The 57,671-nt window shown below is 46.5% G+C and carries 46 protein-coding genes, 2 tRNA genes and 1 pseudogene (1 of these 49 running past the window's edge); 24 read left to right on the forward strand and 25 right to left on the reverse strand.

Annotation, left to right across the window (positions count from 1 at the left end; genetic code table 11):
• Positions 1-1,402, reverse strand: a 1,402-nt coding sequence (locus PKI34_06580; protein HNS17468.1) for a hypothetical protein, incomplete at its 3' end; no start/stop codon positions are given.
• A gap of 1 nt (position 1,403) precedes the next feature.
• Complete coding sequence (locus PKI34_06585) at positions 1,404-1,760, reverse strand: hypothetical protein (GenBank protein HNS17469.1); 357 nt, start codon at positions 1,758-1,760, stop codon at positions 1,404-1,406.
• A 493-nt stretch (positions 1,761-2,253) separates the two neighbouring features.
• On the opposite strand from PKI34_06585, the gene PKI34_06590 reads away from it, so the two are divergent.
• Positions 2,254-2,691 carry a helix-turn-helix transcriptional regulator gene (locus PKI34_06590; protein HNS17470.1) on the forward strand — a complete coding sequence of 146 codons (438 nt, stop codon included), beginning with the start codon at positions 2,254-2,256 and terminating at the stop codon, positions 2,689-2,691.
• A 465-nt stretch (positions 2,692-3,156) separates the two neighbouring features.
• Here the strand turns inward: PKI34_06590 and PKI34_06595 are convergent, their stop codons facing one another.
• The 7 genes from PKI34_06595 to PKI34_06625 all read right to left on the reverse strand — a co-directional run bounded on the left by PKI34_06595 (position 3,157) and on the right by PKI34_06625 (position 8,751).
• A complete protein-coding gene (locus PKI34_06595) occupies positions 3,157-3,516 on the reverse strand; it encodes a DUF5615 family PIN-like protein (protein HNS17471.1) in 360 nt (119 codons plus the stop codon).
• On the reverse strand, positions 3,513-3,737 hold the full coding sequence (locus PKI34_06600; protein ID HNS17472.1) for a DUF433 domain-containing protein: 225 nt from the start codon (positions 3,735-3,737) through the stop codon (positions 3,513-3,515). Before PKI34_06600 ends, PKI34_06595 begins: the two co-directional genes overlap by 4 nt.
• Positions 3,738-4,290: 553 nt before the next feature.
• Positions 4,291-5,472: a serine hydrolase domain-containing protein gene (locus PKI34_06605; GenBank protein ID HNS17473.1), complete on the reverse strand. Its 1,182-nt coding sequence runs from the start codon at positions 5,470-5,472 to the stop codon at positions 4,291-4,293.
• Entirely contained in the window at positions 5,465-6,043 is a 579-nt protein-coding gene (locus PKI34_06610) for a hypothetical protein (protein ID HNS17474.1), read from the reverse strand. Before PKI34_06610 ends, PKI34_06605 begins: the two co-directional genes overlap by 8 nt.
• Positions 6,044-6,197: 154 nt before the next feature.
• Positions 6,198-7,238 (reverse strand): MBL fold metallo-hydrolase, encoded by a 1,041-nt coding sequence (locus tag PKI34_06615; GenBank protein ID HNS17475.1) that lies wholly within the window; start codon positions 7,236-7,238, stop codon positions 6,198-6,200.
• A gap of 133 nt (positions 7,239-7,371) precedes the next feature.
• Positions 7,372-7,926, reverse strand: a complete 555-nt coding sequence (locus PKI34_06620; protein ID HNS17476.1) for a VOC family protein — start codon at positions 7,924-7,926, stop codon at positions 7,372-7,374.
• 72 nt (positions 7,927-7,998) lie between these two features.
• The gene (locus PKI34_06625) at positions 7,999-8,751 is read right to left on the reverse strand and encodes a hypothetical protein (GenBank protein ID HNS17477.1); all 753 of its coding nucleotides are present in this window, start codon (positions 8,749-8,751) and stop codon (positions 7,999-8,001) included.
• Positions 8,752-8,954: 203 nt separating this feature from the next.
• Here PKI34_06625 and PKI34_06630 point away from each other — a divergent pair, with 203 nt between their 5' ends.
• Positions 8,955-9,116, forward strand: a complete 162-nt coding sequence (locus PKI34_06630) for a hypothetical protein (GenBank protein ID HNS17478.1) — start codon at positions 8,955-8,957, stop codon at positions 9,114-9,116.
• A 272-nt stretch (positions 9,117-9,388) separates the two neighbouring features.
• Here the strand turns inward: PKI34_06630 and PKI34_06635 are convergent.
• Positions 9,389-9,477: transfer RNA gene (locus PKI34_06635), tRNA-Ser, on the reverse strand.
• A gap of 215 nt (positions 9,478-9,692) precedes the next feature.
• On the opposite strand from PKI34_06635, the gene PKI34_06640 reads away from it, so the two are divergent.
• Positions 9,693-10,679 carry a peptidoglycan DD-metalloendopeptidase family protein gene (locus PKI34_06640; protein HNS17479.1) on the forward strand — a complete coding sequence of 329 codons (987 nt, stop codon included), beginning with the start codon at positions 9,693-9,695 and terminating at the stop codon, positions 10,677-10,679.
• Between the two features lie 45 nt (positions 10,680-10,724).
• Here the strand turns inward: PKI34_06640 and pyrI are convergent, their stop codons facing one another.
• Genes pyrI through PKI34_06655 form a run of 3 tightly spaced genes read right to left on the reverse strand, consistent with a single transcriptional unit; the run spans position 10,725 to position 13,461 of the window.
• Complete coding sequence (gene pyrI, locus PKI34_06645; GenBank protein HNS17480.1) at positions 10,725-11,192, reverse strand: aspartate carbamoyltransferase regulatory subunit; 468 nt, start codon at positions 11,190-11,192, stop codon at positions 10,725-10,727.
• On the reverse strand, positions 11,192-12,109 hold the full coding sequence (gene pyrB, locus PKI34_06650) for an aspartate carbamoyltransferase (protein HNS17481.1): 918 nt from the start codon (positions 12,107-12,109) through the stop codon (positions 11,192-11,194). Before pyrB ends, pyrI begins: the two co-directional genes overlap by 1 nt.
• Positions 12,110-12,123: 14 nt before the next feature.
• Positions 12,124-13,461: a cyclic 2,3-diphosphoglycerate synthase gene (locus tag PKI34_06655; GenBank protein ID HNS17482.1), complete on the reverse strand. Its 1,338-nt coding sequence runs from the start codon at positions 13,459-13,461 to the stop codon at positions 12,124-12,126.
• A 106-nt stretch (positions 13,462-13,567) separates the two neighbouring features.
• Between PKI34_06655 and argS the strand changes: the two genes are divergently transcribed.
• Positions 13,568-15,370 (forward strand): arginine--tRNA ligase, encoded by a 1,803-nt coding sequence (argS, locus tag PKI34_06660; protein HNS17483.1) that lies wholly within the window; start codon positions 13,568-13,570, stop codon positions 15,368-15,370.
• 51 nt (positions 15,371-15,421) lie between these two features.
• On the opposite strand, the gene PKI34_06665 is transcribed toward argS, so the two are convergent.
• The 3 genes from PKI34_06665 to PKI34_06675 all read right to left on the reverse strand — a co-directional run bounded on the left by PKI34_06665 (position 15,422) and on the right by PKI34_06675 (position 23,479).
• Complete coding sequence (locus PKI34_06665; GenBank protein HNS17484.1) at positions 15,422-18,994, reverse strand: T9SS type A sorting domain-containing protein; 3,573 nt, start codon at positions 18,992-18,994, stop codon at positions 15,422-15,424.
• 82 nt (positions 18,995-19,076) lie between these two features.
• Positions 19,077-22,010, reverse strand: a complete 2,934-nt coding sequence (locus tag PKI34_06670; protein ID HNS17485.1) for a GH92 family glycosyl hydrolase — start codon at positions 22,008-22,010, stop codon at positions 19,077-19,079.
• Positions 22,011-22,018: 8 nt separating this feature from the next.
• Positions 22,019-23,479 (reverse strand): C69 family dipeptidase, encoded by a 1,461-nt coding sequence (locus PKI34_06675; GenBank protein ID HNS17486.1) that lies wholly within the window; start codon positions 23,477-23,479, stop codon positions 22,019-22,021.
• 193 nt (positions 23,480-23,672) lie between these two features.
• Here PKI34_06675 and PKI34_06680 point away from each other — a divergent pair, with 193 nt between their 5' ends.
• Positions 23,673-24,758, forward strand: coding sequence for a ketoacyl-ACP synthase III (locus PKI34_06680; protein ID HNS17487.1), 1,086 nt, complete (start codon positions 23,673-23,675; stop codon positions 24,756-24,758).
• 110 nt (positions 24,759-24,868) lie between these two features.
• On the opposite strand, the gene PKI34_06685 is transcribed toward PKI34_06680, so the two are convergent.
• On the reverse strand, positions 24,869-26,227 hold the full coding sequence (locus tag PKI34_06685) for a BamA/TamA family outer membrane protein (GenBank protein ID HNS17488.1): 1,359 nt from the start codon (positions 26,225-26,227) through the stop codon (positions 24,869-24,871).
• Positions 26,228-26,493: 266 nt separating this feature from the next.
• Between PKI34_06685 and PKI34_06690 the strand changes: the two genes are divergently transcribed.
• Positions 26,494-28,836, forward strand: a complete 2,343-nt coding sequence (locus PKI34_06690) for a TonB-dependent receptor (protein HNS17489.1) — start codon at positions 26,494-26,496, stop codon at positions 28,834-28,836.
• A gap of 105 nt (positions 28,837-28,941) precedes the next feature.
• Here the strand turns inward: PKI34_06690 and PKI34_06695 are convergent.
• Positions 28,942-29,015: transfer RNA gene (locus tag PKI34_06695), tRNA-Arg, on the reverse strand.
• A 126-nt stretch (positions 29,016-29,141) separates the two neighbouring features.
• Between PKI34_06695 and rlmN the strand changes: the two genes are divergently transcribed.
• Positions 29,142-30,182 carry a 23S rRNA (adenine(2503)-C(2))-methyltransferase RlmN gene (gene rlmN / locus PKI34_06700; GenBank protein ID HNS17490.1) on the forward strand — a complete coding sequence of 347 codons (1,041 nt, stop codon included), beginning with the start codon at positions 29,142-29,144 and terminating at the stop codon, positions 30,180-30,182.
• Here rlmN and ndk read toward each other — a convergent pair.
• Entirely contained in the window at positions 30,139-30,558 is a 420-nt protein-coding gene (gene ndk / locus PKI34_06705) for a nucleoside-diphosphate kinase (protein HNS17491.1), read from the reverse strand. The two genes, rlmN and ndk, sit on opposite strands and share 44 nt — an antisense overlap.
• A gap of 181 nt (positions 30,559-30,739) precedes the next feature.
• Here ndk and PKI34_06710 point away from each other — a divergent pair, with 181 nt between their 5' ends.
• From PKI34_06710 to PKI34_06760, 11 genes and pseudogenes are all read left to right on the forward strand, one after another.
• Positions 30,740-31,753 carry a DHH family phosphoesterase gene (locus PKI34_06710; protein ID HNS17492.1) on the forward strand — a complete coding sequence of 338 codons (1,014 nt, stop codon included), beginning with the start codon at positions 30,740-30,742 and terminating at the stop codon, positions 31,751-31,753.
• 151 nt (positions 31,754-31,904) lie between these two features.
• Positions 31,905-32,306 (forward strand): FKBP-type peptidyl-prolyl cis-trans isomerase, encoded by a 402-nt coding sequence (locus PKI34_06715; protein ID HNS17493.1) that lies wholly within the window; start codon positions 31,905-31,907, stop codon positions 32,304-32,306.
• A gap of 502 nt (positions 32,307-32,808) precedes the next feature.
• Positions 32,809-33,192 (forward strand): annotated as a pseudogene (locus PKI34_06720) (FKBP-type peptidyl-prolyl cis-trans isomerase).
• Positions 33,181-33,669 carry an FKBP-type peptidyl-prolyl cis-trans isomerase gene (locus PKI34_06725; protein ID HNS17494.1) on the forward strand — a complete coding sequence of 163 codons (489 nt, stop codon included), beginning with the start codon at positions 33,181-33,183 and terminating at the stop codon, positions 33,667-33,669. Before PKI34_06720 ends, PKI34_06725 begins: the two are co-directional and overlap by 12 nt.
• A gap of 10 nt (positions 33,670-33,679) precedes the next feature.
• Positions 33,680-34,855 carry a galactokinase gene (locus tag PKI34_06730; protein HNS17495.1) on the forward strand — a complete coding sequence of 392 codons (1,176 nt, stop codon included), beginning with the start codon at positions 33,680-33,682 and terminating at the stop codon, positions 34,853-34,855.
• Positions 34,856-34,909: 54 nt separating this feature from the next.
• Positions 34,910-35,707 carry an outer membrane protein assembly factor BamD gene (gene bamD, locus PKI34_06735; protein ID HNS17496.1) on the forward strand — a complete coding sequence of 266 codons (798 nt, stop codon included), beginning with the start codon at positions 34,910-34,912 and terminating at the stop codon, positions 35,705-35,707.
• A gap of 12 nt (positions 35,708-35,719) precedes the next feature.
• Positions 35,720-36,058 (forward strand): DNA-directed RNA polymerase subunit omega, encoded by a 339-nt coding sequence (locus PKI34_06740; protein HNS17497.1) that lies wholly within the window; start codon positions 35,720-35,722, stop codon positions 36,056-36,058.
• Between the two features lie 22 nt (positions 36,059-36,080).
• The gene (gene coaBC, locus PKI34_06745) at positions 36,081-37,286 is read left to right on the forward strand and encodes a bifunctional phosphopantothenoylcysteine decarboxylase/phosphopantothenate--cysteine ligase CoaBC (GenBank protein HNS17498.1); all 1,206 of its coding nucleotides are present in this window, start codon (positions 36,081-36,083) and stop codon (positions 37,284-37,286) included.
• Positions 37,283-38,203 carry a DUF4835 family protein gene (locus PKI34_06750; GenBank protein HNS17499.1) on the forward strand — a complete coding sequence of 307 codons (921 nt, stop codon included), beginning with the start codon at positions 37,283-37,285 and terminating at the stop codon, positions 38,201-38,203. The genes coaBC and PKI34_06750 overlap by 4 nt, the downstream gene beginning before the upstream one ends.
• Before the next feature lie 54 nt (positions 38,204-38,257).
• Complete coding sequence (recN, locus tag PKI34_06755; GenBank protein HNS17500.1) at positions 38,258-39,919, forward strand: DNA repair protein RecN; 1,662 nt, start codon at positions 38,258-38,260, stop codon at positions 39,917-39,919.
• Between the two features lie 28 nt (positions 39,920-39,947).
• Positions 39,948-40,793: an SDR family oxidoreductase gene (locus tag PKI34_06760; protein HNS17501.1), complete on the forward strand. Its 846-nt coding sequence runs from the start codon at positions 39,948-39,950 to the stop codon at positions 40,791-40,793.
• Here PKI34_06760 and PKI34_06765 read toward each other — a convergent pair.
• Positions 40,790-41,281 (reverse strand): energy transducer TonB, encoded by a 492-nt coding sequence (locus tag PKI34_06765; protein HNS17502.1) that lies wholly within the window; start codon positions 41,279-41,281, stop codon positions 40,790-40,792. The genes PKI34_06760 and PKI34_06765 overlap by 4 nt on opposite strands.
• A gap of 141 nt (positions 41,282-41,422) precedes the next feature.
• Between PKI34_06765 and PKI34_06770 the strand changes: the two genes are divergently transcribed.
• The gene (locus PKI34_06770; protein ID HNS17503.1) at positions 41,423-42,568 is read left to right on the forward strand and encodes an acyl-CoA dehydrogenase family protein; all 1,146 of its coding nucleotides are present in this window, start codon (positions 41,423-41,425) and stop codon (positions 42,566-42,568) included.
• A gap of 3 nt (positions 42,569-42,571) precedes the next feature.
• Here PKI34_06770 and PKI34_06775 read toward each other — a convergent pair whose 3' ends face one another.
• Both PKI34_06775 and PKI34_06780 read right to left on the reverse strand, forming a co-directional pair.
• Positions 42,572-44,356, reverse strand: coding sequence for an acyl-CoA dehydrogenase family protein (locus PKI34_06775; protein ID HNS17504.1), 1,785 nt, complete (start codon positions 44,354-44,356; stop codon positions 42,572-42,574).
• A 27-nt stretch (positions 44,357-44,383) separates the two neighbouring features.
• On the reverse strand, positions 44,384-46,930 hold the full coding sequence (locus tag PKI34_06780) for an ATP-dependent Clp protease ATP-binding subunit (GenBank protein HNS17505.1): 2,547 nt from the start codon (positions 46,928-46,930) through the stop codon (positions 44,384-44,386).
• Positions 46,931-47,259: 329 nt separating this feature from the next.
• On the opposite strand from PKI34_06780, the gene gyrA reads away from it, so the two are divergent.
• On the forward strand, positions 47,260-49,767 hold the full coding sequence (gene gyrA, locus PKI34_06785) for a DNA gyrase subunit A (GenBank protein ID HNS17506.1): 2,508 nt from the start codon (positions 47,260-47,262) through the stop codon (positions 49,765-49,767).
• A 23-nt stretch (positions 49,768-49,790) separates the two neighbouring features.
• Complete coding sequence (locus PKI34_06790) at positions 49,791-50,963, forward strand: hypothetical protein (protein HNS17507.1); 1,173 nt, start codon at positions 49,791-49,793, stop codon at positions 50,961-50,963.
• A 213-nt stretch (positions 50,964-51,176) separates the two neighbouring features.
• Here PKI34_06790 and msrA read toward each other — a convergent pair whose 3' ends face one another.
• Entirely contained in the window at positions 51,177-51,719 is a 543-nt protein-coding gene (gene msrA / locus PKI34_06795; protein HNS17508.1) for a peptide-methionine (S)-S-oxide reductase MsrA, read from the reverse strand.
• Between the two features lie 211 nt (positions 51,720-51,930).
• Between msrA and PKI34_06800 the strand changes: the two genes are divergently transcribed.
• Together PKI34_06800 and PKI34_06805 are read left to right on the forward strand one after the other, a co-directional pair.
• Positions 51,931-52,914 (forward strand): NAD-dependent epimerase/dehydratase family protein, encoded by a 984-nt coding sequence (locus PKI34_06800; GenBank protein ID HNS17509.1) that lies wholly within the window; start codon positions 51,931-51,933, stop codon positions 52,912-52,914.
• A 33-nt stretch (positions 52,915-52,947) separates the two neighbouring features.
• Positions 52,948-53,709 carry a DUF1295 domain-containing protein gene (locus PKI34_06805; protein HNS17510.1) on the forward strand — a complete coding sequence of 254 codons (762 nt, stop codon included), beginning with the start codon at positions 52,948-52,950 and terminating at the stop codon, positions 53,707-53,709.
• A gap of 26 nt (positions 53,710-53,735) precedes the next feature.
• On the opposite strand, the gene PKI34_06810 is transcribed toward PKI34_06805, so the two are convergent.
• Entirely contained in the window at positions 53,736-54,458 is a 723-nt protein-coding gene (locus PKI34_06810) for a hypothetical protein (protein ID HNS17511.1), read from the reverse strand.
• Positions 54,459-54,721: 263 nt separating this feature from the next.
• Between PKI34_06810 and PKI34_06815 the strand changes: the two genes are divergently transcribed.
• The gene (locus tag PKI34_06815; GenBank protein ID HNS17512.1) at positions 54,722-55,855 is read left to right on the forward strand and encodes a hypothetical protein; all 1,134 of its coding nucleotides are present in this window, start codon (positions 54,722-54,724) and stop codon (positions 55,853-55,855) included.
• A 13-nt stretch (positions 55,856-55,868) separates the two neighbouring features.
• Here the strand turns inward: PKI34_06815 and PKI34_06820 are convergent, their stop codons facing one another.
• Positions 55,869-57,671, reverse strand: partial view of an adenylate/guanylate cyclase domain-containing protein gene (locus PKI34_06820; GenBank protein HNS17513.1) — the 3' portion only. Its footprint extends 225 nt past the window's final position; the window shows 1,803 of its 2,028 coding nt (coding positions 226-2,028); the start codon falls outside the window, past its right edge; the stop codon is at positions 55,869-55,871.

Here is a 57,671-nt window from a genome sequence, read left to right on the forward strand (position 1 = left end):
TGAGCTTATCAAACAGCTCGACCTGTTGGGTGGAATATTTCTGACGATAAAAAGAAAGCAAAATGGAACGGGTAAATAATGCATTATCATCCCTGGTGGGAAGATACTGACCGGAAATCACACACGAAGAATTCACCCGGGTGATTTCGGTTCGGAGATCCTTGGACATTTTACCTTTTTCATGGCCCATGCCATCATAGGCAGCTTTCAGGGATTGAAACCGGCGCTCATCAATATCATTGGTATATTCATCAAACCAGGCAACTGAATTGCGGACGCGGGAGAGTTTCCTGAAAAAACCAACCTGTGTGCCGCTGTTCAGGTTGAATCCCTGCAGGTTGGAATAAAACAGGGAGGAAAGACTCCAACCCAGCTGTGACTTGCCGGACTGTTTTTCTCCGAAAAGGAACAGATGGGGAAACATCTTGTAGGTATCATAGATCAAATCCCTGAAGATGGAGGCCAGGGCAAAGGAGACGGCCACAACACCGTTGTTGCCGTAAACACCGATCATCAGCTGGCACCACTCATGAAAAGGCAGCGGAGCCACCTGGAAAATGAAACTGCGATCATTCTCGTACTCATCGTCGTCTTCCCGTACATCTTTATAGATCTCAGAAAATGCCGGAGAAAAGTATTTCTGTTTTTCATGATCGGTCATCCCGAATTTATCCACCGGGTGCCAGCTGTCCGATACGATGCCATTGGCAAAGGCATAGAAGCCTTCCTTCTGCCAACCCAGCACCCGCAGCTCGTTGCATTTCTGAAACTCATTGGAAATCTTTGCCAGGATTTTGATAAAATGCTGGCGGGATCCGAAAAACAAATAATTGCCCTCGGAAAAAACCAATGGCTGAAACTGGTCAAGGCTGACAAGGGATTTGGAGGGCAAATCCAGGATCTTCTCCTGACCCAATTCATTGATGATATGGATCAGGCGCTTGTTGTTATCGGATTTGGAGTAGATATGGAACAGGGGCTTGATAATGAAATTGGAAGCCTTGAACGTACCGGTATCCATCTTGAAATAGTACCGGTTGCCTTCCTCCCAGAAACCAAACCGGCGAAACACTTCCGAGTCCAGGTCATCCATTTCAGCCGTTTGGGCTGGATCCGGGCATGCATGGCCATTATTGGAACGGATGGTCTTAAGCGTGGATTCAAAGTATTTCCTGGGAAGCTTATGCTTTGATGATATGGAGGAGATGTAGAGGGATTCAAGGGTTTCATTTTCCAGGGGAATAAGCATATGGCAGATGCGGGTGATGGCATCATGCAAGGCAACCGGATTCTTACCGGCTGACTGAATGATTTCCCCGCATTCTACGATGAAGGACTGATCATCAAAAGCAGAACCATCCAGAAACCCGTCCAGGTTATCTACATTTTCATCCTCTGCCATATCAATAGAGTTCCGGCCAAGTTTCCCTGGCTTTTTGGATGGATTCAATGCGGGCCATTTCCTTGTAATCTTCTTTGGTCAGCTGGCCGATCAAACTTTCGGTCCAGCCATGGGCAAACAAAACGGATTTCAGGCGGTCGATTTCCTTTTGCAGACCGTGGTTGATGTACTGCAGATCCCCGGAAACAAAATCATTATTGGTTACCTGCAGGTAGAATTTGGATTCCCTGGATTTCAGCAGCAGATCATTGGAAGCATCAAAATAGGCGAACAGATCCTCAATGATTTTTTTCCAGCTGGAAAGCGAAACCTGGCTGACACCAGGTTTTCCTTTAAGATCGTTATATCGGTTTTGCAATTGATTAATTGCGTTATGGAAGTTCTTCACTATTTCCTGATCTACCATTACTTTTATTTATAAACTCATGTTTATATTCATTAATCTCAGTTAACAAACGATTCCTTGAAATCTTTTTCGTTTTCAAGGATGCGGTAGAGCTGGGATGGGCTTAAAAAGAATTCTTCCACAAGGGTATCGAAAATCACCTCGCGTTTCATCTGGATATCTTTTAACTCTCTGTATCTGTTCTGAATAGCTAATTGACGCTTGTTTAGAATCTGAATATTTTTCCTGGGCATGATTAAATATTGTTTATGGTTAATATAACTTATATAGCATTTATGATAAAAAAAACAGGTAAATACTGCATATAATGTTTATAATGTTTATATTCGCACTTTCTTCGCATAATGCGAAATCATATACCTGAATAAGTAAACAAACATATAGATTTTGAAATAAACATTTATACCATTACCGGAAAATAGTTATTAACCATAAAGCCCGCAGTATGAAATACGAGATTATCAAATCATTAGCCCGGGAAAAGAACATTACGCTAAAGGAACTGGCTCAGGCTGCGAATATTACAGAGGTGGGACTTCAGAAAATGATCAATAACCGTACGATGAGGGTCGACGTACTTGAGAAAATCTGTTCCAGGTTGAATATCGATCTTAATGATCTGGTGAGCTTGCCGGAAACAGATACTTCAAAAAAGTACGACCGTTCCGATATCATTGCCATGGACAAAATGAACAAGACAATCGCCATTTATAAACAGAGATATCAAGAAGAGATTGAATATTTGAAAAAGCTTTTAAAGGAAAGACAGGAGACAATTAACCTATTAATTCGTGTCTTGGACAGCTCAAAGTACCGGTTTGAAACTGAAATCGGGACAAATTTGGGACCTCAAAATGCAGACTTTCAAGGGGGGGCGAAGTAAAAATTCGAAGCATTCCCGGGACAAAAACGGGACAAAATGGGTCAAATATCGAGGTTTTAGCATATTTAATAAACAGATAGACAACGCGTTATGAAGTCAAAATTCCCTTGTGAGAATCCCTCTTTCTCCGCGACGCGTCATCCCTCTTCAATCATCTTTTATCGGTCGCAGAACGGAAAGAGAATAGCCATAGCTGATTGCCCAGGTAGAGGTGGAAGGAGAGATAGAAGTTGATAGTCGAAAGGATATCAGAGATGAGAAATATTTCCGGTTTCTGATATCCTTTCTCATTTCTCCCTGGCCTTCCACCTCTATTTCTATCTGGGTAATCAGCAATGGAAATTCATTCCCGGCTGATTTTTAGGCATTGAAGTGACTTTGCGTAGAAATTTTGAATGATGAACAGAAATTGGGGGGGGGATTGGAAAATGAAGGTTATACTTTTGGCTAGGCGCTGCGCAAGTGTTAGGCCTCGAAAATATCTTTACCGATCTCCAGGCACCCTAATTTGCTATAATTGGGATCCTTTAGGAATTCAGAGATTAATTCAAAATTTTGTCGGAATAAACTGATAATATCCTCAGTCGAGGCATTTCCAATTCTAAGCCAGATTATTCTTGGAGGAAAGCCCAGGATAAGATTTAAATCGAAAAAGTCAGAATCATAAGTAACAATCGTATAGTTTTCTTTTTGTGCAAATTCCCAAATCTGACGATCAGTATAATTCTCTAAACCAAGCTCGCGAACTTGTTTTGCTAAGGGAAATAAATCCTGGATTCCTTTTATTGCACGAAATGAAATATTCTGATCAAAAAGGAGCTTCATGTAGCAATTTTCAGTTTATGCTCCCTTTCAGCAGCATATTCAAGGCAAGCTTTAATATGTTCAGATTTAAGTTCGGGATAATCTGCTAAAATCTGCTCATTGGTCCTGCCAGCAGCTAACCATCCCAAAATATCATAGACAGTAATTCGTGTTCCTTTGATACAAGGCTTGCCGAACCGAACATTTGGATCTATCGTAATAATATTTTTGTAAATCCTCATAATGAATCTTTCCCCAAAGGTACTTAAAACGAATCTAGAATCAACATTATTTATTGAGGCCTAACGCATGGTCGGCAACCAAAAGCCAGATTATAAAGAAAATACACCTTTCACTTAGTGAGATTATTAATGATAATGCGAACATAATCTTTTTACATTGATTTTCAATAGTTTTTCTGCCCGTATCAGCGTGCGTTTTCTTCTTCACCCTCCACCTCTCCTTCTACCTCGGTAATCGGTAATGGCTATTCGCCCGTCCTTTACCGATTTTTAGGCGGCGAAATAACTTTGCGTAGAAATTTTGAATGATGAACAACTTCCTGGAATTGGATATACACGGAATGAGAATACAAAGAGCATACAATCCGGATTTGCCAAAATAAAAAGACCAGGTTTCCCTGATGGTTTACAGTACAGCTATAAAATGCCCAACCGGTGTCTGCATCGAAGATCACTGTTGGTTGGAAAACGTCCGGATCGTCAGATAAAAATCCATACATCAAGCCGGGATGACCAGGATTGGTCCTATCGGTAATCGTCGACCTATACGGCGTCAATTCACCGTTTCCTTTAAAATGTGATCAATAGCCGATCGTGTGGAGAGGCATTCATCAATCTGGCCATAATTGCCGTTTGAGGCATAAACGACCGTTGTGCCATCGTCCGGGAAATAGATCATGTTACAATAGTACCCGATTGCATCCCCGCTGTGAAAGTAAGCTATCCCGTAAGGCGTTTCCATTTTGAAAATGCCAAGCCCATACCATATATCAAAGAACTCCGGGTCCTGTTCTTCCGGTTCCTGCCAGCTCAGCATTTCGGCCAGTGATGATGGGGCAAGCACCTCACCATTCATCAAGGACCTGAAGAAATTGCTCAGGTCAACTGGATTTGAGATCAATCCTCCGTCCGCCGTGTAATAGTCCCAGCCACTGTAATAGGTGCTTTCAAGAACCTGGAGGTTGCTGTACAGATCTATATACCCTCTGACAATTCCTTCAGGCCAAAGATCTTCAGCCGCAAAGCGGGTAAAGCTGAGTCCCAGAGGTATGAATAATTTTTCTTTAAAAACCTGGTAAAATGGTTTGCCTTCCACTTTTGTTATGAGCATCCCAAGCAAAATGTAATTGGTGTTGGAATACCGGACATCTTCTCCCGGCTGGAAATAAGCCTTTCTGCCATACGCATATTTCAACAGGTCTTCCGCATTCCATAATCTGATAAGATCATTCAGTGAGGCGGTCTGAAACTGCAGGCTTTGAATGTAGTTATAGATCCCGCTGGAATGCTGTAGGAGTTGCCGGATGGTTGCCTTATCGGCATTTTTAATTTTAGTGATGACGTCACCCTCCAGGTAGTCAGCAATTTTGTCGTCCAGATCCAGTTTTCCTTCTTCCTGTAAGATCAGGACAGTGGCAGCGGTGAACATCTTTACGGTCGAGCCCACTCTGGAAATATTGCAGGGTTGCATGTCAACATTGTTGTACAGGTCAGCCTTGCCACTGACCCCAATCCACAGTCCCCGGTCCTGATGATATACTGACATCAGGATTCCGGGCACTCCTTTGGCAGTGAGCTCAGAAAGCAATGAGCAATAGTCTTCGTTCTTCGGATTGCTGGCACTGCTGTCCGGAAAAGAGAGGTTGCACGTATAAAATGAGGGATCTATGGTTTCCCCTTTCTGGCAGGAATAGATCAGGATGATAAAAGGCAGGAACCTGATGATCTTATTCATTATTCTTTGTTTTGGGATGAATGAATACTTTCACTCCTGCATGCAGGTTGATATGGGTCATGACCGGGATAAAACCAGGTGAATACGGATACTCAGCCCAGACCTGATACCTGAGGAATGCTTTTGGACTCGTGTCATCTGATTTTCTGAAATAATAACCAAGATCAAGAGATAAGGAGGGTACTAACCGGGCGTTTCCCAAATCAGTTCTTCGTTCGTATTTCCCGTCTTTAAAAGCAAACTCTTTCACAGTGGCGAATGTATGCAGATAACCCAACCCCAGAAGGCTTTCCAGGGCAAGTCCGCAGTTCGATCGGTATTCATACCCCAGTTCTGTCGTGATTCCGATCCCCTGGCACAGATCACTGTGGTAGAAGTACGAAAGGTTAGCTGTCTGGAAAAGCCGCCCGTGGTTCTTCACTGTGTAGTTGAATTCGGTTCCCGCTTGAATTCCCGGATGAACCGGTGTGACGATAAACCGCGTGAAAGGGATGGCTGTCATTTCGCTGAAAAGAGAGACATTGACCGGAACTGGTTTTTTCTGGCCAAATAACACCAAAGGAACGAACATTGAAATCGTTAGTATTATATTGACCATACGCAGCGTGTTCCTGGATATCATGTGCTACGGGACTTTCATTCTTTTATCCTGAAATTTTTGATGATTCAATTTTAAGATCACCTATTCATCGGTAAAAGTACTATTTAGAAATCAATATTTTGACTTACGACACATCAAGCCACCATTGTTTGAACTGCTGCTGTTCATCCTGCAGATTCACAAGTTCACCAATCATCGGGGTTACCAATGGAATATGAAAGGACTTGTTAAGTTCAGTGATCTTCATCAAGGGCTCATCCCATGGATGTCTTCCCAGTGCAAACTTGGATGAATGGACCGGAAATAACCGTTTGGCATTCAGATCCCTGGCCGCTCGCAGGACCTGTTCCGGTGAGGCGTGAATATAACGCCAGGCGTCGTTATATTGTCCGTTCTCCAGGATGGCAAGGTCAAACGGTCCATGTTTCTTACCTATTTCTGAAAAGTGAGAGTCAAAGCCACCATCGCCACCGATGAAGATTTTCAAAGAAGGAGTTTGCAGCACGAACGATACCCAGAGCGTGTTATTTCTCGAAAAACCTCTGCCGGAAAAATGTCGTGCCGGGGTGGCATAGACTACGAATCCGTCTCCCATGTCCACCTTTTCATTCCAGTCTTTTTCGAGGACCTTCGATGGGTTATAGCCCCAGTATTCCAGGTGGGAACCAACGCCGAGCCCGCAAATGGCCAGCCTGGTTTTCGGTTTTAACTGACGTATCGTTTTATAATCCAGATGATCATAGTGGTCGTGTGTGATCAGCAGATAATCAACAGGAGGAAGATCTGCCACTGAATAAACGTCTGTTCCCTTGAACGATCTGATCATTCCCGGTAAAGGTGAAGCATGTCCGCTGAAGACGGGATCCACCAGAAAACGTTTCCCGTCAATCTGCATATAGTAAGAGGAATGCCCAAACCAGACAAGTACATTGCTATCCTCCGGCAGATTCAGCAGGCTGGTCTTTACGGATGGCAGTGTGCCGGAAGGCCTTCGCCGTGGGATCGTTTTAAAAAGAAGGCTGTAAAATATCCGCCACTTATTGGAATCTGCCGTTAGCTGGAGAGTGACACTCAGATTTTCAAATCTTCCGTTCTTATAATGGAGGGACTTTTTTATCAGTTCAAGCCTTTTACCCGACGGAGCTTTTCCAAACCGATTGTTCATTCTGAAGCGCATATATCCCTGGTTATCATCTTCCTTTACCGGAAAATGTACTCATATAATGTTGTCGTAACGGTTCGGATCACCTCACCGGGAGATATCAGGTGGTAGCACGGAGTGCATGTTTCGGTCATTGTCATTTCGTGGTCACACCACCCATTTGCGTGAGAACGCTGTCGACAGGTTCCCACAGCTCCATCTTGTTCCCTTCCGGGTCCATGACATGAACAAATTTACCATAGTCGTAGGCTTGTATTTCGTCCAAAATATGCACGCCATTTTCACGGAGCTTTTTGACCAGTCCTTCGATATTTTGCACCCGGTAATTGATCATGAATTCCTTTTCCGAAGGATTGAGATAGTCCGTTCCTGCTTCAAACGGGCTCCATCGCAAATAATTGATCTCATCGGGCCGGTTGGCGTTGCGGAACTCGAATACGGATCCGTATTCATCGGTCGCCATGCCCAGGTTCCTGGCGTACCATTCCCGGGAAGATCCAGGATCCTCTGAAATGAAGAAAATCCCTCCAATGCCTGTGACTCTTGGTGTCGTATCGTCCATGATCACTTTCTTTTGTTCAGCATTGACCGTATCTTTAATATTTCCGTGATCCTTATTGGTGCCTGAATGGCAGCCAAAAAAAGATATTGTCAGCAGAAGATAGCAGGGAATTAACCAGGTAATTTTCATTTGAAACATTATTTTCAGGCCACGGAGTTGATTTGGTCAATGATCACGTTTCGGCGTTAAAGTAATAACCAATTAATTATCAAACTTTAAAACCTTGAAAGTATTTTCCTTGATTGTGAGTATATACAATCCTGGATAGCACGATGTGACATTGATCAGGTTATTTCCGGGAAGTAGGGTGCCCCGGGATATGACCATGCCGGTTAGACCAGTCAGGACATAAGGTACGGAATGCTTCAGGGGATTGTAAACGGTCAACTGGTCATAGCAGGGATTGTTGTATAAAAATTTAATTGATTCTTTCTCCTGTGATTCATTTCCTGTAAAGACAGCATAAAATGCATAATCGGAAATGGTCAAATCGGATGTGGATGGATCAATTCGCATCCAGCCCATGATCGTATCCTCATGTATAATCCTGAAAGATAGGAATCCCCGTCCATTGAACTCACCGGAATATGTCGTATTGCCCCAATAATCGGTGAAATACCCGAATAAAATGCCTTCCTGCCGGGACCAAAGGAGTCCTGAATCAATACTGTCTCCCGAAAAGTGTTTTGATACCCAGTTGTCATGGTCAGGCATCATTGAAATCCAAGTATCATTGAGTGGCTCTGCAGATGATCTGGCGCTTTCAGAACCAGGACCGATATACCAGCTAACCTCAAACTTAATGTCATTAATATTGTCCTGGTCCAGATCCACCGTCGCGTAGGCCATTTCATTCGGACCAGTGTATATGTAAATATCTTCAATATCAAAATAATATACATTGTCGCCTGTGGTCTGGCCAGCCAGTATGGTTTGGGCATGGACTAAAGTCAAAAAACAAATGAATGTCAGAATGAAGAAAGTTCTGTTGATTGCCTGGACAGAAGACCTGTTCGGAAAGTGCAAAGTAGATCGAGTATGGTTAGCTGCCAGATTTTTCATCGTAAAGTGAATGCTTGGCAATAAAGATATAAATTTATTGTATAATTTTGCATATAAAAAGCACAGAAGAAAATGAAACTGAATAAATCCAGGATTTGAACGCATTGAATAACAGCCAGCTGGTGAATGTCAGCCGTGCGGATTTTCTGCTCGACCAGGTCAAGTTCGGTCTGGTAGGAATATTAACACTGGCTGCCCTCTGGGCTTTGTTGTTTTACAAACCCTTCCGGCCCTACTGGTCTCGGGCTGGGTGCTGAGCAATTGTCAAAAACTATATCCCGATCTTATCCCGATTTAATCGGCGATAATGAATTTCCATTGCTGATTACCCAGATAGAAATAGAGGTGGAAGGCCAGGGATAAATGAGAAAGGATATCAGAAACCCGGAAATATTTCTCATTTCTGATATCCTTTCGACTATCAACTTCTATCTCTCCTTCCACCTCTACCTGGGCAATCAGCTATGGCTATTCATTTTCCCCCGCCGCAGCGACCGATAAAAGATGATTGAAGAAGGATGACGCGCCGCGGAGAAAGAGGGATTCGAACCCCCGGTCCCACCTGAGCAGGACAACTGATTTCGAGTCAGTCCCGTTCGGCCACTCCGGCATTTCTCCGCAGCAAAAGTAGTGAACTTTAAGAACATAAAGCACCGGCACGACCTAAAATATGGAGCCGGGCCATCGCTTTTTTGTTAAAAAATGTTACTAACTGAATGGAAACCGGATGATTTTAAGGTAACTTGTTAACTTTGCATGCCTAACTCATAGATGCCCGGGGCGTGAATGATCAACTGATACTTATCCTCGCTGGAATATTTATCCTCCTTTCCATGCAGACTTTATACGCCCAGGAAAAGCTGATACCGCTGGATACCATTGAACTACAAGGAAAACAGATCGTCATCTACCAGCAAAATGTGTGGCAGGAACTGCAGGATGAGGATCACATTCTGACCGATGCCCGCATCGCCGATACCACAGAAATATTTACCCGCAACTGGGAGAAAGCGTCGATCTACGCCTACTCCCAGAACGGGCTGGGTCATGCCATTCCCGAAGCGATCGTTCTTGCCCTCACCGACGACGACCGTGACTTTGTGCTTCCCTATTACGGTAAAATTATGTCTGGATTCGGCTGGCGCGGCGGCAGGACACACAATGGCCTCGACATTGACCTTGACAAAGGGGACCCGGTCCTGGCTGCGTTTGACGGAAAAATACGGTTCGCCCGCTACCATAACAACGGATACGGAAATCTGGTCATCATACGCCATTTCAACGGGCTGGAGACGTACTACGCCCATCTTTCAGCCATCTACGTCCAGCCTGATCAAATGGTCAAAGCAGGTCAGATCATAGGTGCCGGTGGATCGACCGGATCATCCTCTCACGGAGCCCACCTGCATTTTGAGACCCGCTGGTTCGATAACCCCTTCGATCCTCTCTCGATCATCGATTATGAAAATGAATCGCTCTACTACGATACAGCCGTATTGACACCCGCAGATTTTAAAGCCTCAAAGCCTGCCAAGGATGCAAGGAACCTTCAGGCACTTTCGCAACGGAATCCCTATCTTGAAATAGAACAGGAACTTCGGCAGGTGGAGCCACCCGAAATACATCCCGATACAGTCACGGCTCAAAATTCAACCATTGATTCCCCTGAACGGGAATCTGAAGTCTACATCGTCAGGAAAGGGGATTCACTCTATAAGATTGCAAAAAATTATCATACAACGATCACGAAGCTGTGCGAACTGAACCAGATCAACTCCCGTTCAGTCTTAAAACCGGGTCAGAAAATCAAAGTGAACTAGCAAAGCGATCGTTCCGGCAGGAAGGCTAACTCTCCCTGGTTCTTTCTATAAAAATACCATGTTATCCTTCTCCATGATCTTTTCACAGTAATGACACTGAACTTTCAGCTCAATTTTGTCCACCACCGTGAAACGGGTGATCATCTGCTCATGATTGGTTATGCAAAGGGGATTGTAACATTTTACCATGTTGACGAGTACATCCGGGATCTCAACTTTGGTCTTTTTGACAACCTGGTAGTCCCTGATCTCAATTAATGTAGCTGTAGGAGCAAATAAGGCGATCTTGTTAACCTCCTCGGGTTTGAAAAACTTGTCGTTGACCTTGATGATGCCCTTTTTTCCGTATTTATGGCTATCGAGGTTCGTTCCAAAAAGGATCTGGTTGGTATAGCCTTCCAGCCGTAATATGCGCAAAACCTGGAAAAGGCTTGAAGCCGGAATGTGATCAATGACGCTTCCGTGCTCGATGGCAGATACCTGGAGTTCTCTGCGCTGGCTTTTGTTTTCCATTAAATTGATCCCAGAATTGAGGTTAGTATGGCCTGCCTGACGTAAACGCCATTGAGGGCCTGATGGAAATAATAGGCTTTATCGCTTGTGTCTACATCCTGGCTGATCTCATTCACGCGAGGCAGGGGATGCATGATCCTTAAATTGGGTTTTGTGTCAAGAAGCATTTCATTCTTCAGGATGTATGCATTTTTAACTTTTTCATACTCAATCGGATCCGCAAATCTTTCCTGCTGAACGCGGGTCATGTAGATAATGTCCGCGTGTGGGATGACCTGTTCAAGCTCCTCGTATTCCGTAAACGTCAGGTCGTTTTTCAGGATATGCCGTTTAATGGAAAGGGGCAACTGCAGGGCAGCAGGGGAGACCAGGTGAAATGCCGCTTTATGGTTGCAAAGGGCAATGACCAGCGAATGAACGGTCCTGCCGTATTTAAGATCCCCGACAAACGCAATGTTAAGATCCTCCAGCCTGCCCTGGGTCTTACGGATGGAATAAAGGTCGAGCAAACACTGCGTGGGGTGCTGATTGGCCCCGTCGCCTGCATTGATGATCGGTACGGGTGAGATTTCGCTCGCATAACGCGCGCTTCCTTCCTTAGGATGGCGCATGACAATGAGGTCGGAATAATTGCTAACCGTCAGGATCGTATCTTTCAGGCTTTCGCCTTTCGAAACGCTGGACGAAGAGGATTCTGAAAACCCGATCACCCTTGCACCAAGCCGTGAAGCAGCGCTGTCGAAACTCAGGCGTGTGCGCGTGGATGGTTCAAAAAAAAGCGTAGCCACAACAAACCCTTTTAAAAGATCCTGATTTGGATTCAGTTCAAAAGCCTCTGCCAGGTCCAGAATGGATAACTGTTCCTCTTTATTAAAATCGTTGATGGATACAAGACTTCTGTTCTTAAGAGGGTTCATAAAAGGATATTTCTTTATTCAAGCCGATGCACCTTTACAAAGTCATTGATGATCTGATCCAGATCCGGGACGCCAATTTCCTGAAGGTCGTAATATACCCGCGTGCTGGGTTTCGTTATTTTTACGATCCGGCGCAGGTCAATCGGAGTGGCAATGATCACCCCCTCACAGTCGGTCCTGGAAATGGTCGTTTCCAGATCCCTGATCTGCTGGTCGCCATATCCCATGGCTGGTAGAAGTTGACCGATGTTGGGATAGATCCGGAAGGTCTCACTGAGTTTTCCGACGGTATAGGGCCTGGGATCCACACACTCGGCAGCACCGTACTTCCTTGCAGCAACGATCCCGGCGCCAATCTTCATTTCACCGTGGGTAAGAGTCGGACCGTCCTCCACCACGAGCACCCTTTTGTTACGGATAACCGCCGGATCATCCACGTGGATGGGAGAGGCAGCATCAACCACAATGGCCTTTGGATTCACCCTGGCAATGTTTTCCCTGACGATCTGAATGCCTTCAGGACCTGCGCTGTCGATCTTGTTGATGACAACGACATCCGCTGTCCTCAGATTGACTTCTCCCGGGTAATAACTCACTTCAGCACCCGGACGATGGGGATCGGTCACTGTAATGGACAGATCAGGCTTGTAAAACGAAAAATCATTGTTTCCCCCGTCCCATACGACGACATCACATCCGTCGGGGTCGTTTTCCGCAGCCCGGAGAATGGCTTCATAATCCACACCGGCATAAATAACATTGCCCCGAACTACGTGGGGTTCGTATTCCTCCATCTCCTCGATGGTGCATTTGTGGTAAGCCAGATCGTCAATCGTGGCAAACCGCTGCACTTTCTGCCTGACAAGATCCCCGTAGGGCATAGGGTGGCGGATGGCAACCACTTTCAGCCCCTTTTTCATCAGTAACTCGATCACTTTCCGGGATGTCTGGCTCTTGCCGCATCCGGTCCGGGTGGCGCATACCGAGATCACGGGTTTAATGCTTTTGACCATCGTGTCGTTCGGTCCCAAAAGTGCGAAAGAGGCTCCTGCAGCTTGAACGATAGCACTCATCTTCATCACAAATGAATAGGGCACATCACTATAAGAGAAAACACAATAATCAACATTGAACCTTTTGATCAGGTCGGGCAACTCACTTTCAACAAAGATCGGTATCCCGTCAGGGTAAAGTTTTCCGGCTAACTCCGCAGGGTATTTCCTTCCTGCTATGTCAGGGATCTGTGCCGCAGTAAATGCAACCACGTCACAGGATTCATTGTCACGGTAAAACGTGTTGAAATTGTGAAAATCCCTTCCTGCAGCTCCAATGATGATGACCTTCTTTCTCATAAAACAGATTTTAGTTAATAAATAATGCTCAATTCGCTTTTTGCAAAGGTAATTTTTTCATCAGGTCTGGCAACAAAAAAAGCGCTAATTTTGTCAACCGTGCCGCATGAATTATCATCCTATGCTTGATCAACTACTCACCCAGCACACCATTCTGGCTGTCAGGGAGCTTTTTGGGGCTGATGTCGGGCAAGAACTGAACCTGGTTCAAAAGACCAGGAAGGAATTTGATGGCGACCTGACCATCGTGGTTTTTCCATTAACAAAGCTGTTGCGGAAATCCCCTCAGATCATCGGGCAGGAGCTGGGAAAATACCTGCTGGAGCGTTCCGGACTGGTCAGTTCGTACCAGGTCATTTCCGGCTATGTGAACATCACCATCAATCCTTCCTACTGGAAGGACTTTTTTTGCAGGAATTACCAGGATCCCTCTTATGGCATCCTCCCTCAGCAACCAGGTGACCCTGTGGTGATCGAATATTCATCGCCCAACACTAACAAACCCCTGCACCTGGGTCATATCCGCAATAACCTGATAGGCTTCTCGCTGGCAAGGATTTTAAGCGCCTGCGGTGAAAAAGCCGTAAAGGTGAACCTTGTCAACGACCGGGGGATCCATATCTGCAAATCCATGCTGGCCTGGATGAAATGGAGCGGGGGTGAAACTCCTGAAACAACACGCCTGAAGGGTGACCATCTGATAGGCAAGTACTATGTCCTGTTTGAGACCAGGTATAAAGAAGAAGTTAAGCATCTTGTGCACACCGGACTGACGGAAGAAGAGGCACTCCGGCAGGCCCCGCTCATCGCAGAAGCTCAACACCTGCTGAAAAAATGGGAGGAGAAAGATCCGGGCACGCTGGCACTCTGGCACCAGATGAACCAGTGGGCCTACGACGGCTTTGATGAGACCTACCGGCAAATGGGCGTGGACTTCGACAGGATCTATTACGAATCCGATACCTACCTGCCCGGAAAAATGCTGGTTGAAGAAGGACTGAGCAACGGTGCCCTGCAGCAAAAGGAAGATGGATCGGTCTGGGCTGATCTGACAGAAAACGGTCTTGACTGGAAATTACTCATCCGTTCCGATGGCACATCCGTCTATATGACACAGGATCTGGGAACTGCGCAGCTTCGCTACGATGAATACCACCCGAAGAAGCTGATCTATGTCGTCGGGAATGAACAGATCTATCATTTTGATGTCCTGAAGCTCATTTTAAAGAAACTCGGGAGGGATTGGTCCGACAATATCTACCATCTTTCTTACGGCATGGTGGAACTGCCTGAAGGGAAAATGAAATCCAGGGAAGGAAAGGTCGTTGATGCAGATGACCTTATGCAGGAGATGTTTGTCACGGCTGAAAAAATGACCCGCGAGCTGGGGAAGATGGATGATTTCAGCCAGGAAGAGGCATCCAAACTCTACCGCCAGGTGGGATTGGCAGCCTTGAAATATTTCATCCTGAAGGTGGATCCCATGAAAACCATGGTGTTCAATCCGGAGGAATCCATTGATTTCAACGGTAATACCGGTCCCTTTATCCAGTACACCTATGCCCGCATTCAATCCGTACTCCGTAAAGCCGCTGATTTGGAATTCATTTCCACAGACACTTCATTGCTTGATTTCAATCTTGTACCAAAGGAAATTACCCTTCTTAAATTACTTTACGATTTTCCCTCTGTCGTCAAAGAAGCCGGACAGACCTACAGCCCTGCTGTCATTGCCTCTTATGTTTATGATCTTGCACGGGAATATAACCAGTTCTATCACGATCATTCCATCCTGAAAGCAGGCGATCATTCCATCGTTCATTTCCGCCTTGAATTATCACGTTTTGCCGGCAATGTAATTAAAACCTCGATGGGATTGCTGGGAATAGAGGTCCCGGAGAGGATGTAAAAAAAAGAGGGGGCGGTGACCGCTCCCTCTTTTTTGTAACCTTCCGTTCAGTTATTGAATCGTAACCTTCTTCGAATAAGTACCATCATTGGTTTCCACAATGATGAAATAGATACCCGTTTCAAAGGAAGATGTATTGATCTTCACCAGCTCATTGGCATTCACCTCCTGGCTGTTGAAGATCATCTGACCTGTGTAGTTCATCATCCGGATGGATTTGAGCTGCACGGTGGTCATGATGTTCACAAAGTCATCTGCCGGATTCGGGTAGATCCTGATCATTGCATTATCGAGCTCCTTCAAGCCAACCGATATAATGATCTCGGTTTCTCCGCAAACGGCTTCAGATTCACAATCGGTTCCGTAATTGGCGGTAACACAATACAAATACGAGCCATTGGCAAGGCCAAGGTCAGCGTATGAAGTTTCAGTGATTGGGTCTTCGTTGATTCTTTCACCATTACGCCATACATAATATCCAACCAGCGAACGGGTTTGAGGATTGAACACAGCACTTATGGGTTCCGGTAAAGAATTTACTGTCAGCTGGGCATTCAACGGGTAGATGACCGGTTCTGACTGGACAGGCTTGCCCGGATTCAGAGGTTGATTCATCCAGTCGACATACGCCCTGATATGCCAGTTGAAGTTATAGGTCGGACTCAGGGAGTGCATGCTCTGCCAGGCTCCGGAAATATTGATCATATCTCCGCCAGGGACCATTGGTCCGGAGTCGTAGCCTGCAGGATAATCACCGGCAGGTTGATTGATGCAGGAATAACCGATATAGAGCTGCTGTGTGGCATCGATCAGAACGGGAGCATCCAGCTCAATGTAGTTCCAGGTTTCGATGGTCGGATCGATCAATTGCTGCAGAATCACTTCCGAAGAAGGACCAGCCCAGATCTTCAGGGCATAGGTCGTCAATCCGCCACGGGGATAAAGAGCAATCTTGGTGATGTACATACCGTCGTAAGCTGCCAGGAAGTCCGCACTGAAGAGTGCAGCGACATCGAAGGATCCTCCGTTTGTCAGTCCGATGGAGCCAGAGATGGTCTCATTGTCATAAAAGATCCATTGCGGAAGTTCTCCCGGGGGCATCCAGGTAAGATAAACATCCGTTTCACCTTCTACGTTATTGATTTCCAGCTGGTTGACCGGATCCGTGGCTTCTACATCAGCAACGGCCTCATTGGATTCAATCGACATCCCTATGTCATAAATAGCTTTCACGGTGTATACATAGGTGCCAGGATCAACAAGCATGTCCGCGTAGGTCGTCTCCACAATGGGATCGGGATTGATCAGGATCGCATCACGGTAAATGTTGTAGCCTTCCAGCACGGCTTTGTTCTGTGCTGGGGCCTCCCAGTTCAGAATGACGTCGTGGCAGTCGACCTCGGCAGTCAGATTTGACGGAGGAACAAGTGGCGATGGCGTCACGGTAAGGGTGACCGGAATTTCCAGGACTGGATTGGCCAGGTCATTGCTGTAAATGATGATCGTGGCGTTGTAAGTCCCTTCCAGTAACATACTGGCGTCAAAGGTCAGGTTGATCTCGTCGGAACCACCTGGTTCAACCTCTCCTGCCAGTTGGTCAATGAACAACCATTGCTCTATGGGTTCACCTGTAAGTTTTCCGCGAACATTGTAGTCGTAGGGAAGTGAGGATTTCTGCCAGGGTCCGGTGCCGATCTGCTGCCACCTTCCATTGGGATCAGGGGCCAGACCTTCATCGGTACTGGCAGCATACACGGAATCAAGTTCCATGAAGGAATAGACTATCCAGAGATCTTCGCCTGTAACAGGGATGGGATTGTTGAAATTAATCGTATTCCATCCATCATCTGCCGTGAAGGATTGAGAGTGCAATAAGGATCCCGGTTCGAGCTCGGAACCCATGCCGAAAACCTTGACCTTGGATTGAGTTATGCCTATGGAAGTCTGAACAAAGACATCAATGGATGAAAGTCCCATGCCCGCATAATCCAGGGTTATGGCCGACGGGAACATTGCCCCGATCTGAACCTGGATGGGCCAGTTGTAGAAGAGAATGCCGTAATGGGGATCACCGTCATAATGAAGTATGACCTCATCCCTTGAATTCAAGGGTGAATACGATCCAGGGTTGTAATCTCTTCTGGCTGCGCTTTCATAGGTGAGGGAAACCGGTTTTGAATCCGGCTGAACAGCTGCGGGTTGATAGCCCTTGGCAACATCATATACCATGGCGATGGTATAGACAAGATCATTGTCACCGGTGTTGGCAATGGTCAATACATCACTGTCTACCTCGCCCGAGACAACGCTGGGGGTCAGAGCTTCCGGGGTTACTTCAATGACAGGGAATGTGGCAACTGCCAGCTCCTGGAAAGCGACGTCATCAAAATAATACAAGGGGACTTCACTGCCTTCTGCACCGGCAAAGAAATCAACGGCATCCAGCTTCTTAAGCCCGTCGCCGCCACTGGCCTGGAGGCTCCATTGCCAGGTGTAAACCAGTACATTATTGATATAAAGTTCAGCTACATCATCATCCAGGTTGATGACATTCTCAATGTAAAACCAGGTATCCTTGGGATAGTTGAATGTAGCCGCATTGGCACCTCCTGCACTGATATGCCCGGTTCCGTTGGTATTCATGTAGACCTCCAGTGCCCATTCCGAGGAACTGCCGGCGAAATCATGCAGAATATTGAAATAACCACAATTTCCCGTTGGCACATAATACCACCAGTTCAGGTTATACTGACCGGCAAGCTTGTCGCCCAGTTTTAGTATCAAGTCGGTGGATCCATCCACCTTCACGGATTTTGAAGGGCTATGCGACTGTGCATTGGAAATCAGTGCATCTTCTGCTGATCCCGGATCTTCCGACCAGGTGGTCCACCAGGTCGGGTTCTCAACTGCAACATAATTGCCAACAGCATAACTTTCAAAATCATCTTCATACAGTGCTGTCACTTCAAAGTCAAAATCCATGTCGTCGAAATAGTAGGTGGGGGTTTCACCGGTAGGAGCTCCTGCATAGAGGTCAACGGCATCCAGTTTCTTAAGCCCTTCCTCACCGGTGGCCTGGAGACTCCATTGCCAGGTATGGATAAGGACATTGTTAATGTAAAGCGTGGCCTCATCATCATCCAGATTGACAATGTTCTCAATGTAGAACCAGGTATCCTTCGGGTAGTTAAAGGTAGCGGCGTTCTCTCCGCCTGCATTGATGTAACCTGTCCCATTGGTACTGAAGTAAACTTCCAGTCCCCATTCCGAGGAACTGCCTGCGAAATCGTGGAGCAGGTTATAGTACCCACCAAAGCCGGTTGGAACATAGAACCAGAAATTCACATGGTATTTACCGGCAACCAGATCATTGAGCTTAAGGATCAGGTCGGTCGATCCATCCACCTTGACGGATTTGGAGGAGCTGTGTGACTGGGCATTGGAAATCATGGCATCCTCGGCGGATCCCGGATCCTCCGACCAGGTGGTAAACCAGGTTGGATTCTCAACGGCCAGATAATCACCTACCGTATAGGACTCAAAATCGTCCTGGTAGGGCTGGGCATTCACGTATGTTAATACGGATATTAACAGTGCACAAACAAGAAGTAATCCTTTTTTCATAATACGTTATTTTTGGTTAGACATTCATTGATTTGCATAATGCAAATATAAGAAAAATATAAAGCCAAATTATTTTCGGCTTTTATCGGATGATGATTTCATCGGCGAAGATCCACGCTTTCTTACCGGATCCTTTGTGCCATTCGGGGCAGGTTCTCATATTCACAGCTATTACCCGGATGAATCTGATCTCTCTCCTCACCTCTGTCAGAAAATCCACTTTGACAAGGTCCTTTTCTCTGGGCGAATGTTCATTGGTAATGGTTTTCAAGGGTACGTATTCCTTCCCGTCCGATGATACCTCAAAAGAAACCTGAACAGGCAGAAATATCCAGGAATTATTATCCTGAAGAAATCCGACCGACACGCTTTTAATAGGCTGGATTTTCCCGAGATCGACAATGGCATCCAAATCCTCTCCTTCGTATCCCTGCCAGGCGCCAGTCCTGAAATTCAACGGACCGGTGATGCCGTCAATCAGGGCGCCGTCACCTCCCGCAGCATATTGTCCGGCATAATTGGTTTTAAGCTGAATGCTTCTCCCTTTCGGCAGTTTGATGAAATCTGCCGACAATATACCGCTGGAGAGCCCGTCTTTTACAGCCTTCGCTTTCAGAACGGACGACGCTGTTAACCAGAACGGTTGTACGTAACCGGTCGACTGATCATCAGGCATCGAACCATCCAACGTATAGAATATTTTCGAATCATCCGTGCCTGCAATGACCACCTCAACGCTGTCGGTGAACGTGCGGTCTCCTTTTAACAGATAAGGTGCAGGCAGGATCGGGTGATCCTGAATCGAAGAAAAGGGGAGGTCTTCAGGTGATGCCTGCTGGAGGACAGCAGGTTCGGGCCCCATTTCCAGCACAAGCTCGCCTCCGGATACGATGTCCTCATGTCGGAGGAACCATTTTGTGAATTCCTTCCCATTCAGCGTGGAAGATTGGACATAGATGTTCCGGTCACTGTTGTTCCGTGCCCGGATGACAAATGTCCGGCCGTTCTCCAGCGTGATTGTTACCTTTTTAAAAATGGGCGAGCCAAGTACGTAAGCTGGATCACCCGGGCATACAGAATAAAATCCCACAGCGCTGAAAACATACCAGGCCGACATCTGGCCGCAGTCCTCATTGCCGCATAATCCATCCGGCTGATCCGTGTAAAGCTCTGTCGTGATCCTGCGGACCATTTCCTGCGTTCTCCAGGGCTTGCCGGCGTAGGAATACAGATACGCCATGTGATGGCTGGGTTCATTCCCGTGGGCGTATTGTCCGATCATCCCTGTGATATCGGATTGCTCACGCCCTGTCGTTTCCGAAGATTCAGTGAAAAGCTGATCCAGCTTCCCGCAGAATGACTCTGTTCCGCCCATGCGTTCCATCAATCCTGAGATATCCTGGGGGACAAAAAAGCTGTATTGCCACGAATTTGCTTCCGTCAGCGTAAAATTGACCTCCCTGGGATCAAAGGGAGTGAACCACCGGCCATTCATCCTGGCCCGCATGAATCCTGTGGAAGGATCAAAGATGTTTTTCCAGCATTGTGCTCTTTTTGTGAAGATTTCATCATCTTCCTTTTTTCCGAGGTCAGCTGCCACTTGAGCAATGCACCAGTCATCGTAGGCATATTCCAGGGTCCGGGATACCGATTCCGCCTCATCCTCGGCAGGGATATGGCCATTCTCCCTGTAAGATTTCAGACCGAAGTGATCCAGCATCGCACTGTGCTTCATGGCCTCATAGGCCAGGCCGGCGTCGTAGTCACGAATACCCTTTTTATAAGCATCCGTTATGACAGGTATGGCGTGATATCCGATCATGCAGTCGGTTTCATTTGCGGCCAGCTCCCAGACCGGCAAACGGCCTCCTTGCTGGTATTGATCGAGAAAAGTCCGGATGAAATCACTGGTTCGCTTCTGCTGGAGCAGTGTCATAAGAGGATGTGCGGCCCGGAAAGTATCCCACAGCGAAAAAACCGAATAATGCTCGTGATCTTCTGCCCTGTGAACCTGAAAATCCCTTCCCAGATAGTTTCCGTCGACATCCATGAAGAGGTTCGGCGTCAGGAATGCGTGGTAGAGGGCTGTGTAAAAAATGACTTTCCGTTCCTTGGTACCACCTTCCACACGTATCTTTTTCAACTCGCCGTTCCAGGCATTTTTCGCTTCCGAACGGACCAGGTCAAAATCCCAGTGGGGCACTTCTGCCGCAAGATTTCTGCGGGCACCTTCGATGCTTACAGAGGACAGAGCCACTTTGATGATGACTGGTTCATCTTTCTCTGTGTCAAAGGTCAGACAACCCTTAATGTTCGTGCCTGCAGCCCGTCGTTCAGTAACTTCCTGGTCATTAAAAAATAATGCAGCAGCTTTAAATGGTTTAGAAAATTGAGCCACAAAATAGATGCGTTGGTCATCTGCCCAGGAGGAAGATCTTCTGAATCCTGCCACCTCAGACTCACCTGAAATTTCAAGGAAGGATTCCAGCACCTTATCCCGGTGCTGAAGGTCAATGATCACCCGGGAGGATTCACCCGCCGGAAAGGTATACCGGTGCAACCCCGCACGTTTTGTCACGGTAAGCTCCACGGCAACATCTTCATCGGCGAGATAAGTCCGGTAATACCCCGGCACAGCTGTTTCATCAGCGTGGCTGAATCTGGAGGCATAACCTTTATCCGGATCCTCACGGCCATTGCCGGTCTGGATCTCACCGACGGCAGGCATGAACAAAACATCACAATAGTCGGGAATGCCGGTGCCGCTCAGGTGGGTATGGCTGAAGCCATAAACGATTGTGTCGTCATGGTGGTATCCCGAACAGCCATCCCATCCCTCCAGCCGTGTATCAGGGCTCAGCTGGATCATTCCGAAAGGAAGGCTTGCACCGGGATAAGTGTGGCCGTGACCGCCGGTTCCGATGAAAGGATCCACAAAGCTGGTAAGGTCCTCTTTTTGATTAGTACAGGAAAAAAGAAACAGAACAACGATAAAGGCAGGCAGAATAAGTTTCATGTTGACGGTTATTTGAACAATTTAAGTACGTTGACAGCGGCTTCTGAAGTGAATTCAGTGGCTTTTTGCTTCAATACGGCCGTATCTTTTCTGTGTTTGAACAAAATCTCACGTTCGAGAGCCGACTGTTGCCGAATGCAGTTCCTTTCGAAGGAATGGCTCTTTTTTATTGCTTTGGGCGACAATTCACCGTATGATCCGTCAATCTCTTTTGCATGGTTAAAGAAATACCAATAGGCAAGGGTATCCGCAACAGCGTACAGATCTGCGGGTGGGTTGAAATGGTTATCCAGCGCTTCGGACAGGGGGTACTTCTGATAAGGTCCGGGAATGCTTGTCAATCCGCAGTACCAGGGGACAAAAGGATGTACACAGGGACGATAAGGTGCGATCCACAGAACGGCTCCGATGTCAACCGGAAGATAATTCCGTAACTGAGCCACAAAGCCATATTGCGTGGTGGAAGAACAGATGGGGTCATTTTCCGTAAAATGCGGATTTCCTTTTTGATATCCATTGGTAAGATCCAGGGATGTGCCCTCATAATGATCCCGCAAAAGGTCCATCAGGTTGGCAAGGGACACTTTGCGCTCAGGAAGGAAAGAGAATGGAAGGTCGTCATCCAGTTCATATTCATTCATTGCCAAAGCGTTGACGCCTTTCCACATCCGGCTGATGTTGCTTTTATGGACCAGCTTGTCGGGTGAACTGTAGGCTTTGCGAAAACTGAATTCGCCATCCTTTTTTGGATCATACCATCCTTTTGCCAGGGCATAGCCGATCAGGTCGGAAGAACCAAGATAATGGCTTGAATCCTCCAGATTGACATTGGAAATGGTGTAGAAATTGGGAACAACGGCCACCTTGTCGTCCGGGATTCGCTGTGCCACCCAATGTTTGCCTCTGACCACGGCCAGGATCCAGGCCTCGTTGGGATCAGCAATAAAATAGCTTCTTCCTGAGTGAATGTAACCAAACCGGTCAATCAGTTCCCCGCCAATTTGAACAGCTTCCCGGGCAGATTTTGCCCTTTCAGCCATGATCCTCCGAAGCCAGTAGCCAATTCCGCCCTCTGTAAGTTCCGGGTTGTCCTCCCTTGAGTCGCACTGATCCGAAGCGATCACCACTCCGTATTCATTCATATACGTATCGGAGGATTCCAGTTCCGGCATATCCAGCCAGAGGTAGGCATTCGTTTCCACCGCCTGACGGATGCTGGTCCCATCCCGGTTGATCGTTAGTCTTTCCGTCGAATCGTGGATATGATGTTCCACTTTATACCAGTTTACGATCCGGGTCCCGTAATCGTCTTCGTTGTGTGCAAACAACACGGATCCGTCCGTCGTGGCATTTTTTCCTGCGATGACCGTAAAGCAATTGAAGGGGTGAAGGTCGGATTGCTGTGCCATCACCGTTGCCTGAAAAAGGACAAACAGAAGGCAGATTGATTTCCTGATTGATGATGTCATGACGCAAAGATTTGAGTTGTCCGGTAAACAATGCAAACAAGCCGTTTCGCAAATATATTAATTTCACCGGTCATTTCTGGTTTGACAGGTATGCATTATTATCGTCACGGAAAAGAGGGTTTAAGTTCCATTCTTCACTAACTTTATTTATCTTTGCAGAAAAAATAATTCACCTATATCGTATATAGTTAATATGTCTTCTGCTACTTTCTGTTCCGTCATTACAGGCACCGGCAGTTATCTCCCCAGCAATCCAATATCCAACGATGATTTCATAGAAAATGAATTCTATGATACCAGGGGGAATAAACTCGAAACATCCATCCAGGAGATCATTGAAAAATTCAAAGCGATAACCGGCATACACAAAAGAAGATACGTTTCCTCTGAACTGGTTGCATCGGATATTGCATACCTTGCTGCAAAGCAGGCCATTGAATCCTCGCATACGGACCTGGAAACCTTCGACTACATCATTGTGGCGCATAATTTTGGAGACATCCGGTTTGGGGACAACCGGACGGATATGGTTCCATCCCTGGCCGCCAGAGTAAAGCATAAGCTGGGCATTGAAAATCCATTTACCGTTGCTTTTGATCTTCCGTTTGGTTGTCCGGGATGGCTTCAGGCAATGATCACCGCTAACTATTTCATCAGGTCAGGCGATGCGAAGAAGGTTCTGGTCATCGGTGCCGAAACCCTTTCCCGGGTCAGCGATCCTCACGACAGGGACAGCATGATCTATGCGGATGGAGCGGGGGCAACCATTCTGGAAGCCGTTCAAAGTGAACGACCCTGCGGTATCCTTTCACATTCCTCACGATCAGATACGAAAACACATTTTAAACTGATGTGGATGGGAAAATCAAACAATCCCTTGTCGGGCAATGGTGATTATTATATCAAGATGAACGGGCACCGGCTTTATGAATATGCCATTTCCAACGTGCCGCAGCTTGTTAAAGAAACGATTGAAAAAGCCGGCATTGAAGCTTCCCTGGTCAAAAAAATACTCATCCATCAGGCCAATGAGAAGCTCGACCAGGAAATCGTAAACCGTATTTACAGACTCTATGGCTATGAGGAACCCCCGGCGGATATCATGCCCATGACCATTTCTTTCCTGGGAAACAATTCCGTGGCCACCATTCCCACGTTGATTGATTTGCTCTGGAAAAAAAAGCTGAAGGGCCATTCACTTGATCCCGGCGATCATGTTGTGTTTGCCTCGGTCGGAGCAGGGATGAACATCAATGCAATGGTGTATAGGATGGTGTAGGTAAATAGTCGGCAGCCTGTCCTGATGAGTCCCGACTGCGTCGGGATAAACTCCGCGAAATCAGGATCAACAGCCAGGAGAACAGGGATTGGGGATTTGGTCAGGAAGTATCAGAACAGGTGTCCGATATTGATATACAACCCGCTCGATCCATCCCTTTTATCCCCGGCAAAGCCATAATCCACGGCAACGATGAAATTATCATTGAGTACAAGCCTGAGTGCAGCACCAAAACCGAGATGCCCGAATTTATTTTTTTCGGCATCCGGTTCAAAGTTCTGTTCATAGTCCGGGGTATTCCTGATGAGGCTGAGATCAAGATCCCGGTATTGAACGATCTTTCCATAATCCGCAAAACCGATAGCCGCAATATAGAAATTTTGCCTGAACAGTCTCGTCTGCCAGATCTTGTAGCGCAACTCCGCATTGGCAAGAATGGTTCCGTCTCCAACCACGCGGTTTCGTTTGATTCCACGCAACGATTTTGCTCCTCCAAGGCCATCGTTATTGGTCGCATTCGAGAAGGAGTTGATGAGCAGTGATTGTACGTAAAAGGGAGCCGGCTCTTTTCCGAAAATCGTACCCTGGTAAGCGAGGCGGTAAGCAAAGGTCAGTTTCTCGGCAACCAGCGGTATATAATGGCGGTGCGTAACTTCAAAACGTGCAAATGCGGATTTTACGGAGCCAATGGGGGGCGCTGTCTGCAGGATGATTTCATCCCATAGGCCCCTGTTGGGTGCGGGTTCGTTATCGCGGGTGTCATAGATCAGTCCGGTCTTGATGTAAAAAATATTCCCTCCCTCTTTTTCGTCCTCGCTGATCAATCCATAATTCACATACTTGTCATATAACAGCAGGGTGGAATCCGGCAGTTTCTCATCATCATCCTTGCCCTTGTTGAGCCGGTCGATATCCACCGTACCGGTCTTAAAATTATAATAGGAAAGACCTGCCAGCCAGCGAAATTTCTGCGATGTGATCCTTCCCTGGAAATCCAGGATCGTCCTGAGCTGTTTCCGGTCAAACTTATAATACACACGAGATATATAGTCGTCCGGATCCTCGTCATCGGCATACTCCTGATGATAGGCTGCGTCGTAACCGTTAAATCCATAGAAATCCAGTGCCTTGTCCGTGAGATAGCTCACATCGACGGTCATCCGCAGGTGCTTTGGAAGGAGCGACTTGGTGTCGTAGAAGATCTGGTTTACTCCCGTACCCTTTGTATAACGCGACCATTCCACATAGATCATGTGCTTATAGTCGGGATAGATCGTGCCATCACCAAAATCATTCAATTGAGCCAGTGCACCGTACTGAAAACCCAGGTCGGCGTCATAGGCGATGACAGGCAAGGCACCCAGTTTCCATCCTTTCTTGGCGGTGGTTTTCACGGTGTCTTCCTGGGCAAAACCATTGACAAAAAACAATAGCAGCGCCAACAGAGTAAATGGAATTGTTTTTTTCATACGAAAACGCTTGGATGAAAAAAAACGATGATTGTTCTCAAATTTATGTCAAAGGTAATGGAATACAGCTCTGAAAGAAAAATTAAAATTCAAAAAGCAAATATCAAAATTTATCTGTTCAGGACATTCGGGTACGGTATTATTAAATGATCGATGACATATACCAATCTTTATTTCAATTACGTTAAAATAAACTGAATCCAAATTGAACCATAACGATTACGATCAAATAAAGCACCCCCTACTCAGTCATTAGCAGATATTGTATGAGAGCACTACTGGTTTGGATGCTGATATTTATTTTTTATTATGGCACAGTTCATTCCCAGGATCTTTATCAGACCTTAAAGGGGACCGTGCATGACAACGAATCCAATTATCCTCTTTATGGGGCATCGGTCATCGTTTTGGGCACAGATCCCCTGATCGGAGCTGTCTCCGACCTCGAAGGGCATTTCCGGATTGATTCTGTACCAGTGGGAAGATATACGGTTCAGGTCACCTATGTCGGTTATCAAACCTTTCTTGCCAGGGAAATTATCATAGGCACGGGTAAAGAGGTGGTTCTGACGATCGGATTGAAAGAAACTGTTCTGGAGCTGAATCAGGTGGAGATCAGGGCTTATTCCAACAAAAGCGAACCGATCAATACCATGTCCACCTTAAGCGCCAAACAGATCAGCATGGAAGAAGCCAACCGCTATGCCGGTGGCATGGATGATCCTGCGCGCTTGGTTTCCTCCACTGCAGGAGTGGCATCCAGCGTCGGGAATAACGGGGTCGTCATCAGGGGTAACTCACCGAAAGGATTGCTGTGGAAGATGGAAGGGGTGCAGATTTCAAATCCAAATCATTTCGGTGATTATATTTCGCTGGGAGGCGGGGCCGTAACCGCCCTGAGCAGCCAGACAATGGCCGCTTCGGACTTTTTTACAGGTGCCTTCCCGGCTGAGTATGGAAATGCGTTATCAGGAGTGTTTGATATCAATATGCGGACAGGCAATTATGAAAAACGGGAGTATGTATTCCAGGCGGGTGTTCTCGGAATAGATTTTGCCTCAGAAGGCCCCTTCAAAAAAGGACATCCTTCATCGTATCTGTTTAACTACCGGTATTCGACACTTGGCCTGCTGGCTCCGATCTTACCCAAAGAAATGGGCAAACTGACATACCAGGATCTGTCATTCAAACTCAACTTCCCAAGCAGGATAGGAACATTTTCAGTATGGGGAATCGGAGCTTACGATTATCAGGGAATAGAGGCACTGATCGATTCGACACAATGGGACAGCAGTGATGACAGGAAAGAATTTACCACTAAAATGACCATGGGCGCGATCGGCATCAATTATAAAAAGGTAATCAATTCCAAAACCTGCCTTCAATCATCGCTGGCGCTGACAGAAAACAGCCTTGTCTGGTCGCAGAGTCGTTTCAATGATTCTCTGATCATGTCGCCCAAGCGCGAGGTCAATGATTATCGCTGGAAATATTCGTTCACCGGGCTGTTAAATCATAAATTCAGTGCCCGGCATACGAACAGGACGGGATTTATACTCAACCGCCTAATGTATGACATGAATATCAAAAATGCAGAAGAATACGGAGATCCGTTAATTACCTATATCGACGAAATGGATGGCAGTAACCTGCTGCAGGTCTTTTCTCAATCCAGGATCAGTTTTACGGATGAGTTGGTCCTGAACCTGGGGATTTATTCACAGTATCTCACATTGAATGATCATTTTACAATCGAACCCCGTCTTGGAATGCGATGGGAATTTAAGACAGATCATACCCTGTCTTTTGCATACGGATTACACAGCCAGATGGAAATGATCCAGCTTTTCATGGTGAAACAGGAAACGCCTGACCAGATGATCATGCCGAACACGAATCTTGATTTTAACAAAGCTCACCACATTGTGCTTGGATATGAATACAAATTCAACGATTATTTGAACCTGAAGGCAGAAACCTATTATCAGCGGTTGTTCGACATTCCGGTCGTCCCCGGTAGTTATATTTCAACGATAAACATCAACGAGATCTGGAATTTCAATGATTCTCTCGTGAACGAAGGCACGGGAAGAAATACCGGCATTGATGTGACATTAGAACAATATCTGCACAAGGGTTTCTATTATCTCGTAACCGGAAGCCTTTTCGACTCAAAATATACAGGTGGTGACGGTATAGAACGGAATACAAAATACAACAGGAATTACATCATCAATCTCCTGGCTGGTAAGGAATGGAATTTAGGCCTGTACGATAAAAATTTATTCGGTGCCAACATTCGGTTGACGTACATGGGTGGCGAGCGGATTATCCCCCTGGATATAGAAGAGACGATAAAGCAGGGCGAAATAGTCGAAGATATTAGCCACGCGTACGATGAAAAGCTCCCGGATGCGGTGATACTATCCTTTTCCCTGAGTTACCGGATCAATAAACCAAAACACGCCAGCATCTGGTCCTTTCAGTTCATCAATGCCCTTGCACATAAAGACTTTCAGGAATATGAATTCAATGATAAAGAACAGACGATCGAAAAAGTCGAAGACCTGCTCATGATCCCAAATCTAAGTTACAAGATAGAGTTTTAGGCGGGTCTTTTCCTCCATACCGTCGATTCATCCCAAAATCATATATCAACCATCGGTTATCGTTCATCTGATATCCAAAAGCCCTGATTTACAGGGCTTTTGGTGTGATCCCGGCAGGATTCGAACCTGCGACCCGCAGCTTAGAAGGCTGCTGCTCTATCCAGCTGAGCTACGAGACCAAGGGAGTGATATCTGAGTAACGATTAACCGGTATTTGATTTTTGATTTATTTTTGATATTTGATTTTTGGTATTTGCTTTATGATATTATAAAAGCAGAACAAAGGTACAACAATTTCCGAAATTATGAAGGAAACACTTTTTGGGAAAAAACAGGCAGAGCTGGTGGAAATCGCTGTGCAACAGGGTCTTCCTGCCTTTAACGGCCGTCAGATCACGGAATGGCTCTATAAAAAAGGGATGTCATCCTTCGACGGGATGTCATCCCTCTCAAAAAAGACACGGGAGCTGCTGAACCAAAATTTTGACATTGGCCTGAAATTACCCCTCACCGTGCATGAATCTGCCGACGGAACCAAAAAATACCTGTTCCCGGCAGGGGAGGGGCTGTCCATCGAATCGGCCTACATTCCTGACCGCGAAAGAGCAACCCTGTGCATCTCGACGCAGGTGGGTTGCCGAATGGGATGCAGGTTCTGCATGACAGCACGGCAGGGATTGCAGGGACAACTGACCTGCGGCGAGATCCTCAACCAGTACCAGAGCCTCCCGGAGCGGGAAACCGTGACAAACATTGTTTACATGGGAATGGGAGAGCCTTTTGACAACCTTGAAAATGTCGTCAACAGCCTGGAAATTTTGACCGCGGATTGGGGATATGGCATGAGCCCCAGGCGCATTACCGTTTCCACCATCGGTCTGGTTCCTGAAATGAAGGAATTTCTTGAAAAAAGCAAATGCCACCTCGCCATCAGCCTGCATTCTCCTTTCGAGACCGAACGCCGTGACCTGATGCCTGCCGCAAACAAATATCCAATCCGTGATATCCTGGAGGTGATCCGGGATTTTGATTTTGGGCTCCAACGCAGGATCTCCTTTGAATACATCATGTTCAGGGGCCTCAACGACACCCCCCGGCACGTGAACGAACTGGCACGCATTCTCCACGGGATCAAATGCCGCATCAACCTCATCCGTTTTCATCCCATCCCCGGCACACCACTGGAGAGTTCTGACGACAGAACCATGCAAAGCTTTCAGCAGGCATTGAAAGACAAAGGGATCATCACTACGATCAGGGCCTCCCGGGGAAGGGACATTGCTGCAGCCTGCGGCATGCTCTCTACAACCGTTCCAGCTGAGAAAAAAAGAAGTTGCTCTCAGTGATCGCGTTATCGTCACTGTCAGACCCGTGCACGGCATTGGCCTCGATGGACGTTCCAAACTTCTTCCGTATCGAACCCTCCGGTGCCTTGGATGGGTCCGTGGGACCGATCAATGCCCTGTAAGCCTCCACGGCGTTTTCTTTTTCCAGTATGGCCGCCACAATGGGTCCGGATGTCATCGATCTGACCAGGTCATTGTAAAAAGGCCGGTCCTTGTGGACTAAATAAAATGCCCTTGCCTGGGCTTCGCTCAGGCGCAAATATTTCAAGGCGATGATGCGAAATCCGGCCTCTGCGATCTGCGCAAGAATGGGCCCGGTGTATCCCTGCTTCACGGCCAGAGGTTTGACCATTGTCAGCGTGATGTTACCAGTCATAAGCTTTTGGGTTAATTGAATGATGAACCGCAAAAATAAATCATATATTCATAACTCAGAATAATTTGCTGATTTAACAGATCCATTAAATAAACTATCTTTGCAAACCTGATGAAGGAAGGCTCCCCGGGAACAAAGAGTGACCAGGAAAATGGCCGCAGAAAAATAAATCATTCACATAGTGGATTCAGCTGTTTTTGAGAGCATCCGGCAACTGTTGATCACCCCGAAAAGGATCGTGATCACTTCCCACGTCAATCCAGATGGAGATGCAGTTGGCTCAAGCCTTGGATTATACTGGTTTTTGTCTGGCCTTGGACATCAGGTGCAGGTGATCATCCCCAATTCTTTTCCCTCATTTTTGTCCTGGCTGCCGGGATGTGACCGGATCGTTCATCACAAGGGGAAATCTCAGGAATCCCTTCAATTCATCGAATCGGCGGAAGTGATCTTTTGTCTTGATTTCAATGCGCTCAACAGGTTGGACACACTGGAGGAATCCGTCCGGAATTCGAACGGCACCAGGGTATTGATTGACCACCATGCCCAGCCGGTTCAGGAATTTGACCACCTGATCTCCATCGTAGAAACATCCTCCACATCCGAGATTGTTTTTGATTTCATGGACGCATTTAACGTTCCTCACCTGATTGACAAAAAAATTGCTGAATGCCTATTTGTAGGGATCATGACCGACACAGGATCGTTCAGCTTCGGTTGTAATTACGTAAACACGTTCAACATCGTCGCCCGCCTGATCTCACTGGGCATTGATGTGGAACATATCCACCGGCTGGTTTATGACACCTACACTGAATCCAGAATGCGGCTCCTGGGATACTCGCTGAGTGAGAAATTAAAAGTTCTTGGCAACTACCACACAGCTTATATCAGTCTCACCAAAAAAGAACTGAGACAATTCAGGCATCAGATCGGTGATACGGAAGGGATCGTTAATTATGCATTGTCCATCAAGGGCATCAACCTGGCCATTTTACTGATTGAAAGGGAAAAGTATATCCGGCTGTCGCTGCGATCCAAAGGAAAATTCTCTGTGAATGATCTTGCACGTCAATACTTTAACGGGGGCGGACACAAAAATGCAGCAGGGGGAAATTCCTATGCGAACATGGAGCAAACACTGGAAAAGATCCATGGCCTTTTGCCTCTTCTGAAAGATCAGTTGAACTATTAGCACTCGCTGTATGCGCTTCTTCCGGTACGTGAGACCAACACTTATCTTGACGGGATTCCTGGGTGCAGTGTTGACAATAAATTGCAATCGTCAGCACAAGTCGCCTGAACCACAAACATCACAAAATAATTACAAAGAGCGGCTGATCACTGTGAATGAAAAGCTGGTCAGGGAAGAAGACGAATTGATCAATGAATTCATCAAACGTTATGAATGGGATATGAAAAAGACGGGCACAGGACTTCGCTATATGATCTATTCAGCAGGCGCGGGGTCCGCAGCCCGGGAACGCAATAAGGCGACCATCCATTATTCTGTGGTTTTGCTGAACGGAGACACTTGCTATACGGCCGTTAGAAAAGAATTCATCGTTGGTAAAGGTCAAATTGAAGCAGGGCTGGATGAGGGCGTACGAATGATGCATGTGGGAGATAAAGCAAAATTTATATTACCTTCGCACCTCGCTTTTGGATTGATAGGCGACCATCAATCCATCCCGCAAAAAGCAACCTTGGTTTACGATGTTTATCTTTTGGAAGTGAATGATATTTAACTGAGTCCAATTAATATTTATGTTAAAAAATACCAAAATGAAAAGAATTTTCTTTTTCCCAACAGTGCTTTTATCAGCAATGCTCATACTCTGGGCAGGCTGTAATCAATCGCCTTACAGAGGATATAAAGCGACGGACAGCGGCATCTATTATAAGTTCCACGTTCGTTCAGGCGACACGAATAAACCGCAGCTGAATGATCTTATGACGGTCGTTATGCGTTATGGGACAGAAGACAGTAACTTATTTGACAGTCACTTAAATCCCCGCCCCATGATCATGACGTTGTCACCTTCGCAATACAGCGGTGATATTTACGAGGCAATGTCCATGATGTCGAAAGGCGACAGTGCAACGTTCATCATAGCTGCTGACTCTTTTTTCCTCGTAACGGCAGGTGCCCGCTATCTTCCCGACTTCATTGACAGTACAGGTGCCCTGTTCTTTGACATAAAGATGCAGGATGTGCAAACCAGGGAAGAATACCAGCAGGCAGAACAAATGAAGAACGAGCAAAAAGCCAGGGAAGAATCCGATAAACTTCAAAGTTACCTCCAGGCAAACAACCTTCAGTTGGTACCTACCGCAAGCGGGCTTTATTATACGGAAACTGCTCCGGGAAACGGCAAAAAACCTAAGGAAGGAGAGTGGGTGAAGATCAATTTTGCACTTTCCTTGCTGGATAAGGTACCCATTTACTCCTCCTTTGAAGGAGAACCCTCATCGTTTGAATTTGGAAAAATATTTGAAAACCAAGGAGTTACTGAAGCTCTGTCTTTGATGAGCGAAGGCGGCAGGGCCTCCCTGATTGTTCCGTCGGGTCTGGCTTTTGGATCGGCGGGCAGAGGTGACATCATTCCTCCCTTCTCAACTTTGCTGTACGACATCCAGATACTGAAGGTACAAACCAAGGAAGAACATCAGGCTGAACAGGAAAAGGCAAAGCAGGAACGTGCCACAAAGGAAGAAAAGAACAAAATTGAAAGTCAGCGGTTTCTTGAGCAAAACAGCAAAAAGGATGGCGTGATCACACTGCCCAGTGGATTGCAGTATAAGGTGATCACCATGGGTACAGGTGAAAGACCTGGACCAGATGATATGGTCACCGTTCATTACAAGGGAACCTTGATCAATGGAACCGTATTCGACAGCTCCATTGATAGGGGACAACCGGCTTCCTTTAAAGTGAACGGCGTTATCAGAGGTTGGACGGAGGCCCTTCAGTTAATGCCAGTCGGTTCCAAATGGACACTGTACATTCCCTCTGACCTGGCCTATAAGAATCAGCAAAGGGGACAGCACATTGAACCCAACATGGCATTGATATTTGATGTTGAGCTCCTTGAAATTACCAAGGAATAAGCGCTCATCCATGCAAAAAAGGATCAAGGACCTTCATCAGCATTTTGAATCCCGGTTCGGACCTGGCGAAAAGGATATCCGTATCTTTTTCGCCCCCGGCCGCGTCAACCTGATTGGTGAACATACTGATTACAATGGCGGGTACGTTCTGCCGTGTGCCCTGCAATACGGTACGCTTCTCCTGATCCGCTTCAACAACCTCGGACGGATACGCCTCGCCTCCCTGAATTTTCCCTTTTCCATCGACATTCCCCTCTCCGATGCATCCGTCAAAAGGGGACAGGAATGGGTGAATTATCCACTGGGCGTGATCCGGCAGTTCAGGCACACCATCACGGAGATCCGAGGCATGGATATGATCTATCAGGGAGATATTCCTAATGGCGCAGGCTTATCCTCGTCGGCTTCCATCGAAATGGTGACGGCGTTCGCCGTGAATGAGCTTTATGGCCTGGAATGGGATATGCTCAGCCTCATCAAGGCATCACGGAAAGCGGAAAACGATTTTGTGGGGGTCAACTGCGGTATTATGGACCAATACGCTGTCGGAAATGGCAAAAAAGATCACGCAATTTTCCTGGACTGCGATAAAATTGAGCACCAGCTGATCCCCCTTGACCTGAACGGCTGCAGGTTAGTGATCTCCAACACCAATAAAAAACGTGCACTGGCCGACTCTAAGTACAACGAACGGGTCAGCGAATGTAGCCAAGCTGTCGGATATCTCAGGAAGTTTCTGGATATCCGCAACCTTGGACAGGTAACACGCTCTGAATTTGAGAAATACCAGCATGAGATCCCGGAGGAGACCATCCGTAAGAGGGCCCAGCATGTGATCTCTGAAAACAACCGGGTCATTCTTGCCGTCATGGCCATGCGCCAGAGCGATCTTTTAGCACTGGGCGCCCTGATGAATCAATCACACGAATCGCTCCGGTACGATTATGAAGTGACTGGCTTTGAACTGGATTCCATGGTGGAGGCAGCCCGGCAAATTCCGGGCGTCGTCGGCAGCCGGATGACCGGGGCGGGATTCGGCGGCTGCACGGTAAGCATCGTTCAACAGGATCAGATAGCCCACTTCCAAAACGAAGCAGGAGAGAAATACCTTAAAAAAACAGGTCTCATCCCTTCATTCTATGTGGCCGATGTCGGCGATGGGGTGACCGAAATCAAGGCAGGATAATATTACAGGCCGTCACCCGTTATTCATATTCTGAATTGTTGTATTTTTGCGGCCATGATCCGAAACAGCCCGAAAGCCTTCTTTTTTATTTGCTTTGTTCTGATCATCAGTTCGTGCAGTAATTACCAGAAATTGCTGAAAAATCCTGATTATGGTGAACGTTATGAAATGGCGGTCATCTACTATAACCAGGGTGATTATTACAGGGCACTGGAACTTTTTGAAACCGTGCTGCCCTTCTACCGGGGTAGCGAAAAAGCGGAAGATCTGAACTACTATTACGCATACTGCCACTACCACCAAAGGGATTACGAACTGGCCAGCCACTATTTCAAACGGTTTGCCAAGAATTTTCCTACCAGCAGGTACGCCGAAGAATGCCAGTTCATGAGCGCAAATTGCAAATATAAACTGTCACCCACTTATTCGCTGGACCAGACCAATACACTGGAGGCAATCAATGAACTACAGCTTTTCATTGACCTTTATCCGAAAAGTGACCGAATTACTGAATGCAACGAACTCATTGACCAGTTGCGGAGTAAGCTCGAGAAAAAAGCCATTGAGATTGCAAAGCTTTACCTTAAAATGGAAAACTACAATGCAGCCATCACAGCACTGAATAACGTCCTGAAAGATTATCCGGGAACAGATTACAAGGAGGAGATCATGTTCAGCCTGGCAAAGGCTCATTATTTTTATGCCGAGAAAAGCATTGCAGAAAAAAAACTAGAGAGGCACCAGAGTGCGATCGAAGCATATGACGCCTTTGTTGCAACTTTTCCGGAAAGCGAGTATCTTAAACAGATCAATAATTTTAGTAAAAATTCCAGAAGACAGGTTAAAAACTAAACAGGAAAACCTATGGATTACAAAAAGTCAAAAGCTGATTCTACCACGGTCACCAGAAACATGCGTGATTTTGACGAAGAAACCGGTAACATCTATGAATCAGTTGCCATTTTGTCAAAACGTGCGAATTCCATTGCTCTTGAAATGAAAGAGGAACTGAGCAAGAAAATTGCCGAGTTTGCCTCCCCAACGGATAACCTGGAGGAGGTTTTTGAAAACAGGGAACAGATTGAAATCGCCAAGTTCTACGAACGGTTGCCAAAACCCACGCTGATCGCTGTCAGCGAGTTCCTCAATGATCAGATCTACTACCGAAATCCTGCAAAGGATAAAAAACCAAAAACTTCTTAACAAACAGACCGGTTTCATCAGCATGCTCACAGGTAAAAAGATAGTGATCGGCGTAACCGGCAGCATAGCTGCCTACAAGGCTGCTTATCTGGTGAGGTTACTGGTAAAGGAGAACGCAGAGGTTAAAGTGATGATGACACCTTCAGCACGCGATTTTATCACTCCGCTGACCCTGTCCACCCTTTCCAGAAATGCCGTTCTCTGTGATCCATTCGATGCAAGGGATGGTTCCTGGAACAGCCATGTCGACCTGGGACTGTGGGCGGATCTGATGATCATTGCCCCGCTCACGGCAAATACCATGGCCAAAATGGCCCACGGCATCGCCGATAACTTCCTGGTCACCGCGTTCCTCTCTGCACGCTGCCCTGTCTTTTTTGCACCCGCCATGGACCTGGATATGTACAGGCACCCGACCACTCAGATGAACCTGCATAAACTGATCAGCATGGGCTGCACCCTGATTGAGCCCCAGGTTGGTGAACTTGCAAGCGGTTTAAGCGGAGAGGGTAGGATGGAGGAACCTGACAGGATCCTGGAAGTGGCTAAACGATATTTTAGCGTACGTAACGAACTCAGGGGAAAAACTGTGCTGATCTCTGCCGGGCCCACCTACGAAGCAATCGACCCGGTCAGGTATATCGCAAACCACTCGACGGGTACGATGGGATTTGCACTGGCACATGAAGCCGCTGCACGAGGAGCTTCCGTGATCCTGGTGGCCGGTCCTTCAACCCTGATGGTTACCAATGCAAACATTCAAAGGATCAACGTCACTTCTGCAAACGAAATGTACGACGAGTGCCTCCGACACTTTCCCGCTTGTTCCATAGCGATCATGTCGGCAGCGGTGGCCGATTTCAGGCCGGCAAAAAAAGCCAGCGAGAAGATAAAAAAAGACGGGGATTCCCTGTCCCTTATCCTGGAGCCCACTGTGGATATCCTCAAAACAATGGGCGATAGGAAAAAATCCCATCAATTTCTTGTTGGATTTGCACTGGAAACGGATAATGAACTGGTCAACGCAAAAGGAAAACTGCAAAATAAAAACCTTGACCTGATCGTTCTTAATTCTCTGAGAGATGAAGGTGCCGGATTTGGATACGAAACAAACAAAATCACCCTCATCGACCGGAAACACAGCCCACAATCCTTCGCCATGAAACCAAAGCAGGAAGTTGCCAAAGATATCATCGACTGGTTAGTAAATAAAATCTTACCCAAATGATCAGAACCCTCCTGGTGAAACAGATGATCGTCTTCTTCCTTGTAATGGTCAATGTTAAGGCCTTTACGCAGGAATTCAAAGCTTCCATCAGTGTATCCGCTTCTGAACTCGAAGGCACCGACCGCAGAATTTTTGAGGAACTGCAATCTGCACTCTATGAATTTGTCAACGAACGTACCTGGACCAACTATTCCTTTAGCCCGGAAGAAAGAATTGAATGTACCTTTATGCTCTCCCTCTCCAACAGGGTCAGCGGAAGCGAATATGAAGGCCGCCTGAATGTGGTCTTCAGAAGACCCGTGTTTCAAACTTCTTACGAAACACCCATGTTTAACTTCATCGACAAAGATGTAAGGTTCAAGTACGACATGGGAGAAACATTGAATTATTCTGATAATCAATACACTTCAGCAATCACCTCCCTTTTCGCCTATTATGTCTACATCATCCTGGGACTGGATTTTGACTCGTTCTCTCCTAACGGAGGAACACCGTATTTTCAAAAAGCTCAAAGCATTGTCAATTCAGCTCAATCCTCCATTGAGAAAGGATGGAAATCGTTCGAGAACCAGCGAAACAGGTACTGGCTGGTCGAAAACCTGCTGAACTCTTCCTATTCATCCATCCGGCAATTCTCGTATAAATACCACAGGAGAGGATTGGACGTAATGTCAGGAAATCTGGAGATGGGCAGAAGCACCATCGCCGAATCCCTCGAAGATCTACGAAAGGCAAACCGTGTCAAACCCGGACTTTTCCTGGTGCAGGTCATTCTGGAAACCAAACGTGAAGAAATCAGCAATATTTTCAAAGAGGCCTCTCCCATGGATAAAACAAAGGCCCTGAATATCCTGACAGAGATCGATCCTTCCAATTCGGCTACCTATCAGCGATTATTTGCTACTGAAGGGCAGTGACGAACTGAGCAATAATCTTTTTATTTTTGTTTGCTGGCTGCTAAATAACCGAGGATGATTACCCATCTCACGATAAAGAATTATGCATTGATCAGGGAACTGGATGTTGACTTGTCCGGTGGTTTTCTGGTCATAACGGGGGAAACAGGCGCTGGTAAATCAATCCTGCTTGGTGCACTTTCGTTGATTCTCGGACAACGTGCCGATGCAAGCCTTCTGAATGAAAAAGATAAAAAATGCATCGTTGAAGGCACCTTTCGCATTACGACATATTCCCTGGAATCTTTTTTTCAGAAGAATGACCTTGACTGGAACGAAACCACACTTCTCCGGCGGGAGGTCAGCCCAAACGGGACATCCAGGGCATTCATCAATGATACGCCGGTCACCGTGGCCACCCTGAAGGAACTGGGAGAAAAACTGGTCAACATCCACTCACAATACCAAACCCTTACATTGAACGACGTCAGTTTTCAGCTGACCGTCATTGATCATTATGCGGGGATCATCCAGCAGGTTGCCGCTTATCGCCGGCAGTTCGATCAGCTTGTACAGCAAAGGGCCGCACTGGCACGACTCTCCCAGGATGAGGCACGTTCGAGATCCGGCATGGAGTACGATCAGTTTATCTTTGAGGAACTTGAAAAGGCACAGCTTCAAAAAGGGGAACAGGAGGCTATCGAGAAGGAATTGCAGGTACTGGTCAATGCCGAAGAAATCAAATCCAGCCTTTTTACTGCCGCTCAGGCAGTGGTGCATGGAGACCAAACGATCCTGGACCAGCTCCGGGAGATAACAGCCGCATTGATGAGATCGGTCAGGTTCTGTCAGGATCTTCAATCCCTGACCGACCGCCTGAACGAAATTAACATTGAGATGAAAGACATCGCTCTGGAGATCGACCGGCTGGAAACCAAAATCAACTACGATCCTGAAAGGATAAGGATTCTGAACGAAAGGGTCGACCTGATCAATAAACTGGAACATAAGCACCAAGTGGGTTCCATTGATGAACTGCTTGATCTTAAGGAAAGTTTACAGGCAAAAATTCGTTCCTGGCAATCACGGAGTGATCGAATTCAACTCCTTGAAAAAGAAATTAATACAATGGAAGAAACTTTAAAAAGGCTGGCGGATGAGATTTCTTCCAAACGGAGTGAGATCTGCCCTGACCTTGAAAAGGAGGTGATCGGACTGCTGCAGGATTTGGGCATGCCTGATGGCCGGTTCGTGGTGGAACAAACCCGGAACGAATCACTGACCAAAGATGGATGGGACCAGGTGGCTTTTTTGTTCAACGCCAACAGGGGAGGGGAGGTCAGGGAAATCTCAGGCATTGCTTCAGGGGGTGAGCGCTCAAGGCTTATGCTGAGCCTTAAATCACTCCTTGCACAAAAAAACCTGCTTCCAACTATTATTTTTGATGAGATCGATATGGGAATTTCAGGGGAAGTGGCCGGTAAAATGGGAACCATTCTTAAACGAATGTCAGGTTTCATGCAGGTGATCGTTATTACACATCTTCCCCAGATTGCAGGCAAAGCCCAGGCCCATTACCTGGTATACAAGACAGCAGACATTTTTGCAGCACAGACCTTTCTGAAAAAACTGACCAAAGAGGAGCGGATCCTTGAAATAGCCAAAATGCTCAGTGACCAGCAGGTCACTGAATCAGCCATCATGGCTGCGAAAGAATTGATGAAACATAACCTGTAACCAACCATTCTTATCTGTTAAACCAACCATGACAAACCAGCTCTTAAACGGGAAAAAGGGGATCATTTTCGGTGCCCTGGATGAAAAGTCAATTGCCTGGCAGGTAGCCTTAAAAGCTTTTGAAGCCGGCGCCACGTTTACACTATCCAACACACCGGCCGCCCTGCGTTTCGGAACCATTGAACAGCTTGCCGAAAAATGCAATGCTGAAATCATCCCGGCTGACGCCACCAGTGAGCAGGACATTGAAAATGTGTTCAGGAAATCCCTGGATGTCCACGGGGGGCAGGTTGACTTTGTGCTGCATTCCATCGGGATGTCGATGAATGTCCGAAAGAAAAAGATCTATCCCGATCTGGATTACGATTATTTTATGAAGACGCTCGACATTTCAGCAATCTCTTTCCATAAGATGCTTCAGACAGCTTATAAGCTCGACGCCATCCGTGAGTGGGGTTCAGTAGTGGCTCTATCCTACATCGCTGCACAGAGAACCCTTTATGCTTATAACGACATGGCCGATGCAAAAGCCCTCCTGGAATCGATTTGCCGGAGCTTTGGCTATATCTACGGCCGCGAACGTAAAGTCAGGGTCAATACCATTTCCCAGTCACCTACCATGACGACAGCAGGAAGTGGTGTACGTGTCATAAAAGGGCTGATGGATTTCACTGACCGAATGTCGCCGCTTGGCAATGCCTCAGCCGAAGAATGTGCCGGTTATTGCATAATGCTCTTTTCTGACCTGACGCACAAAGTGACCATGCAAAACCTCTATCACGACGGAGGTTTCTCCAGCATGGGTATGAGCCTTCGGGCGATGAGAATGTATGCAAGAAGCCTGGAATGCGATGAATGTCCGGAGGTGGATTAGTCCCCTTTCCGGCCGGCATCGGGTGTCTTTTTCGGATAGTGGATCGTATAGGAATAAACGGTGCTTTTCTTGTCAGGTACTTTTTCCTCCGGGATGTTTTTTTTCTCAACGGCCGGTGCGGCATAAACAACCTGAACCGCTGGCCGTGTTTTGCTCAGGCGGAAAGGGATCTTCGTCCTCATGCTTGACTGAACCCGTATCCCCCTGTTCTTTACCGATTCATATCTGAGCAGGCGGACAACCCGCAATGCTTCTTCGTCGCATCCGTGACCAAGGCCTTTCTCAATATGTGCTTCAATGACCACCCCAAGGTCACTGACCCTGAATTTTACATAGACGTCTCCTTCAATTTTATTTTGTAGCGCTTCATCCGGGTAAGACAGGTTATCCGAAAGAAAGCGTTTGAAAGCACTGCTTCCTCCCGGGTACTTGGGGAGTGCCAGGAATTTTTTCTTTTTGGCTGGTGTTTTATCTTTGTTGCTCGCCATCAGGTCAATTGTTGGATCAAAAGTACAAAAACCTGGGGCAGGTTTTATGTTATGATAAAAAACGATACGTTAAACCTTGTTCTTTTATTATATTTGTGCAATGCAACTTCCAATCATTCATCAACAATAAGGGAGGTCTTTATGATAGATTTTTCGTTATCAACTGAGCAACAAGCCATTGTTGAAAAATACCGCGATTTCACCCATCGCTGGATCATTCCCAACCGGTTGAAATATGATGCCCTGGCTGAGTTTCCGTGGGAAATCATCAAAGCCGCATACGATGAGGGGATCATCAATGGTCCCATTCCAAAGGAATACGGGGGAAATGGTTTTGATCAGGTGGCCAGCGCATTGCAGTCAGAAGAGCTCGGAGCAGGTTGCATTGGGATTGGCATCTGCATCGATGCCAACACCCTGGCTTTGACGCCATTGTTGCTGGCAGGCAGTGACGCACAGAAAAAGAAATTTTTTAGCCGCATTTGCGAAGAAAAAGGCGTTGCTGCATACTGCCTCACCGAGCCCAATGCTGGTTCTGATGTACAGGCAATCAGTTCGTATGCCGCAAAGAAAGGAGATAAGTATGTTTTGAACGGCCATAAACGATTCATCACGAATGGAGAGGTTGCTTTGTTCCACACCGTATTTGCCATCACTGATCCCGAAAAGGGAAGCCGCAGCCTTTCTGCGTTCGTTGTTCCACTTGATCTTCCCGGGGTTGAAATTGTCAGCAGGCTCGACAAAATGGGACAGAAAGCATCGGTTCAGAACGAAATTAAATACAACGATGTAGAGGTTCCTGCTGAGAATTTGCTGGGAGAAGAGGGCAGGGGATTCCTGATTGCGATGAAAACGTTTGATCGCACCCGGACCGGCGTGGCTGCCCTCAGCATCGGTGTGGCCAGGTCTGCTTATGAAATCGCCAAAGACTGGGCACAGAAACGTATCCAATTTGGCAAGCCCATCGCTGCCAACCAGGCGATCGGATTCATGCTGGCCGACATGGCCACTGAAATCGAGGCGGCACGCGCTTTGACCTGGCACGCGGCATGGGCCCACGATGCAGGGAAACGCTCGGCTTCGAAGCTCGCAGCCATGTCAAAAATGTATGCGTCCGACATCGCGATGAGGGTTACCACCGATGCTGTACAGGTGATGGGAGGAGAAGGATATTCACGGGAAAATCACGTCGAGAAAATGATGCGCGATGCCAAACTCTGCCAGATCTACGAGGGTACGAACCAGGTACAGCGCATCGTTATTTCAAAAAGTATCTTAAAAGAATAATGCTTAGAGGAAATACCGGTTCTCCTCTATAAGCCGGTCAGCGATCCTCAGCCTGGCTTCCTTGACGTTGACAGGCGGTACAGTGGTAAAACGGTTGATCCTTTCAATCCAGATCCGGTGTTCGTTATCACTGGCAAATGAATTCACGGCATCGGTAGCCGCTTTTCTGATCAGGTGCGCCACATCATAAATGGTCACTTCGAGAATATCCTTGTATAGCCTGATCCCATCCTCACCATTCAGCCTCTCAAGCTTCTGAACGCGTAAAAAGGTGGATTCTGCCGCATAGACATTCATGATGATGTCGGATATGTTGAAGAGGATCATCTGCTCCTCTGCCAGGTCGCGCTGGAATTTCCTTGAAGCAGCACCCAGCATGAAAAGGGCAATGCGCTTGAAATTCTTGATGTAGTAAAATTTCTCTTCATAGTAAGGAAACCTGGTGGGATCGTCCACACGGATCTCTTTCCATTCTTTCACAACATGATTGGCATAGCGCACCACATCAAAACCTGAACGAAGTGCTTTTTTGATGGTCGTGTCGGCAACGAGCAAACGGTTGATTTCATTGGTACCCTCGAAGATGCGATTGATCCTGGAATCACGGTATGCCCTGTCAACATTGGTCTCCGATGAAAAGCCCATACCGCCGAAGATCTGGACAGCTTCATCCACAATATAGTTAAGTGCTTCAGAGCCAAATACTTTCAAAATGGCAGCTTCAATGGCATATTGGGCGATCCCTTCGATGGATGCTTTGCCTTTCTGCATCCCGGATTCAAGCAACTCATCAATCGCCTGATCAACGTTATGACTTGCCCTGTAAACGGCTGATTCGGTCACAAAAGTCTTGATCACCTGTTCAGCCAGTTTATACTTGATCGCACCGAACGAACCGATCGGTCGTCCAAACTGTTTCCGCTCACTGGCGTAATTGACCGACAAGGTGATGGCCCTTTTAGCGGCACCCAGCACGGTCCCGCCCAGTTTGATCCTGCCCATGTGAAGAATGTTCAGGGCAATGCGGTATCCTTCACCCTGGCGGCCCAGGAGATTTTCAACCGGTACCTTGACATCATTAAGAAAGATCTGAACCGTAGAGGATCCTTTTATGCCCATTTTTTTCTCTTCGGGCAGGACGACCACGCCAGGCCAGTTGCGCTCGACTATGAAGGCACTGTGAACCCTGTCGGTTCCTATCTTGGCAAAAACGGTCAGAATGTCAGCAAATCCGCCGTTGGTTATCCACATTTTCTGCCCGTTGAGGATATAGTGCCTTCCATCCGGTGACAAAACTGCCCGCGACTTGCCTGCATTGGCATCCGACCCGGCATTGGGCTCGGTCAGGCAATACGCTGCAGCCCATTCACCCGAAACGAGCCTGGGAAGGTACCGCTCTTTTTGTTCGTCGGTCCCGTAGTAAAGGATGGGAAGGGTACCTATGCCGGTATGCGCCGAATAGGCCACTGAAAATGAATACCCGGATCCCATGGATTCACTGGCCAGCATCGAGGTGACAAAAGACTGCTCAAAGCCGCCGTATTGTTCGTGTACAGAAATGCCCAGCAGGCCCAGATCCCCAGCTTTATGCAACAGGCTTCGCATCAGGCCTTCCTCCTGGCTGTCAATCCTGTCAAGAATGGGATAGACTTCCGTTTGAAGGAAATCCTCACACGTCTGGCGGATCATCCGTTGTTCCTCGTCAAATTCTTCAGGAATGAAGACCTCTGATTCCTTTGTCTCATGGATAAGGAATTCGCCTCCGGATAACCTTTTTTTAACTCCCATGACCCAGCAATTAAGATTTGAAAATGATCAGGCTTTTTCTGCTTTTTCAGTCTGCCTGATAATGGTGATGTTGATCTCCTCCCCGGTTGAATTCAGATCAACCAGAATGGAATCACCCTGGATGAATTCGGTTTTGATCAGTTCTTCAGCAAGCGGATCTTCCACATATTTCTGAATGGCCCGTTTCAGGGGGCGGGCACCAAACTGAGCATCCCAGCCTTTGTCAACGATGAAATCCTTTGCTTTCTGGGAGACCGTGATGGTATAGCCCAGGGCTTCCACCCGTTTAAAAAGCTGAGCCAGCTCAATGTCGATGATCTTATGGATGTCGTCACGCTCAAGTGGGTTGAAAATGACCACATCATCAATGCGGTTCAGGAATTCAGGTGCAAAAGTCTTCTTTAAAGCGTTTTCAATGACACTTTTTGTATAATCAACGCTGGCCGACTTACGTGCAGAGGTTGAAAATCCAACACCTTGCCCGAAATCCTTCAGCTGCCTGCTTCCAATGTTGGAGGTCATGATGACAATGGTGTTTTTAAAGTCGACCCTTCTCCCGAAACTGTCCGTTAAAACGCCGTCATCAAGCACCTGCAGCAACAGATGGAAAATATCGGGATGGGCCTTTTCAATTTCATCAAGCAGAACGATGGAGTAGGGTTTTCTCCTTACCTTTTCGGTCAGCTGTCCACCTTCCTCGTATCCGACGTATCCCGGAGGAGCTCCCACAAGACGGGAGACAGCAAATTTCTCCATAAACTCGCTCATGTCGATCCTGACCAGCGCTTCCACGGAGTCGAAGAGGTATTCCGCCAATACCTTGGCAAGATGCGTTTTCCCAACGCCTGTGGGACCAAGGAAGATAAACGTGCCGATGGGTTTGTTTGGATCTTTCAACCCCGCACGGTTTCTCCGGATGGCACGCACGACCTTGTTAATGGCTTCATTTTGGCCAATGACCGTATGCTCCAGTTCTTCCTCCATCCTGATGAGCCTGTTGCTTTCATTCTGTGCGATTCGCTGTACAGGTATCCCCGTCATCATGGCTACCACTTCGGCAACATTTTCGGCTGTCACGGTTTGTCGCTGGATCTTTGATTCCTCTTCCCACTTCTTTTTCTCATTATCAAGCTGTTCCTGAAGCTTTCGCTCAATGTCCCTGTATTCAGCCGCTTCTTCAAACTTCTGGCTGTTGATGGCCTTGGTCTTTTTCTTCCGGCTTTCCTCAATGGAATTTTCAATGTCAATGATCTCTTTGGGGACGTTGATGTTGATGATATGCACCCTGGAACCTGCTTCATCCAGCGCATCGATTGCCTTATCGGGAAGGTAGCGGTCGGTAATATAGCGCGTGGTCAATGAAACACAGGCCTTGATCGCTTCCGCGTCATATTTGACCAGGTGGTGGTCTTCGTATTTTTCCTTGATGTTCTTCAGTATCTCAACCGTTTCCTCCGGCGAGGTGGGATCAACGAGGATTTTCTGAAAGCGGCGCTCCAGTGCTCCATCTTTCTCAATGTACTGACGGTATTCATCCAGGGTCGTAGCTCCGATACACTGTATCTCACCGCGTGAAAGGGCAGGTTTGAACATGTTGGAGGCATCCAGTGAGCCTGAGGCGTTTCCGGCACCCACAATCGTGTGGATCTCATCGATGAAAAGAATGATGTCCCTGTTCTTTTCCAGTTCGTTCAGCACAGCTTTCATTCTTTCCTCAAACTGGCCTCTGTATTTTGTTCCCGCAACAAGTGAAGCCAGATCCAGTGTGAAGATTCGCTTGTTGAAAAGGGCACGGGATACCTTACGCTCAATGATCCGAAGGGCAAGTCCCTCGGCAATGGCAGATTTGCCGACACCCGGTTCCCCGATCAGGATGGGATTATTCTTTTTTCTTCGGCTTAAGATCTGGGCGATTCGTTCCAGTTCCCGTTCCCTTCCGACAATGGGATCAAGCCGGCCTTCCTCGGCAGCCTTGGTGATGTCCCTGCCAAAGTTGTCCAGGACCGGGGTTTTTGACTTTGAATCCGAAGCTTTCTTCGAGCTGCTGCTGAATCCCCTTCCGCCTTCCTCCTGATCATCATCAGCCGTGCTTCCGGGCAACTCATCGGTGGGCTCAAGAGGGGAGGGGGTTTCCTTATCTGAAATGGTTGCTTTTATTTCGCTTTTTACAGACTCATAATCAATGCCATATCTCCGCAGCGTCTTGCTGACAAGGTTATCTTCATCTTTAAGGATGGCCAGCAGCAGATGCTCTGTGCCGATCGTATCACTCTGAAAGATCCTGGCTTCGAGATAGGTCAGCTTCAGGGCACGCTCTGCCTGTTTGATGAGAGGCAAATTGTCATTCGTAGTGGTACGGGTTCCTTTATTGATGATGGCCTGTTCAATGCGATACCTTGCCTCGTTGATATCAGCTCCGAGGTAATTCAGGATCTGTATGGCCAATCCGGCTCCATCCCTGATCATACCCAAAAGCAGATGCTCAACCCCAATATATTCATTACCAAGACGTAGGGCTTCCTCCCTGCTGTAGGTCAGGACATCTTTCACCCGTTGCGAGAACTTTGCTTCCATCGGTATAAAAGTACAAAAAATTGGGAACACTGTTTCTCCCTGTTGGAAAAAATCAGATCAGAGGACCTCTGATCAAAAATCATTCCAGCAGAAGGACACTATCACTAAACAAACAACTGTTCAAAAGGTTTGGCGTGGCAATGACAGAAACTTTTTACGATATTCAGCCCGCGTCCGTTTGCTTCAAAATTACATCGAAATGGAAGTTAAAAATTCGCTGAACTCTATTATTATCAACACAATCGTGTTCATATAAAAAGTGCTGTCTGCAAGGCCTTGAATGCAAAAAAAACGTACCTTCGCCACACAAAAAAAGCCATAAAGAGAAAATGCCAGAAGGAGAAAAGATAGTCAGTGTCAATATTGAAAACCAGATGAAATCGGCTTACATCGATTATTCGATGTCAGTCATTGTCTCGCGTGCGTTACCCGATGTCAGGGATGGTCTGAAACCCGTTCACCGCCGTGTTTTATACGGTATGCTGGAGCTGGGAGTCCTGTCAAATCGTCCCTATAAGAAATCTGCCAGGATCGTAGGGGAGGTGCTTGGAAAATATCATCCCCACGGGGACTCTTCCGTCTATGATGCCATGGTGCGAATGGCACAGGATTGGTCATTGCGGTACCCCATGGTGGATGGTCAGGGTAATTTCGGTTCCATCGACGGGGATAGCCCGGCAGCCATGCGATACACGGAAGCGCGCCTTAAGAAGATCGCCGAAGAAATGCTTGAGGACATCGACAAGGAAACGGTTGATATGCAGCTCAATTTCGACGATAGCCTCAAGGAACCTACGGTGCTGCCTTCCAAAATTCCTAATCTGCTGGTCAACGGAGCTTCAGGCATCGCGGTCGGAATGGCGACCAATATGCCTCCGCATAACCTTGCCGAGGTCGTTGATGGCACCATCGCTTATATTGACGATAATGACATCACGATCCAGGAACTGATGAAGTACATCAAAGGACCTGATTTTCCAACGGGAGGTGTGATCTATGGTTCCGACGGCATTCTCGATGCGTTTGAAACAGGGAGGGGACGGATCCTCTTGAGAGGCGAGACCAAATTTGAGGAAGACGACCACGGAAGGGTATCCATCATCGCTTTTTCAATTCCTTACATGGTCAACAAGGCCGAAATGATCAAGAAAACGGCCGACCTGATCAACGATAAAAAAATTGATGGCATCGCTGATATCAGGGATGAATCCGACAGGAATGGTTTGCGGATCGTCTATGAGCTGAAAAGAGATGCCAATCCAAACGTTGTTCTCAATAAGCTCTATCAACTGACCTCGTTACAAACTTCGTTCAACGTCAATAATATAGCACTGGTCAACGGTCGTCCTAAGTTGCTCAACCTCAAGCAGCTTATCAAATACTTCGTTGAACACCGCCACCAGGTCGTGATTCGCAGAACCGAATTTGATCTAAAAGAAGCGGAGAAGAAAGCCCATATACTTGAGGGACTGCTCATTGCCCTTGATCACCTCGACGAAGTGATCACGCTGATCAGGAATTCACGCACACCGGATGAAGCCCGTACCGGCCTGATGGAAACGTTTCAACTGTCGGAGATACAGGCGAAAGCGATTCTGGATATGCGCCTTCAGCGACTGACCGGACTGGAAAGGGATAAGATCCGGCAGGAATATGAGGAGCTGTTGAAGTTGATCCAGTACCTGAAGGATGTCCTTGCAGATGTAAACATCAGGATGGAGATCATCAAAAAAGAATTGCTCGAAGTAAAGGAAAAATACGGTGATCCGTCCAGGACAACCGTCGAACATTCGGCGTTGGACTTTCGCATTGAGGATACCATCGACGACACTGATTTTGTAATCACCATTTCCCGGATGGGTTACATCAAACGAACCTCTTTGTCGGAATACAAGGTGCAACACAGGGGAGGAAAAGGAGCAAAGGGCTCAGAACTCCGGGGAGATGATTTTCTTGAGTATATGTTCGTTGCCTCTGCACACAATTACATGCTCTTTTTCACCGAAAAGGGACGATGCCACTGGCTCAGAACCTACGAAATACCCGAAGGTACAAAGTCATCGAAAGGCAGGGCTGTTCAGAACCTGCTCAGTATTGCGCAGGATGACAAGATACGGGCCTTCATCAATATCAAAGATCTGAAGGACCAGACCTACATCGAAAATAACTACATCATCCTGGCTACAAAAAAAGGTACGATCAAAAAGACCTCCCTCGAAGCCTATTCAAGGCCGAGAACATCGGGAATCAATGCCATCAGCATTAAGGATGACGATCAACTTTTGGAAGCCAGGCTTACCAACGGTAACAATGAAGTGCTTGTTGCCCTAAAATCGGGCCGGGCCATAAGGTTCCACGAAAAAACAGTGAGGCCGATGGGGCGAAATGCATCGGGTGTACGCGGCATTACCCTCACTGGAACCGACGATGCGGTGGTTGGTATGATTTGTGTTGAAAACGGCACCTACGATATTCTGGTGGTTTCTGAAAATGGGTACGGTAAACGTTCCAAACTCGAAGACTACCGGGTAACAAACAGAGGAGGCAAAGGTGTAAAAACGATCAATATCACATCCAAAACCGGTCAGCTCATCGCTATCAAGAATGTTACCAACAACGATGATCTTATGATCATCAACCAGTCGGGACTGATAATCCGGCTGGCAGTAGCAGGGCTCAGGGTGATGGGGAGAGCGACCCAGGGTGTCAAACTGATCGATCTGCGCGAAGGAGATGCCATCGCAGCGGTCACGGCAGTGCCCCTGGATATGGATGATGGAGAGGACCTGGAAATGGAATATTTAAATGAAATGAACGGCGAACTTGATCAAGAATAATTAAACCCAAAACTATTTAAAAAATGAAAAGACTAATCTTTGTACTGATGGCCATCCTGGGGTATTTTTCTGCAGATGCGCAGAGTGCCAAAGTTCAAAGCGCCATCAATTATTTGCGGAATGGCAAGCTGGATAAAGCAAAGGAAAACATCGACGCTGCCATGACGAACCCGGCAACCATGGACAAGGCTAAAACATTGTTTTATTATGGCAATGTATATTTGAATATTTATATGTCCCCGGATGAAGCCTACAAGAATCTTGCACCGGATGCACTGGAGATTGCCTATAATGCCTACAAGAAAACAAAGGAACTGGATACGAAGGAAGAGTTCAAAAACGAACTTCAAATCAATACCCTTATCATTGCAGAACAATTCTTTAACAAAGCGGTGGGGGCCTTTGAAGAAACACAATACCTCAAGGCTAGGGATGGATTCATGGCAGCAAAGGAAGTCAATGAAAGTTATGGTGGAATTGACACGTTGTCAACGTATTATGGCGGGATTTCCGCTGAATACGGAGGAGATACAACGACAGCCCTGAATTTATACCAGTCGCTTATCGACGCAGGGTACAAGGAACCAAACCTGTATGCGTCCGTGGCCAATATTTACAAAGGATTAAAGCAGTACGACAAAGGGCTTGAGGTTTGCGCCAAAGGATTGGAAATGTTCCCGGAGGACTTCAATATCATCATTTCTGAAACCAATCTTTACCTGGCCAACGGTAACTCTGAAATGGCAATCAAGGACTTGCAGCGTGCCCTGGAGAAGACTAAGGACAATCCAACCATTTATTTTGCGGTAGGGGTGCAGTATAACATTATTTCAGACGACACGACCAAATCTGAAACTGTTCGTCAGGAATCGTTCCTGATGGCGGAAAAAGCCTATCTTGACGCCATCAGGCTGGATTCGGTCTACTACGATGCCAACTACAACCTGGGAGCACTTTATGTGAATAAGGTTGCATCCATCGTTGAAAAAGCGAATGCTTTGCCGCTGGGGGATCCTGGTTATGATCCCCTGAAAAAGGAAGCCGACCAAATGCTGTTGAAAGCGATTCCTTACCTTGAAAAAGCCGCATCGCTGAATCCGGAAGACAAGAATGCACTCATTTCACTCAAAGAAATTTACGCACGCCTGGGAATGTATGAAAAACTGAAGGATGTGGATGCCAAGCTTCAGGAGTAATCATCTTCCATTAAGCAGGTATTTCGCTACGGTTTTATCCTGGTAAAAGAAAAGGGTATCAGCACCGTTGAAAACTGATCAATAAAGAAAGGGGGATAGCATCCTCTTTTCTTTAAACAACATTAGTTAACATAATATCTATTATAGGCCTTTTATGCAAGTTGAAAAGTATCTCAGAAAGACTTGCATCTAATGCAGAATATGACCTTGTCACTATTTGATCATCTCCCGGAACATTTTCTGGAATTTTTCAACTTTCGGTGAAATGACAACATTGCAGTAAGGAGCCGCAGGATTGTTGTTGAAATAATCCTGATGGTAGTCCTCAGCCCTGAAAAATCTGACGAACGGTTCAATTTCAGTCACGATGGGATTCCTGAATTCCCCGGATCCATTCAGTTTCTTTTTTAACGCCTCAGCGATTTCCCGCTGGTTATCTGTATGGTAAAAAATTACGGACCGGTACTGGGTTCCAATATCAGCTCCCTGCCGGTTCAGGGTTGTCGGGTCGTGTATCGACCAGAAAACCTCCAGAATATCCTCAAAACGGATGATGGACGGATCATAGGTGATCTGGCAGACTTCTGCATGCCCCGTCTCTCCCGTACACACTTCACGATACGTGGGATGGATCGTGGTTCCTCCTGAATAGCCCGATTCAACAGAAAATACTCCTTTTAATTGTTCATAGATGGTTTCCACACACCAGAAACAACCCGCTCCCAGTGTGATGGTGTCAACGTTGGCGTCAGGCATCTTCACTTGATTCATCCTATGATCTCCTCTTTGATTGATAAATGCATAACTTTCATTATAACAAATAAATACAACTATTATATAAACAAACACTTTAAATAATCGCATGATGATTTCGTTCCTTTAGACTTTAAACAAACATTCATAAATAATTGTTCAGAGAAAGTTATTATTAATTCTTTTGTAACTTGCCGACCAATTTTAAGCAACGATGCGAATTGCCATTACGGGAGCCAGCGGGCACATAGGGTCCACCCTTGTGCGTGAATTGAATGGTGGAAAACACCAGTTGAAATTGCTCATCCACGAAGATCAAAAGGGTCTTGAAGGGCTGGATTATGTTGCAGTTAAAGGGAATGTCCTTGACACCAGGTCACTGGATGAACTGTGCAGGGATGTGGATGTTGTCTTTCACCTGGCAGCAATCATTGCCATTGATAAGAAATACAGGGATCTGGTTTATAAGACCAATGTTGAAGGTACAAGGAATGTCGTGAACGCTTGCCTGTCGAACCACGTTTCCAGGCTGATTCATTTCAGCAGCATCCATGCCCTAAATCCCTTCCCGCTGGATGAACCCCTGGATGAACACCGTTCACTGGTCACCAACAGCCACGGCCTGTATGATCAATCAAAGGCAGATGGTGAACGAATCATTAAAGAAAAAGTTCAGACAGAAGGCTTTAATGCATTGATTATTAACCCAACTGCAATCATAGGACCGTATGATTACCGGTATTCTTACCTGGGTCAGGCCTTACGGTACATTTATGAGGGCAGTTTACCGACGCTGGTACCCGGAGGTTACGACTGGGTGGATGTCAGGGACGTTGTTCAGGCAGCCATCAATGCGATCCGGATGGGCCGGAAAGGTGAAAGCTATCTCCTGTCGGGAACCTATAGGTCATTGAAAGAGCTTTCGTTGATGGTGCAGGAAATCTCGCCGCACCGAACACCCAAAGGTGTCGTCCCGACACAGGTCGCCAGGCTGGGTCTGCCCTTCATCCAGCTCTATGCCAGGCTAAAGAAGGAGGCACCCCTTTATACAGCCGAGTCACTTACGATCCTGAAAGAGTGCAATCCTAACATCAAAAATGACAAAGCCAGAAAAGAGCTCGGGTTCACACCTCGGCCACTCAAGGAAACGCTGGTCGACACGTTCACCTGGCAGAAGCGCGCCTGGAATCTAAAATAGGACTGAAATTTACAAACAATGGAATTGCTCCCAATGATCCCATTATCAACCTTCAATACCGTCGTAATCTGGTGGATCGTTGCCGGATTGCTCATTTTCCCGTTCACTCTCAGCATAACTGCACCCTATGGCCGGCATACGAAAAAAGGCTGGGGACCCCTGATCAGCAACCGGGCAGGATGGATCATCATGGAAGCTCCGGTACTTGCGCTATTTGCTGGGCTGGTCATTGCAGGACCCGCTCATAAATCTCCCCTTACCTGGTTGTTCTTCTCCCTGTTTCTGCTTCACTACATTAACCGGGTGTTCATTTATCCCTTCAGGACAAAGACCAAGGGTAAGAAAATGCCAGTTTCCATCATGCTGATGGCTTTTTGTTTCAATATTATGAATGGATTCATCAATGGTTACTGGTTCGGTTACCTCTCCCCCGCCTACGAAATATCCTGGCTGCTGGATCCCCGCTTCATATTCGGGATTCTGCTTTTCTTCTCAGGAATGCTCATCAACGTTCGCTCAGACCAGACACTTTTGCGGCTGCGCAATGGTGGTAACAGTGGGTATTTTATCCCCTATGGCGGTTTGTTCAGTTATGTCTCCTGCCCGAATTTCTTTGGAGAGATCCTCGAATGGGGTGGTTTTGCCCTGATGACCTGGTGCCTTCCCACCCTGTCGTTCCTGCTCTGGACATTATTTAACCTTGTCCCTCGGGCACTGGATCATCACCGGTGGTATAAACGAACATTTACAGATTATCCAGCAGAAAGAAAAGCGCTCATTCCCTTGATACTTTAACACCGCAACAACGCAGAAACCATCCTTTACGAAGGCCCTGCCCGAATACCAGGGTCCTGTTTCAAACACGGGAAGTTCACATCATAATAATAAACGAATCCTGGCGGAGATATCCGGTCATAGTAAGGATGAAACAGGAAATAGATCCACCTGTTCATCTTATGGAACTGTAAGTGCTTTTTTAGGTTCTGAAAGCCGCCCGACCTTTTCGTTGGGACAGGAATGCATTGGCTCACTGCATCTTCAATGACACAAGTCTCACCTTCGGATTTCTCTGCTCCTGTTTCCGGACCGTCATACAACCAGCAATCCCTTGTCAAATCTAAAGTAGGCGCATCGCTCAGTTGTAAATGGTTAAATTGGTTCGCTTCTCCTGATGGTCCTGCTGGACCCTGCTCGGAAATTTCAATTTCTCCGGCATAATAACTTAGAAAAATATTTCTTATTATTTTACTGACTGACAGTTTACTATATAAATTATTTAAAGTATTGATTGAAATATCTTCGCTAAGATCCGGATTTATGTCCACTGCGGGATCATTCCGCAAATCCCAGCTAATGGTATTGCCCGCAGAGATTAATGCAGGCCGTCTTGTGGTGATGATCACGTCTGTTAAACGATCCATAAAAAAATGGATGGAAAGGTAAGCTAATAATTCCCTGCAGTTTGCTGGTAATTTCGCAAAATATCTCCCCTGACCCGACTTGCTGAAAATGGTTCTTAAATAGGACACTTCTATAGGGATCATTACTAAATGGCTTTTTAAGCAGTTACTTAATTCGTATTTGATGAACCGGAGAAAATCATTCCCTTGTAAACAAGTATGCAATATTAACTCACTCAGCACGAATCTTCAATAGAATTAAGCAATTCCAGAAAACTTAACGAAATTTTTAAGCTTACTTAATTATTTTTAAGCAATTGATTTAAGTATTGCTTAATAATTTTCTTAAAAAAATTGATTTTGCTTAATAATTGAATTAATTTTGTTGCCAGATCAATGATCATCCAATGTTGCGGGAACTTTCTTTTCAAAAAAATCCGTTTATCAGGATACTGGAAAATGGACATCTTTTCTTCCCGGGAATGGAAAAAATCGTAGCCGTTTATTATGACAGAGAGGAAAAGGACATCACCTCTGTCTGTACCCTGCCTCGCTCCTACCCCGGACAAGTGGATCCTGTTTCACTCGGTGAAAATAAAGTTCTCATTCAGAAATCCCGGATGAGTAAATCGCCGACAGCCTGGTTGACGCGACAGGAATTGCCTTATGATCTGAAAGCAATTGGTAATAAGCAGGTCGAACTATTTGAGGAACGGAACAAAACAGTTCTTGTCCTGCGTTTTTCAAACGTGTACGATGGACTACAGGATATCCTGTTCTTTTATTTTCAGGAATCCATGAGCATGTTCGGGATTAATCTGACCTCACGAACTTTGTCAACCGATTATAAGAGCATCATTGGTTACCTGCTCTATCATTTCATCCTGACCTTCATTCGAATCAGCGAAACCGATGCCAGGGCGACACAGTCTCTGGTAGAGACAACAAAATCAGTGATATCCACATTCATCCAGTCGAAAGAAGAGCTCCAACGGACAAAGCATTATTATGGCCAGAGCCTTGTAGGTCTTTGCCAGAATTACCTGGAAGAATTCCAGGGAGAATCTGATCGAAGGTATAAGCTGCATGATTCTGCCATTGAAAAAATCCAAAAATACGCCGGTGAGATCAAGTACCTGAAAACGATCATTAAAAACGGGGTGATGTTTGCCGAGTATCTTGAACGGGGTTTAAAATCGGATTTATGCTACATCCACGACTGGCATCTGGATACAGAAACATATGTTCCTGAGCAGCGAAAAGAAGAACCATCGTCCTATCCGGAAGATCGTTACAGTAAAACCATTTATTTACTTGATAGGCTTGAAACAGCTGCAAAAGAAGTAGTTACATCAAAGAAAAAATTAACTGGAAAAAATGTGGGACAATGTTGTGAGCGGCCCATTTCAGCTGCAGCCATCACCGACGCACTGGACAAGCACCGAAAAAAAATACTTGATCTTTTTGAGAAATATCCGGATAAATGGGAAATCATCCGGAACGACTTTCGTCCTGTCAAAAACATAGCAGCAAGTTCTTAATGTTATGAATGAATCAGGATAGTGTATTTCCTTGCACTTTAATGAAATACATTTTCATCATTCCTTTTCCTTTCACCGGTGCCTCTCCCCTTTCTTCGAATTTAAATTTATCCTTCACCAGCTGATAGGTGCTTTCTGAAACATTTATGCGCATTGGGAGGCTGGCATTTTCCATTCGTGAAGCGGTATTGATCGTATCTCCGAAAACGTCGTAAATATATTTTTTTATACCCACAACGCCCGCAATCACATCACCCGAGTGTATTCCCACCCTGATCTGCCATTCCAGGTCTGATTCCAGGTTCTTCTTCTCAATGTACTGGATCATTTCCACTGCACTGCGGATGATATTTTCAGCGTGGTTTGGATCGGGTTCCGGCAAGCCACAAAGGGCCATATAGGAATCTCCGATGGTTTTGATGCGTTCGCAATTGTTTTTCTCAACGATCGTATCAAAAGCCGTAAAGATGGCATTTAATTCTTCGATGAGGGATTTGGGCTCGATGGTGGTAGCTTTTTCCGTAAATCCGACCATATCCGTAAAGCACACGGTAACATTCTCGTACAGTTTCGGTTCCGTAAATCCTTTTTCCTTAAGGTCAGTGGCAATACTGGCCGGAAGCACATTGAGCAGCAGTTTATCCGTCTTGGCCTTCTCGCTGGCGATGATCCTGTTATCCTTTCTGCGCCTCGAAAGGCTTGTTAAGATCACCGCAGCCAGGGCCAGTGAAAGGGCAATGCCTCCAAAAAGCGAATTCCTAAGGATGTGCTGCTTTTTAATGGTCAATGTCTGAATCTCTTCCTTTTGCTTTAAAAGCGTGATCTCTTTATCCTTTTTTTCTGATTCATATTTGATCTCAAAATCAGTTATTTGCTTATAAATGGCCTCTGAATAAAGTGTATCCTTAATGGCAATATGTTTTTTATAATACTTCAATGCTTCAGAGTAGTTACCCATGGAAGAATAGATATCTGAGAACAACAGGTAGTTGTTCTTGGCCAGTTCAGGAAGGTCACGACTTTCGGCCAGTTCGTTGCTCCTGGAAAGATAGTCGAGTGATGAGTTGTAATTGCCGAGAGCATAGCTTATTTCCGCCAAATTGCCCAGGACAGTCGCCATATCCGCTATCTGGTCGTATTTGCGGTAGCTTTCCAGCGCCTTGTTCATATAGTTGCTCGCCTGAACATAATCCTTCTTTTTGAGGTACCTCATGCCCAGGTTGTTATTCAGTTTGGCGACCATGTCCTCGTTCTGGCTGTCCAGGCTAAGCTGCAACGCTTTTGAAAAGTATTCGATGGCTTTGTTGTAGTCTCCTTTCCGGTGGTAGGATGTTCCGATATTGTTGAACCGGTGTGCAAAGTCCTGATTATCACCGATCAGGCTATCGAGATGCATGGATTCGTTGAAATACTCAATTGCCTTGTCGTATTTCTGCCAGCTATTGTAAACCATGCCTATGTTATTCAATGTTACCGCCATACCAGATGAATCGCCAATGTTCTTTTTTATTTCAAGCGAGCGCTGGAAATAGTGTATCGTGCTGTCATATTTAGCCATCTGTTGGTATAATGCGCCAAAGTTGTTGAGCGTTTTGGCAATGGAAGCACTATCCCCTATTTCAATATCGATCGTCAGGGCTTTTTTGTAATAGACCAGGGCGCTGTCCCAGATACCCAGTTTCCGGTTTGCAAATCCAATATTGCTGTAGCGGGTGGAGATGTTCACGATGCTGCCCATCTCCCTGTCCACTGTCAGCGCCTGGTTATACCAATGGATAGCTTCCTGGAAATCATTCAGTTTATGGTAACAGGTTCC

Source organism: Bacteroidales bacterium (assembly GCA_035342335.1).
Classification (GTDB): domain Bacteria; phylum Bacteroidota; class Bacteroidia; order Bacteroidales; family JAGONC01; genus JAGONC01.

What these genes read in the sequence shown, in the direction of transcription:
- PKI34_06605 (HNS17473.1), bottom strand. Translation starts at nt 5,472, where the DNA reads ATGAATAAGATCATCAGGTTCCTGCCTTTTATCATCCTGATCTATTCC.
- PKI34_06740 (HNS17497.1), top strand. Translation starts at nt 35,720, where the DNA reads ATGGATTACAAAAAGTCAAAAGCTGATTCTACCACGGTCACCAGAAAC.
- ndk (HNS17491.1), bottom strand. Translation starts at nt 30,558, where the DNA reads ATGACTGGTAACATCACGCTGACAATGGTCAAACCTCTGGCCGTGAAG.
- PKI34_06775 (HNS17504.1), bottom strand. Translation starts at nt 44,356, where the DNA reads ATGGGAGTTAAAAAAAGGTTATCCGGAGGCGAATTCCTTATCCATGAG.
- PKI34_06665 (HNS17484.1), bottom strand. Translation starts at nt 18,994, where the DNA reads ATGAAAAAAGGATTACTTCTTGTTTGTGCACTGTTAATATCCGTATTA.
- argS (HNS17483.1), top strand. Translation starts at nt 13,568, where the DNA reads ATGAATTATCATCCTATGCTTGATCAACTACTCACCCAGCACACCATT.
- PKI34_06675 (HNS17486.1), bottom strand. Translation starts at nt 23,479, where the DNA reads ATGACATCATCAATCAGGAAATCAATCTGCCTTCTGTTTGTCCTTTTT.
- PKI34_06685 (HNS17488.1), bottom strand. Translation starts at nt 26,227, where the DNA reads ATGAAAAAAACAATTCCATTTACTCTGTTGGCGCTGCTATTGTTTTTT.
- pyrI (HNS17480.1), bottom strand. Translation starts at nt 11,192, where the DNA reads ATGGAAAACAAAAGCCAGCGCAGAGAACTCCAGGTATCTGCCATCGAG.
- PKI34_06615 (HNS17475.1), bottom strand. Translation starts at nt 7,238, where the DNA reads ATGAACAATCGGTTTGGAAAAGCTCCGTCGGGTAAAAGGCTTGAACTG.
- PKI34_06680 (HNS17487.1), top strand. Translation starts at nt 23,673, where the DNA reads ATGTCTTCTGCTACTTTCTGTTCCGTCATTACAGGCACCGGCAGTTAT.
- PKI34_06805 (HNS17510.1), top strand. Translation starts at nt 52,948, where the DNA reads ATGATCCCATTATCAACCTTCAATACCGTCGTAATCTGGTGGATCGTT.
- rlmN (HNS17490.1), top strand. Translation starts at nt 29,142, where the DNA reads ATGAAGGAAACACTTTTTGGGAAAAAACAGGCAGAGCTGGTGGAAATC.
- PKI34_06655 (HNS17482.1), bottom strand. Translation starts at nt 13,461, where the DNA reads ATGAGAAAGAAGGTCATCATCATTGGAGCTGCAGGAAGGGATTTTCAC.
- PKI34_06760 (HNS17501.1), top strand. Translation starts at nt 39,948, where the DNA reads ATGACAAACCAGCTCTTAAACGGGAAAAAGGGGATCATTTTCGGTGCC.
- coaBC (HNS17498.1), top strand. Translation starts at nt 36,081, where the DNA reads ATGCTCACAGGTAAAAAGATAGTGATCGGCGTAACCGGCAGCATAGCT.
- PKI34_06640 (HNS17479.1), top strand. Translation starts at nt 9,693, where the DNA reads ATGCAGACTTTATACGCCCAGGAAAAGCTGATACCGCTGGATACCATT.
- gyrA (HNS17506.1), top strand. Translation starts at nt 47,260, where the DNA reads ATGCCAGAAGGAGAAAAGATAGTCAGTGTCAATATTGAAAACCAGATG.
- PKI34_06595 (HNS17471.1), bottom strand. Translation starts at nt 3,516, where the DNA reads ATGAAGCTCCTTTTTGATCAGAATATTTCATTTCGTGCAATAAAAGGA.
- PKI34_06800 (HNS17509.1), top strand. Translation starts at nt 51,931, where the DNA reads ATGCGAATTGCCATTACGGGAGCCAGCGGGCACATAGGGTCCACCCTT.
- PKI34_06810 (HNS17511.1), bottom strand. Translation starts at nt 54,458, where the DNA reads ATGATCCCTATAGAAGTGTCCTATTTAAGAACCATTTTCAGCAAGTCG.
- PKI34_06815 (HNS17512.1), top strand. Translation starts at nt 54,722, where the DNA reads ATGTTGCGGGAACTTTCTTTTCAAAAAAATCCGTTTATCAGGATACTG.
- PKI34_06730 (HNS17495.1), top strand. Translation starts at nt 33,680, where the DNA reads ATGCAAAAAAGGATCAAGGACCTTCATCAGCATTTTGAATCCCGGTTC.
- PKI34_06600 (HNS17472.1), bottom strand. Translation starts at nt 3,737, where the DNA reads ATGAGGATTTACAAAAATATTATTACGATAGATCCAAATGTTCGGTTC.
- PKI34_06790 (HNS17507.1), top strand. Translation starts at nt 49,791, where the DNA reads ATGAAAAGACTAATCTTTGTACTGATGGCCATCCTGGGGTATTTTTCT.
- recN (HNS17500.1), top strand. Translation starts at nt 38,258, where the DNA reads ATGATTACCCATCTCACGATAAAGAATTATGCATTGATCAGGGAACTG.
- PKI34_06765 (HNS17502.1), bottom strand. Translation starts at nt 41,281, where the DNA reads ATGGCGAGCAACAAAGATAAAACACCAGCCAAAAAGAAAAAATTCCTG.
- PKI34_06610 (HNS17474.1), bottom strand. Translation starts at nt 6,043, where the DNA reads ATGTTCGTTCCTTTGGTGTTATTTGGCCAGAAAAAACCAGTTCCGGTC.
- msrA (HNS17508.1), bottom strand. Translation starts at nt 51,719, where the DNA reads ATGCCTGACGCCAACGTTGACACCATCACACTGGGAGCGGGTTGTTTC.
- PKI34_06620 (HNS17476.1), bottom strand. Translation starts at nt 7,926, where the DNA reads ATGAAAATTACCTGGTTAATTCCCTGCTATCTTCTGCTGACAATATCT.
- PKI34_06750 (HNS17499.1), top strand. Translation starts at nt 37,283, where the DNA reads ATGATCAGAACCCTCCTGGTGAAACAGATGATCGTCTTCTTCCTTGTA.
- PKI34_06690 (HNS17489.1), top strand. Translation starts at nt 26,494, where the DNA reads ATGAGAGCACTACTGGTTTGGATGCTGATATTTATTTTTTATTATGGC.
- bamD (HNS17496.1), top strand. Translation starts at nt 34,910, where the DNA reads ATGATCCGAAACAGCCCGAAAGCCTTCTTTTTTATTTGCTTTGTTCTG.
- PKI34_06780 (HNS17505.1), bottom strand. Translation starts at nt 46,930, where the DNA reads ATGGAAGCAAAGTTCTCGCAACGGGTGAAAGATGTCCTGACCTACAGC.
- PKI34_06590 (HNS17470.1), top strand. Translation starts at nt 2,254, where the DNA reads ATGAAATACGAGATTATCAAATCATTAGCCCGGGAAAAGAACATTACG.
- pyrB (HNS17481.1), bottom strand. Translation starts at nt 12,109, where the DNA reads ATGAACCCTCTTAAGAACAGAAGTCTTGTATCCATCAACGATTTTAAT.
- PKI34_06670 (HNS17485.1), bottom strand. Translation starts at nt 22,010, where the DNA reads ATGAAACTTATTCTGCCTGCCTTTATCGTTGTTCTGTTTCTTTTTTCC.
- PKI34_06770 (HNS17503.1), top strand. Translation starts at nt 41,423, where the DNA reads ATGATAGATTTTTCGTTATCAACTGAGCAACAAGCCATTGTTGAAAAA.